51 protein-coding genes and 1 tRNA gene (2 of these 52 running past the window's edge) are annotated in these 56,431 nt (G+C 61.9%); 19 read left to right on the top strand and 33 right to left on the bottom strand.

The annotated features are described in order from the left end of the window. Together LQK84_RS13305 and LQK84_RS13300 are read left to right on the top strand one after the other, a co-directional pair. Nucleotides 1–719: the 3' end of a sugar ABC transporter ATP-binding protein gene (locus LQK84_RS13305; RefSeq protein ID WP_230829211.1), read on the top strand. It extends 784 nt beyond the left edge of the window; the window shows 719 of its 1,503 coding nt (coding positions 785–1,503); its start codon lies off the left edge, out of view; the stop codon is at nucleotides 717–719. A 10-nt stretch (nucleotides 720–729) separates the two neighbouring features. Continuing rightward, nucleotides 730–1,728: an ABC transporter permease gene (locus LQK84_RS13300; protein ID WP_230829210.1), complete on the top strand. Its 999-nt coding sequence runs from the start codon at nucleotides 730–732 to the stop codon at nucleotides 1,726–1,728. A gap of 91 nt (nucleotides 1,729–1,819) precedes the next feature. Here LQK84_RS13300 and LQK84_RS25325 read toward each other — a convergent pair whose 3' ends face one another. From LQK84_RS25325 to LQK84_RS13280, 4 genes are all read right to left on the bottom strand, one after another. After that, on the bottom strand, nucleotides 1,820–1,921 hold the full coding sequence (locus tag LQK84_RS25325) for a hypothetical protein (protein WP_442966960.1): 102 nt from the start codon (nucleotides 1,919–1,921) through the stop codon (nucleotides 1,820–1,822). Between the two features lie 144 nt (nucleotides 1,922–2,065). Continuing rightward, nucleotides 2,066–2,383, bottom strand: coding sequence for a hypothetical protein (locus tag LQK84_RS13290; protein ID WP_230829209.1), 318 nt, complete (start codon nucleotides 2,381–2,383; stop codon nucleotides 2,066–2,068). A gap of 182 nt (nucleotides 2,384–2,565) precedes the next feature. Then, nucleotides 2,566–3,489, bottom strand: coding sequence for a DUF1003 domain-containing protein (locus LQK84_RS13285; RefSeq protein ID WP_230829208.1), 924 nt, complete (start codon nucleotides 3,487–3,489; stop codon nucleotides 2,566–2,568). A 188-nt stretch (nucleotides 3,490–3,677) separates the two neighbouring features. Next, a complete protein-coding gene (locus LQK84_RS13280) occupies nucleotides 3,678–3,998 on the bottom strand; it encodes a YnfA family protein (protein WP_230829207.1) in 321 nt (106 codons plus the stop codon). Nucleotides 3,999–4,142: 144 nt separating this feature from the next. On the opposite strand from LQK84_RS13280, the gene LQK84_RS13275 reads away from it, so the two are divergent. Continuing rightward, nucleotides 4,143–5,963, top strand: coding sequence for a hypothetical protein (locus LQK84_RS13275; protein ID WP_230829206.1), 1,821 nt, complete (start codon nucleotides 4,143–4,145; stop codon nucleotides 5,961–5,963). A gap of 25 nt (nucleotides 5,964–5,988) precedes the next feature. Here the strand turns inward: LQK84_RS13275 and lldD are convergent, their stop codons facing one another. The 3 genes from lldD to lldP form a co-directional block, all read right to left on the bottom strand. Further along, complete coding sequence (gene lldD, locus LQK84_RS13270) at nucleotides 5,989–7,122, bottom strand: FMN-dependent L-lactate dehydrogenase LldD (protein ID WP_230829205.1); 1,134 nt, start codon at nucleotides 7,120–7,122, stop codon at nucleotides 5,989–5,991. Nucleotides 7,123–7,128: 6 nt separating this feature from the next. Beyond that, nucleotides 7,129–7,926: an FCD domain-containing protein gene (locus LQK84_RS13265; RefSeq protein WP_230829204.1), complete on the bottom strand. Its 798-nt coding sequence runs from the start codon at nucleotides 7,924–7,926 to the stop codon at nucleotides 7,129–7,131. Nucleotides 7,927–8,052: 126 nt separating this feature from the next. After that, nucleotides 8,053–9,711 (bottom strand): L-lactate permease, encoded by a 1,659-nt coding sequence (lldP, locus tag LQK84_RS13260; protein ID WP_230829203.1) that lies wholly within the window; start codon nucleotides 9,709–9,711, stop codon nucleotides 8,053–8,055. A gap of 445 nt (nucleotides 9,712–10,156) precedes the next feature. On the opposite strand from lldP, the gene LQK84_RS13255 reads away from it, so the two are divergent. Next, nucleotides 10,157–11,485: a putative bifunctional diguanylate cyclase/phosphodiesterase gene (locus LQK84_RS13255; protein ID WP_230829202.1), complete on the top strand. Its 1,329-nt coding sequence runs from the start codon at nucleotides 10,157–10,159 to the stop codon at nucleotides 11,483–11,485. A 21-nt stretch (nucleotides 11,486–11,506) separates the two neighbouring features. Here the strand turns inward: LQK84_RS13255 and LQK84_RS13250 are convergent, their stop codons facing one another. Continuing rightward, nucleotides 11,507–12,058 carry a GNAT family N-acetyltransferase gene (locus tag LQK84_RS13250; protein WP_230829201.1) on the bottom strand — a complete coding sequence of 184 codons (552 nt, stop codon included), beginning with the start codon at nucleotides 12,056–12,058 and terminating at the stop codon, nucleotides 11,507–11,509. A 147-nt stretch (nucleotides 12,059–12,205) separates the two neighbouring features. Next, a complete protein-coding gene (locus LQK84_RS13245; RefSeq protein ID WP_230829200.1) occupies nucleotides 12,206–13,288 on the bottom strand; it encodes a helix-turn-helix domain-containing protein in 1,083 nt (360 codons plus the stop codon). Nucleotides 13,289–13,752: 464 nt separating this feature from the next. On the opposite strand from LQK84_RS13245, the gene LQK84_RS13240 reads away from it, so the two are divergent. Together LQK84_RS13240 and LQK84_RS13235 are read left to right on the top strand one after the other, a co-directional pair. Beyond that, entirely contained in the window at nucleotides 13,753–14,667 is a 915-nt protein-coding gene (locus LQK84_RS13240) for an AraC family transcriptional regulator (protein WP_230829199.1), read from the top strand. A gap of 124 nt (nucleotides 14,668–14,791) precedes the next feature. After that, the gene (locus LQK84_RS13235; RefSeq protein ID WP_230829198.1) at nucleotides 14,792–15,541 is read left to right on the top strand and encodes an SDR family oxidoreductase; all 750 of its coding nucleotides are present in this window, start codon (nucleotides 14,792–14,794) and stop codon (nucleotides 15,539–15,541) included. Nucleotides 15,542–15,602: 61 nt separating this feature from the next. On the opposite strand, the gene LQK84_RS13230 is transcribed toward LQK84_RS13235, so the two are convergent. Continuing rightward, a tRNA-Arg gene (locus tag LQK84_RS13230) sits at nucleotides 15,603–15,679 on the bottom strand. A gap of 123 nt (nucleotides 15,680–15,802) precedes the next feature. Then, nucleotides 15,803–16,576 (bottom strand): crotonase/enoyl-CoA hydratase family protein, encoded by a 774-nt coding sequence (locus LQK84_RS13225; protein ID WP_230829197.1) that lies wholly within the window; start codon nucleotides 16,574–16,576, stop codon nucleotides 15,803–15,805. Nucleotides 16,577–16,726: 150 nt separating this feature from the next. On the opposite strand from LQK84_RS13225, the gene LQK84_RS13220 reads away from it, so the two are divergent. Continuing rightward, on the top strand, nucleotides 16,727–17,167 hold the full coding sequence (locus LQK84_RS13220; RefSeq protein ID WP_230829196.1) for a MarR family winged helix-turn-helix transcriptional regulator: 441 nt from the start codon (nucleotides 16,727–16,729) through the stop codon (nucleotides 17,165–17,167). A gap of 9 nt (nucleotides 17,168–17,176) precedes the next feature. Here LQK84_RS13220 and LQK84_RS13215 read toward each other — a convergent pair whose 3' ends face one another. Beyond that, complete coding sequence (locus LQK84_RS13215) at nucleotides 17,177–17,938, bottom strand: SDR family NAD(P)-dependent oxidoreductase (protein ID WP_230829195.1); 762 nt, start codon at nucleotides 17,936–17,938, stop codon at nucleotides 17,177–17,179. Between the two features lie 211 nt (nucleotides 17,939–18,149). Beyond that, nucleotides 18,150–20,015, bottom strand: coding sequence for a feruloyl-CoA synthase (locus LQK84_RS13210; protein ID WP_230829194.1), 1,866 nt, complete (start codon nucleotides 20,013–20,015; stop codon nucleotides 18,150–18,152). A gap of 1,011 nt (nucleotides 20,016–21,026) precedes the next feature. Between LQK84_RS13210 and LQK84_RS13205 the strand changes: the two genes are divergently transcribed. Continuing rightward, entirely contained in the window at nucleotides 21,027–21,293 is a 267-nt protein-coding gene (locus LQK84_RS13205) for a hypothetical protein (RefSeq protein WP_230829193.1), read from the top strand. Here LQK84_RS13205 and LQK84_RS13200 read toward each other — a convergent pair. After that, a complete protein-coding gene (locus tag LQK84_RS13200) occupies nucleotides 21,290–21,850 on the bottom strand; it encodes a hypothetical protein (protein WP_230829192.1) in 561 nt (186 codons plus the stop codon). The genes LQK84_RS13205 and LQK84_RS13200 overlap by 4 nt on opposite strands. A 148-nt stretch (nucleotides 21,851–21,998) precedes the next feature. Here LQK84_RS13200 and LQK84_RS13195 point away from each other — a divergent pair, with 148 nt between their 5' ends. Then, nucleotides 21,999–22,616: a hypothetical protein gene (locus LQK84_RS13195; RefSeq protein ID WP_230829191.1), complete on the top strand. Its 618-nt coding sequence runs from the start codon at nucleotides 21,999–22,001 to the stop codon at nucleotides 22,614–22,616. On the opposite strand, the gene LQK84_RS13190 is transcribed toward LQK84_RS13195, so the two are convergent. The 5 genes from LQK84_RS13190 to LQK84_RS13170 all read right to left on the bottom strand — a co-directional run bounded on the left by LQK84_RS13190 (nucleotide 22,617) and on the right by LQK84_RS13170 (nucleotide 27,398). Further along, nucleotides 22,617–23,342: a pentapeptide repeat-containing protein gene (locus LQK84_RS13190; RefSeq protein WP_230829190.1), complete on the bottom strand. Its 726-nt coding sequence runs from the start codon at nucleotides 23,340–23,342 to the stop codon at nucleotides 22,617–22,619. Nucleotides 23,343–23,516: 174 nt separating this feature from the next. Then, the gene (locus LQK84_RS13185) at nucleotides 23,517–23,912 is read right to left on the bottom strand and encodes a helix-turn-helix domain-containing protein (protein WP_230829189.1); all 396 of its coding nucleotides are present in this window, start codon (nucleotides 23,910–23,912) and stop codon (nucleotides 23,517–23,519) included. Nucleotides 23,913–24,083: 171 nt separating this feature from the next. After that, nucleotides 24,084–24,908, bottom strand: a complete 825-nt coding sequence (locus LQK84_RS13180) for a transglutaminase family protein (RefSeq protein WP_230829188.1) — start codon at nucleotides 24,906–24,908, stop codon at nucleotides 24,084–24,086. 110 nt (nucleotides 24,909–25,018) lie between these two features. Then, nucleotides 25,019–25,957 carry an alpha-E domain-containing protein gene (locus LQK84_RS13175; protein WP_230829187.1) on the bottom strand — a complete coding sequence of 313 codons (939 nt, stop codon included), beginning with the start codon at nucleotides 25,955–25,957 and terminating at the stop codon, nucleotides 25,019–25,021. Between the two features lie 4 nt (nucleotides 25,958–25,961). Continuing rightward, nucleotides 25,962–27,398, bottom strand: coding sequence for a circularly permuted type 2 ATP-grasp protein (locus LQK84_RS13170; protein WP_442966956.1), 1,437 nt, complete (start codon nucleotides 27,396–27,398; stop codon nucleotides 25,962–25,964). 290 nt (nucleotides 27,399–27,688) lie between these two features. Between LQK84_RS13170 and LQK84_RS13165 the strand changes: the two genes are divergently transcribed. The 3 genes from LQK84_RS13165 (at nucleotide 27,689) to LQK84_RS13155 (ending at nucleotide 32,417) form a co-directional block, all read left to right on the top strand. Then, nucleotides 27,689–28,555 (top strand): DMT family transporter, encoded by an 867-nt coding sequence (locus LQK84_RS13165; protein ID WP_230829186.1) that lies wholly within the window; start codon nucleotides 27,689–27,691, stop codon nucleotides 28,553–28,555. Between the two features lie 109 nt (nucleotides 28,556–28,664). Then, nucleotides 28,665–30,011, top strand: a complete 1,347-nt coding sequence (locus LQK84_RS13160) for a serine hydrolase (RefSeq protein ID WP_230829185.1) — start codon at nucleotides 28,665–28,667, stop codon at nucleotides 30,009–30,011. A gap of 474 nt (nucleotides 30,012–30,485) precedes the next feature. Continuing rightward, nucleotides 30,486–32,417: a methyl-accepting chemotaxis protein gene (locus LQK84_RS13155; protein WP_230829184.1), complete on the top strand. Its 1,932-nt coding sequence runs from the start codon at nucleotides 30,486–30,488 to the stop codon at nucleotides 32,415–32,417. Between the two features lie 125 nt (nucleotides 32,418–32,542). Here LQK84_RS13155 and LQK84_RS13150 read toward each other — a convergent pair whose 3' ends face one another. Next, a complete protein-coding gene (locus LQK84_RS13150) occupies nucleotides 32,543–33,982 on the bottom strand; it encodes a DEAD/DEAH box helicase (protein WP_230829183.1) in 1,440 nt (479 codons plus the stop codon). Nucleotides 33,983–34,429: 447 nt separating this feature from the next. On the opposite strand from LQK84_RS13150, the gene LQK84_RS13145 reads away from it, so the two are divergent. Then, nucleotides 34,430–38,089: a PAS domain-containing hybrid sensor histidine kinase/response regulator gene (locus LQK84_RS13145; protein WP_230829182.1), complete on the top strand. Its 3,660-nt coding sequence runs from the start codon at nucleotides 34,430–34,432 to the stop codon at nucleotides 38,087–38,089. On the opposite strand, the gene ade is transcribed toward LQK84_RS13145, so the two are convergent. From ade to choX, 11 genes are all read right to left on the bottom strand, one after another. Beyond that, nucleotides 38,073–39,767 carry an adenine deaminase gene (ade, locus tag LQK84_RS13140; RefSeq protein ID WP_230829181.1) on the bottom strand — a complete coding sequence of 565 codons (1,695 nt, stop codon included), beginning with the start codon at nucleotides 39,765–39,767 and terminating at the stop codon, nucleotides 38,073–38,075. The genes LQK84_RS13145 and ade overlap by 17 nt on opposite strands. Nucleotides 39,768–39,843: 76 nt before the next feature. Further along, complete coding sequence (locus tag LQK84_RS13135; RefSeq protein ID WP_230829180.1) at nucleotides 39,844–40,323, bottom strand: TspO/MBR family protein; 480 nt, start codon at nucleotides 40,321–40,323, stop codon at nucleotides 39,844–39,846. Nucleotides 40,324–40,399: 76 nt separating this feature from the next. Beyond that, nucleotides 40,400–40,885 (bottom strand): MarR family winged helix-turn-helix transcriptional regulator, encoded by a 486-nt coding sequence (locus LQK84_RS13130; RefSeq protein ID WP_230829179.1) that lies wholly within the window; start codon nucleotides 40,883–40,885, stop codon nucleotides 40,400–40,402. Between the two features lie 91 nt (nucleotides 40,886–40,976). After that, nucleotides 40,977–41,570, bottom strand: coding sequence for a hypothetical protein (locus LQK84_RS13125; protein WP_230829178.1), 594 nt, complete (start codon nucleotides 41,568–41,570; stop codon nucleotides 40,977–40,979). A gap of 107 nt (nucleotides 41,571–41,677) precedes the next feature. After that, nucleotides 41,678–43,015, bottom strand: coding sequence for a TadE/TadG family type IV pilus assembly protein (locus LQK84_RS13120; RefSeq protein ID WP_230829177.1), 1,338 nt, complete (start codon nucleotides 43,013–43,015; stop codon nucleotides 41,678–41,680). 182 nt (nucleotides 43,016–43,197) lie between these two features. Further along, on the bottom strand, nucleotides 43,198–44,529 hold the full coding sequence (locus tag LQK84_RS13115; RefSeq protein ID WP_230829176.1) for an aspartate aminotransferase family protein: 1,332 nt from the start codon (nucleotides 44,527–44,529) through the stop codon (nucleotides 43,198–43,200). Between the two features lie 494 nt (nucleotides 44,530–45,023). Beyond that, nucleotides 45,024–45,341, bottom strand: a complete 318-nt coding sequence (locus tag LQK84_RS13110) for an ArsR/SmtB family transcription factor (protein WP_230829236.1) — start codon at nucleotides 45,339–45,341, stop codon at nucleotides 45,024–45,026. Nucleotides 45,342–45,498: 157 nt separating this feature from the next. Beyond that, complete coding sequence (locus LQK84_RS13105; RefSeq protein WP_230829175.1) at nucleotides 45,499–46,164, bottom strand: HugZ family pyridoxamine 5'-phosphate oxidase; 666 nt, start codon at nucleotides 46,162–46,164, stop codon at nucleotides 45,499–45,501. Nucleotides 46,165–46,373: 209 nt separating this feature from the next. Further along, nucleotides 46,374–47,414, bottom strand: a complete 1,041-nt coding sequence (choV, locus tag LQK84_RS13100; RefSeq protein ID WP_230829174.1) for a choline ABC transporter ATP-binding protein — start codon at nucleotides 47,412–47,414, stop codon at nucleotides 46,374–46,376. After that, on the bottom strand, nucleotides 47,411–48,304 hold the full coding sequence (choW, locus tag LQK84_RS13095) for a choline ABC transporter permease subunit (RefSeq protein ID WP_230829173.1): 894 nt from the start codon (nucleotides 48,302–48,304) through the stop codon (nucleotides 47,411–47,413). Before choW ends, choV begins: the two co-directional genes overlap by 4 nt. Before the next feature lie 229 nt (nucleotides 48,305–48,533). Then, nucleotides 48,534–49,484, bottom strand: coding sequence for a choline ABC transporter substrate-binding protein (choX, locus tag LQK84_RS13090; RefSeq protein ID WP_230829172.1), 951 nt, complete (start codon nucleotides 49,482–49,484; stop codon nucleotides 48,534–48,536). A 297-nt stretch (nucleotides 49,485–49,781) separates the two neighbouring features. Between choX and LQK84_RS13085 the strand changes: the two genes are divergently transcribed. The 4 genes from LQK84_RS13085 (at nucleotide 49,782) to LQK84_RS13070 (ending at nucleotide 52,056) form a co-directional block, all read left to right on the top strand. Next, nucleotides 49,782–50,363 (top strand): thymidine kinase, encoded by a 582-nt coding sequence (locus LQK84_RS13085; RefSeq protein ID WP_230829171.1) that lies wholly within the window; start codon nucleotides 49,782–49,784, stop codon nucleotides 50,361–50,363. 102 nt (nucleotides 50,364–50,465) lie between these two features. Further along, on the top strand, nucleotides 50,466–50,843 hold the full coding sequence (locus tag LQK84_RS13080; RefSeq protein WP_230829170.1) for a c-type cytochrome: 378 nt from the start codon (nucleotides 50,466–50,468) through the stop codon (nucleotides 50,841–50,843). Between the two features lie 232 nt (nucleotides 50,844–51,075). Further along, nucleotides 51,076–51,540: a hypothetical protein gene (locus tag LQK84_RS13075; RefSeq protein WP_230829169.1), complete on the top strand. Its 465-nt coding sequence runs from the start codon at nucleotides 51,076–51,078 to the stop codon at nucleotides 51,538–51,540. Nucleotides 51,541–51,687: 147 nt separating this feature from the next. Then, nucleotides 51,688–52,056, top strand: a complete 369-nt coding sequence (locus tag LQK84_RS13070; RefSeq protein WP_230829168.1) for a PAS domain-containing protein — start codon at nucleotides 51,688–51,690, stop codon at nucleotides 52,054–52,056. Between the two features lie 51 nt (nucleotides 52,057–52,107). Here the strand turns inward: LQK84_RS13070 and LQK84_RS13065 are convergent, their stop codons facing one another. Then, entirely contained in the window at nucleotides 52,108–53,229 is a 1,122-nt protein-coding gene (locus tag LQK84_RS13065) for a DUF2333 family protein (RefSeq protein ID WP_230829167.1), read from the bottom strand. Nucleotides 53,230–53,645: 416 nt separating this feature from the next. On the opposite strand from LQK84_RS13065, the gene LQK84_RS13060 reads away from it, so the two are divergent. Together LQK84_RS13060 and LQK84_RS13055 are read left to right on the top strand one after the other, a co-directional pair. Then, complete coding sequence (locus tag LQK84_RS13060; RefSeq protein ID WP_230829166.1) at nucleotides 53,646–55,418, top strand: methyl-accepting chemotaxis protein; 1,773 nt, start codon at nucleotides 53,646–53,648, stop codon at nucleotides 55,416–55,418. A gap of 221 nt (nucleotides 55,419–55,639) precedes the next feature. Next, complete coding sequence (locus LQK84_RS13055; protein ID WP_230829165.1) at nucleotides 55,640–56,308, top strand: methyltransferase domain-containing protein; 669 nt, start codon at nucleotides 55,640–55,642, stop codon at nucleotides 56,306–56,308. 25 nt (nucleotides 56,309–56,333) lie between these two features. Here the strand turns inward: LQK84_RS13055 and LQK84_RS13050 are convergent, their stop codons facing one another. Then, nucleotides 56,334–56,431, bottom strand: the end of a protein-coding gene (locus LQK84_RS13050) for a methyl-accepting chemotaxis protein (RefSeq protein WP_230829164.1). The gene runs 1,744 nt beyond the window's last position; the window shows 98 of its 1,842 coding nt (coding positions 1,745–1,842); its start codon lies off the right edge, out of view; the stop codon is at nucleotides 56,334–56,336.

The following is a 56,431-nucleotide window of genomic DNA, read 5'->3' as shown; positions in this document are numbered from 1 at the left end:
TCGTGCTGGAAACCAAGGGCCTTCGGACCCGCACCTATCCCCACGAACCGGTCGATCTTGCCTTGCGCGGAGGCGAAATCCTCGGCCTTGCGGGGCTGGTGGGGGCAGGGCGCAGCGAGCTCGCGCGTGCCATCTTCGGCGTCGATCGGCCGGAGGCGGGGACGGTCGAGGTCTCGGGAACGCCGGTGCCGCCCGGTTCGGTCATCGAGGCGATCAAGGCGGGGATCTGCCTCGTCCCCGAAGACCGGAAGTCGGAGGGCCTGTTTCTCGACTTCTCTGTTGCCGGGAACATCGCCGCGCCAAGTCTTGCGACGCTTTCCCGATATGGACTGGTCGACCGTGATGCCGAGCTTGCGCTTGCCGACCATGCGCGGCGGGAATTTGCCATCAAGGCGCCGCGGCTTGACCGGCCCGCCGGCGAACTCTCCGGCGGCAACCAGCAGAAGATCGTGCTGGCCAAATGGCTCGTGACACGGCCGAGGGTGATCATTCTCGACGAGCCGACCCGCGGCATCGATGTCGGCGCCAAGGCAGAGGTCTACCACCTGATGCGCCGGCTGGCAGCTCAGGGTGCCGCGCTCCTGATGATCTCCTCGGACATGGAGGAGGTGATCGGCGTTTCGAGCCGCGTGATGGTCATGAGCCGGGGGCGTGTCTCCGGCGTGCTCGAACGCCATGAACTTTCGGAGGAGAACATCCTTCGGCTTGCTGTCGAATAGGAAGGCGCACATGCACAAGAAAGATCTGGGATTGGCGGTGCTGGTTCTTTGCGTGGGCACGATCGTTGCCCTCGTCAATCCGCGGTTCATCTCGCCCGTCAACCTGGCCAATACGGCAAACCTGATCGGGCTCTTCGGTCTCTTCTCCATCGCCGAGGCCTTTGTCATCGTCACGGGCGGGATCGAGCTTTCCATCGGCTCCGTGATTGCGCTTCTCGGCGTGATCTTCATCGATCTCATCGCCACCTGGGGCGTTGCATGGCCGATGGCTCTTCTGATCGTGCTGGTGCTGGGCGTGCTGATCGGCCTCCTGCATGGCTGGCTGGTGACGAGGCTGCAGCTGCAGCCTTTTGTCGTCACGCTCTGCGGCCTGCTGATCTATCGCGGGGTTGCGCGCTTCTACACGAGGGACGGGACTGCCGGCTTCAGTTTCGGATCGGATTTTCCGATGCTGGAGCGGATCGTGGCGGGGCGCACGGGTGGCATCCCCCATTCGGTCATCGCCTTTGCCGTGGTCGCGGTTGTCGCCTGGTTCATCCTGCATCGCACGGTGTTCGGCCGCCACCTCTTTGCAGTGGGCAAGAACGAAGTGGCGGCGCGCTATGCGGGGATCAATACGAGGCGGGTGATCGTGTCGACCTATGTGCTCTGCATCTTCCTCACTGCCGTCTCGGCCGTGTTCTTTGCGATGTACACGCGCTCGGTCCAGCCGGCCTCCCACGGTAATTTCTATGAGCTTTACGGGATCGCGGCCGCCGTGCTGGGCGGCTTCTCGCTGCGCGGCGGCGAAGGCTCGATCATCGGCGTCGTGCTCGGCGTCATCCTGCTTCAGGTCCTGCAGAACCTCGTCAATCTGCTCGGCATCCCCTCATCGCTCAACTTCGCCGTCATGGGCAGCGTCATCCTCGTTGGCGTCATCGCCGACACGCAGATCAGTGCCTACCGGGAGCGACGGCGGCATCTCGCCACGATGTCCGGGCTTGCAAGACAGCCGGAAGCGGGGGAGTGATCCATCCCCATACCCGTTTCGGACCATGCCGGGAGATCATCAACAATGGCATGCGCGCATCGCATTCATGAAACGCAGCGCTGCTGGCCTTTCAGCCTCGGGAATTTTCCATCTCATGCCTTGCAGCCTGAGCCAGGAACCGGGATCGAGTCAGCCCGCGCGCTTCGGCATGGACATCGACACGTCTCAGCACATCCTCCTGCAGGGTGGTGCTCAGCCGGATGGCTTGGCCGTCCTCGATCAGTCCTTCGACATGAAACAAAAGAGCCTCTTCGGCGCCGAACGGAAAAGGCCCCCCTGACGGGAGGCCCTTTGGATAGCGTCGAATTTTCCGGTCTCACCGATCGCAGACCAGGCGGCCCCAGCGGTTTTCAAAGCAGCGCATGGGACGATGGTGATGGTGCCACGGGCGGGCGTAGTAGCCGTAGCGGGGTGCGTCATAGCGTTCGTAGCGCGGGCGATATTCGTAGCGGCGCTCGTAGCGGTCGCGCCAGCCGTGGTGCCAGCCGTCGCGAATGACGATCACCTGGTCCGCCGAGGCCGTTGCCGGGAGGGCGGCCAGCGAGCCGAGGCCGATGGCGGCTGCCAGGAATGCCTTGCCGAGAATGCTGTTCATCGAAGTTCTCCTCAAATGCCCCGGTTGGCGCGGTTTCATCAGCGCCATGGCCTCGGGCGATCCGTTTGTCTCGTCGGTCGCCTCATCAGCGAACGATCTGAGACTAGGTCCGCGGTGCTGAACGATGCCGGAATGTGCCGTTCATCTGGCGTTCATTTCGGGCTGTTTTCGGCACCTGCGTGAAGAAAAGACGCTTCAATGACGGCGTCGTGATGGCGGGCTTAATCGTTGCTGACGGGCGTTGTCGGCGTCTTGGGCGTGCTTGCCTTTGGCGCTTTCACCGGCTTGACCGGCTTGATCTCGCGGGCGGCCTTCAGCATGCGCTTCGTCGCCTTGGCCTGATCGTTCATCATTTCGATCTGCACCTGCTGGATTTCCGTCAGACGTTCCCACTGGCGGTTCAGCAGGTGGTCGACCTTTTCATGCAGGTGGCGGATTTCGAGTTCGGCCTTGAGGTTGACCTTGTATTCGTTGAGCGCGCGCAGGCGATCCTTGGCTTCCTGGCGGCGCTGGCTCATCATGATGATCGGCGCCTGGAAGGCGGCGAGGGTTGAAAGGATCAGGTTCAGCAGGATGAAGGGATAGGAGTCGAAGGCCTCCTTTTCGCCCAGCGCGACGTTCAGCATCATCCAGAAGCCGAGAAAGGCGAAGAAACCGATGATGAAGGTCCAGCTTCCGCCGAAGGCCGCCACCCAGTCGGCGACCCGGTCGCCGATGGTGCGCTTGTCATCATATTCGTCTTCGATGTTCTCGGTCAGCGTGTCATGCGTCTTGAGGCTTTCCACCACTTCCGTTTCGAGGAAGGAGAGTTCGCCGCGCTCGTCCTTCAGCAGCTCGGCAATGTAGCTTCCGCGCAGGTCGTCCATGGCCCGACGGCTGACATAGTCGTCCGAGGTGATCGTCGGGTGCTGGCTGCGGATATATTCGACCAGCGCAGGGCGCAGGTCGTCGACGCGGATGGCGTCCTTGCGCTTCAGGGCCGCACCGGTGATGGCATCGACAAGACGAACGGATTTCCGCTTGGCGGCGTTCAGGCTGTCGGAATAGGCGCCCATCTTGACCGCCGCGGTTTCACCATCACCGGCATCGAAATCGACGATCGTCTTGTCGGTCATGTCATCGTGTTCGAGCGTGGTGTCCGTCATGGCGGGCGATCCTCTTGTCTGGCCTGTCGCCTGCAGCGATGGCTAAGCTTCTGGCAAGCGCAGCGCACTGAAATACGCCAGCTTTTTCGAATGCTCATGCCATCATCAGACGACAGAACCAAGACAATTTGCAAGCATTTGTGACATCGCCCCGGCGGAGGATGGAGGCGGCATCACTTCGCGGCGGGCTAGCCCCTGTTCGGCAGGAGAATGAGGGCCGAACCGACAAGGCAGATGACGGCTCCGCTGACATCCCAGCGATCCGGCTTCTGCCCCTCTGCCAGCCACATCCAGGCGAGAGACATCAGGATATAGATCCCGCCATAGGCGGCATAGGCGCGCCCAGCCGCCTCGGCCGGAATGCGGGTCAGAAGCCAGGCGAAGAGCGCCAGCGAGACGATGCCCGGCGCCAGCCACAGCGGCGATTTCCCGAGCTTCAGCCAGGCCCAGAGGGCATAGCATCCGGCAATTTCGGCAAGGGCTGCAGCCGCGTATATGAGGTAGGTCATGGGCGGGAGGGTGGCACAGGTGCGGCGGGTTTTCCAGAGTAGAGGAGCAAGCAGCGCGTTCTCGTTCTGACACGAAGAACCGTTTTCACATATCCGAAAGAGATGGCCTGTAGGGTTCCGGCAATTCTGCATTGAGATCGCGGTATGAGCAAATATAGTTGGTTTCTGTTTTATCTCGCCGTCGCGGTGGTCATCTCGGCTCTGAGCATGACCCCGTTCGGATTTGACCTTTCCTACCTGCTGACATGGACCATCGTCGGCATCCCCATTTTCTTGCTGATCCTGATCACCCCGACGGTAACCGTCTATCTGCTCGCCTTGACGGTGTTGGAAAGGGTGCTCTGGCTGGTAAGGCTGCCGTGGCTGCCGCTGAGGCTGGCTTTGGCGACGGCTGTCATTGTCGGTAGTGTGTGGCTGGGAATGGGTAAGCTCAACACGGCTCTCGAAGAGCGTGCTGCGGTGTTGATGGCGGACGATCACGATCTTGAAGGTCCGGTGGGGCCTATAGCAAATCTCGCAGTGGTCGAAGATGCCTGGTATCCCAGGAACGCAATTTGCGATGGGTTCTGCCAACGCGTACTGCTGAATCGCTCTGCCGGTGCGGTTATCATGGCCAGAGTGGCTTCGGTCGCTGTGCCACCGGATGACAGTTGGTACGGAACCCGCTTTCGTTTGGAAAAACGATCGCAGTGTCCGGCTATTAATATCGAATATAACGATAGCCAGGCAACGGTCAAAGGCGAGCAAAGGAAGTTCGGTGACAAGACGTCGCTCGATCTTCTTCGGATAGAGGCAGCCAAAGGCAATTGCTTGATTTCCGAGCCCGCAAAGGTGGGCGATGCTGACGCGGTTCTGATCTATGGCAGTGCAAAGCTTGGGCTACAGCCTAATGAGGCGGGGTTCAGTCTGACTGCCGATACCGCTTCGGCCAACAGGTTGTCATTTTTCACTCGGCAGTCTGGCGTTCTGCAGGAGCGCTACCGTTCAACGTCCGTGCGGTTGTATCGGATCAATCCGATCATATCCGCTGCAGGCGGCAGGCTGATGAACGTGAAGCTTGCGCCTCAATGGGACAGGTCCGATAAGACCCTTGACGTCAAACCTTTTGCCAAGGGCATCGACAGTCCCACCGCTTTCGCGCAGGAACGCCTCAAGTTCGACCTGCTGCTTCACGATAGCCATTCGCAAGCTGATGTTCGTGCGGTGATTGCCGACGCGATCAACGGCGTGAAGCCATTGCCCCTGGATGGCGCGAATGCGCTTTTCGTCTATTTTGAGAGCTTTGCCGGCAAGAAGCAGATGTCACCCGAAGATCTTTCACTCAGTCTTCGGGTGATGGCCGAGAAGCGGGTTCCGCTTGTCGTCAATGCCGACAAGGCTGTTGCTTTGATCGCGAAGACCCATCCCGAAGTGGTGAGCGAGGTGGCGGCCTCGCTGTTATCTCGTCTCGATGCCGCCTCTCAAAATGGAGCTTCGATGACGAAGCGCGCGCGTGAGCAGGAAATCCTGTCCGCCGCTCGCGCCATTGGTGCTTTGCCGGACAGCGCTGTGCTGCCGTATTTCGACAGCCTTGCTGCCCTTGCCGGCAATCTTGAGGTTCGACGGGCGGGTGCAGACGCCATTGAGAAGCTTTCTGCCTTCGGAGATCAGGCTGTTCCGACACTGATTGGCCTGCTCGACAGCCTCGTTCCAGTGCTAGAGGCCAGCAAGGGCAAATCGGTCACGGAATATTACGAATGGCAGGAGCCTTATCTCGCCGCGTTGATTGCGCTTTGCCGTGCCGGACCGAGAGCGGGGACCGCCTTGCCTCTCCTCAAGCAGCGAATGCAGGGAGAGGCGGTTGCGCAATACCGGCAAGACAACCGTTTGCTGCAAGAAACGCTGTCGCGGTTATCGAAACAGGGGCCGGATACACCGGCGATCGAGGCAGAGGTTTCACGCTTCCTCGGACCATGCTCGTACTGAGCCTTCTGCCTTTGCCGGGCTAACCTCACATCGCAAGTGAGCTCCGGCCGATCTCCGCGATCGACCGTGCACCGGTCAGCGTCATGGCGACGCGCATTTCCTTGGCGATGAGGTCGAGGAGGTTGGCGACGCCGGCTTCGCCGTTGGCGGCGAGTGCGTAGATGAAGGCGCGGCCGAGCATGACGGTGTCGGCGCCAAGGGCCAGCATGCGCACGACATCAAGGCCGGAGCGGATGCCGGAATCGGCGAGCAGTTTCAGTTCGCCCTTCACCGCATCGGCGATGTCGGGCAGGGCGCGGGCGGTGGAGCGCACGCCGTCGAGCTGGCGGCCGCCATGGTTGGAGACGACAATGCCATCCGCGCCGAAGCGCACGGCGTCGCGGGCGTCTTCGGGGTCCAGAATGCCCTTGATGATCATCGGGCCCTTCCAGAAGTCGCGGATCCATTCGAGGTCTTTCCACGAAATCGACGGATCGAAATTGTTGGCGAGCCAGCCGATATAGTCTTCGAGCTTCGTCGGCTGGCCGCGATAGGCGGAGATGTTGCCGAGATCATGCGGGCGGCCGAACAGGCCGACATCGAAGGCCCAATGCGGATGGAGAACGGCCTGGACCATGCGGCGGAAGGCGGCATTCGGGCCGGACATGCCGGAATGGGCGTCGCGATAGCGGGCGCCCGGCGTCGGCATGTCGACGGTAAAGACGAGCGTGGTGATGCCGGCGGCCATGGCACGCTCCAGCGCATTCTTCATGAAGCCGCGATCCTTCAGCACATAGAGCTGGAACCAGATCGGGGCCGAGGAGGCCTTCTGCACTTCCTCGATCGGGCAGACCGAGACGGTGGAGAGCGTGAAGGGAATGTTGCGCGAGGTGGCGGCGCGCACCGCCTGCACTTCGCCGCGGCGGGCATACATGCCGGTCAGGCCGACGGGGGAGAGCGCCACGGGCATGTCCATCTTGCGGCCGAAGAGTTCGGTCGAAATGTCGAGGCTTTCGACATTCTTCAGGATGCGCTGGCGCAGCTCGATATTGGAGAGGTCGGAGACGTTGTGGCGCAGCGTGTGTTCGGCATTCGCCCCGCCATCGATGTAATGGAACAGGAAGGGCGGCAGACGGCGGCGGGCGGCTTCGCGATAATCGGTGGGCGATGAAATGATCATGGCGGTTCAGGTCCTTGCAAGTGTTGTGCGAAGGGCTTCGGCACGCTCGATGCGCGCGCGCTCCTCGTCGATGGTGCGAATGGTTTCTGCAACGAATGCGATATGGCTGTCGGAGGCGAGGCGGGCGGCGTCCGCATCGCCGGCGGCGATGGTATCCACCAGCGCCTGATGCTGTTCGCTAAGCCGCTCGAAGGTGCGCGGCACGATGTAGAGCTTGTCGAGGCTCTGCGAGATACTGCTTTGCAGGAGGCCGAACATGCTCGACATGACCGAGCGCAGCACGGCATTGTGCGAGGCATCTGCGATCGACAGATGGAAGGCGGCATCCGCATGGGCTTCCGCCACCGCGTCGCCTTTCGCGTGGCAGTCAGCCAGCGCGTCGAAGCAGCGGCGGATCGCGTCGATATCCTTCTCCCCGGCGCGGAGGGCTGCATGATAGGACGCCTGGCCCTCCAGCCCGCGGCGTACCTCCAGCACATCCTGGCCAAAGCCGGGATTGCCGGCGACGACCGGGGTGAGGGGATCGTCGATGGTCGCGTGGGTCCATTGCGCGTTCGATCGCGTGGCGGCCGGCTCGGCAATGATGTTGCCGCCCTTGCGGATGGTAACGCGGCCGCGGGCCGCAAGCCGCATCAAGGCTTCCCGGAGACTGTTGCGCGAGGCGCCCAGCATGTCGGCCAGCGCCCGTTCCGACGGAAGCCGGTCGCCGACGGCAAGACGGCGTTCCTCGATCATCGTTTCGACAGCGCGTTCGACGCGATCCGTCACGCTTTCGGCTGCGGAAGAGGCGAGTGTGGGCGTCATTGTCAGGTGACCTTGCTGGATGGTGAAGCCGGACCGAGCGCCATTGTCCTCCGCGCCCGAATCGTTCCTGTCACTATGCCGGTTCGCGCCGCCGCCTGCCAGATTGGCGGCGGCGGCGCTTCAAGCTCAGGGGATCATCCACGGCAGGAGATAGGCCTGCACGGTGGTGATGATGCCGACAAGGGCTGCGAGCGCCAGGCTGTGCCGGACCGTGAAGCGGAAGAGGTCCGATTCACGGCCGATGAGGCCGGTTGCTGCGCAGGCAATGGCGATCGATTGCGGCGAGATCATCTTGCCGGTGACGCCGCCCGTCGTGTTGACGGCAACGAGCAGCACGTCGCTGACGCCGATCTGATGCGCCGTGGTCGCCTGCAGCGAGGCGAAGAGCGCATTGGCGGACGTATCGGAGCCCGTGAGGAACACGCCGAGCCAGCCGAGGAAGGGCGAGAAGAAGGTGAAGCTCGAACCCGTCTGCGCCAGCATGAGGCCGAGCGTCGAGGAGAGGCCCGAATAGTTGGCGATGAAGGCGAAGGCGAGCACCATGCCGATCGAGTAGATCGGGACCAGGAGCCCCTTGACGGTCTCGGCGAAGGTGGCGACCGCGCGCGCCGGCTTCATGCGCAGCACGATGATCGACAGGATCGCGGCGAGGAAGATCGCCGTGCCGGTGGCCGAGAACCAGTCGAACTTGAAGTCGGCGGCAAAGGGCGTCGCGGCATTGACGATCGGCTGCTGCTTGATCACCAGCTTGTCGAGGAAGGGAACGCTGACATGGCTGACCATGCCGGCGAGCGGTCCCTTGCCGGCGAAGAGCGCCTTGAAGGGGGCGATGCTCCAGATCATGACGAAGACGGTCAGGATCAGGAAGGGCGACCATGCGCGGGCGATCTGGCCGGCGGTATAGGTCGTCTTGGCGGGGGCGGCGCTTGCGGCCGGGGTGCCGGCTTCCGTTTCGAAGCGGAAGATGCGGCGGGGTTTCCAGACCTTCAGGAAGAGCGGCAGGATGACGAGGGCGGCGAGGGCCGCCGTGATGTCCGGCAGTTCCGGACCGACGAAATTGGCGGTGAAGAACTGCACGATGGCAAACGAGCCGCCGGCAACCAGGATCGCCGGCCATGTTTCGCGCACGCCACGCACGCCATCCATGATGAGGATGAGCCAGAAGGGCACCAGAACCGAGAGAAGCGGCAGCTGGCGGCCGGCCATCTGGCCGATATGGAAGGGATCGAGCCCTGTGACCTGACCGGCAACGATGATCGGAATGCCCATGGCGCCGAAGGCGACCGGGGCGGTGTTGGCGATCAGGCAGAGGCCGGCGGCATAGAGCGGCTGGAAGCCGAGGCCGACGAGGAGGGCGGCGGTGATCGCCACCGGCGCGCCGAAGCCGGCTGCCCCTTCCAGAAACGCGCCAAAGGCGAAGCCGACGAGGAGCAGCTGAAGTCGCTGGTCTTCCGTGACCGAGAGGATCGACCGGCGGATGATCTCGAACTGTCCGGTCTCGACCGAGACCTTGTAGAGAAAGACCGCTGCGATGATGATCCAGGCGATCGGCCACAGGCCGTAGAAGAAGCCGAAAACGCCGGAGGCGAGCGCCATTTGCGTCGGCATGCCGTAAAGAAAGATCGCGACGGCGAGCGCGAGCACGACCGTGATCGTGCCGGCGACATAGCCTTTCAGCTTCAGAAAGGTCAGCGCGACGAAGAAAAAGATGATCGGAACCGCGGCGAAAAGGCTCGACAGCCAGATATTGCCCAACGGGTCATAGGTTTGATTCCAAGCCCCCATAGTGATCCCTCCCGGAAATATGGTCCTACCAAAACAGCGGTATTGGTTCGTCTAGTCGCATATATCTTGCGCTGAGTCAAAGACATGAGGGCAAAACTAAAGTATAAGCTGCCATATGGTAGTACCAAATGTGCGTTGGAGAGGGTGCATGTTCGGAAGGTCGGCAAGCGGTTTCGGTGACAAGGCGTCACATCCGGGAGCAGATGGAGAAGGTTTGGCCGGCGCCCATGCGGCGCGGTGGCGCCTCGCACGCAGGCGGCGTTTGCCGGATCGGCATCCGCCCAATCGTTAAAAATGTCTTTTGTCAGTTTATGTTTATTTTATATCTAAGTGCCTTAATGATTGAGACTGGCGATTCTAAGGTTCAATTTAAAAGTGTTACATGCGGGATGACGGGCATATACGTCGGGTGAGAGCCAATTTATTGGGCTCGGGAACCATTGTCATGCTGATCGGCATGGCATGGGGAACGGCGTTTATTGTCTTCGACAGGCCGGTGCTGGCCGCCATGCATGCGGTCCTCATCATTTTCGGTCTTGTCCTGTTCTGGCTCGCCTATCGGGGACGGCTGACGGCGGCTGCGATGCTGGCCGGGCATGTCCTGCCGCTGTTCATTGCGGTGTCCTGCCTCTTCGACAACGTGCCGGAGGGCGTGCACCGGGCCACGCAGATGCATTTCCTCTCCGTCGCGCTCGGTGGGTATTTCATCTTCCGCCGTGGCGGCATCTATATGAAATACGTGATCCCGGCGCTCTGCCTGGTGGGTTTCGCCGTCTTTTCCAACACGTTCATCGGCATCAAGGACCCGGCTCTCGTCATTCCCCAGGATGTTGCGGAGATTGGCGTCTGGGCCAACACCATCACTGCCCTCATCGAGCTGGTCTTCATCGTCGTCATCATGAATGCCGACCTGTCGACGCGGCGGATGATGGAATCCGAGGTGCGCAAGGCGATCGCCAACGGCGATTTCGTGCTTCACTACCAGCCGCAGGTCGATGACGATGGCGCCGTGACCGGGGCCGAAGCGCTCATTCGCTGGCGCCATGCCAAGATGGGCGACATTCCGCCGTTCAAGTTCATCCCGCTCGCCGAGGAGACCGGGCTCATCGTTCCGATCGGCAACTGGGTTCTGCGGGCGGCCTGTGCGCAGCTGGCCATCTGGGAGGCGCGGCCGGAGACGGAGCATCTGACGATGGCCGTGAATGTCAGCGCATCGCAGTTCCGCCAGCCTGATTTCGTCCAGAGCGTCGCAGAAATCGTCCGCCTCAGCGGCGTCAACGCCTCCAGGCTCAAGCTTGAGCTGACCGAAAGCATGTTCGTCGACAATGTCGAAGCGACGACGGAGAAGATGAATGCGCTGAAGGCGATCGGCATTGTCTGGTCGCTTGACGATTTCGGCACCGGCTATTCCTCGCTCAGCGTCCTGCACCGTTTCCCGCTCGGGCAGATCAAGATCGACAAGGCCTTCGTCCACGACATGCTGACGAACAAGTCGAACATGGTGGTGACGGAAGCGATCATCGACCTTGGCGACAAGCTGGATCTGCAGGTGATTGCCGAGGGTGTCGAGACGGTCGAGCAGCTCAACCGCCTGCGCGAGGCCGGCTGCCGGCTGTATCAGGGCTATCTGTTCAGCCCGCCGGTGGACGTCGAGGCGTTCGGCAAGCTGCTTGCCGTGGGCGTGGGCGGGCCGGAGCTTACCGCCGGGCGTCGGTCGTCCGCGGTGCCGATCGACTTCGGCCGTGCCGCCCTGTCCCTGAAGGCGCGTCTCTGATCGCTTGAGGTTGCCCTCGCTTCAGGACGTCGACCGCCCTTTCTCCAATGCTTCCCATTCCTTCCGCAGCAGGGCGTATTGCCCGGTGTTCTCGTAGATCGGCTCGCCGTCGGCGTCGTTGAGGAAGGACACGAATTCGAGGAACATGCCTTCCATCCGCATGCCCAGCCGCTCGCACAGACGGCGCGAGGGGCGGTTGTGGTCTTCCACATAGGCATAGAGCCGGCGCGCGTTCCGGTTGGTGAAGAGATCGGCTATCATGGCGCGCGCCGCTTCCAGGGCATAGCCCTGGCCGCCGAAGGCGGGGTTGAAGTTCCAGCCGATCGAGAACGTGTCCTCCTCCTGAACGGCAAAGACGTCGCCGATCACCTGACCGGTCTGCCTGAGGCAGACCGCGATGTGCTCGTCGTCCTGGCTGCGTTTCCGCGCCTCGTCCTCGGCCGCCTGCATGTCCTCAAGGGCCATGGAGAGGAAACAGCTTGCGGTCGGCCGATGCAGGTAGGCAAACAGATCGGTCGCATCCTGCGGCTTGAAATTCCTCAGTGAAAGTCGGTCCGTCTCGATCGTGTCCATGCCGCCCGTCCTCTCTGATCCAGCCGCGTGCGACCGCCGGCGTCGAGCTTCATATGGGGTGCGGATCTCCAATTTGCAGGAATGATCATGCAAATTTCCGGACTGGCGGCAGGAGGAGCGCGGCGGGTTTCGTCTCGCCCGGCCCTTCTATTCGTCGCGGGTGACACGCACGTTGTGCTTTTCCAGCAGCGGGCCGAGCCGGTCGATGTTGTCGATGCGGAAGGCTTCGGTGCTTGTCCGCGGCGGCCAGTTCATGCGGGCCGGCATGCTGGCGCGGACCTGCCTCGGCGTCACGCCGAAATAGGAGCGGAACGCCCGGCCGGCGGAGGTGTGATCCTGCAGGCCCCAGCGATGCAGGATCGAACCGATCTTCTCGTCGCTGCGGCTTTTGTCGACGAGGTCGTGGAACACCTTCTCCAGCCGGCGTTCGAGGATGTATTTCATGATCCCGCCGCGCTGCTCGAACATGCGATAGAGCGTGGGACGCGTGATGTAGAACTTGCGGGTAATGGCCGCCGGTTCCAGCGCTGGATCGCCGAGCTGGCCGTCGATCCAGCGGCAGATGGCGCCGAACTGGTTCTTGCGCAGATGCGCCCGCGCCATCGAGCGCCGCTGCGCATGGGCGCCGATGACCGCGGCCAGCATGGCGCAGAGCGATTGGGCTTCCTCCTGCGCCTCCGCCGGCGTCAGCGTCGGCAGGCGCTGCCACAGGTCCTCCAGATGCATGGTCAGCGTCACGTTCGCCTCGCTGTCGGGCCTCAGCACCAGTCCGTGGATGGAGTGCGGATCGGCGACCAGGGGAATGAGGAAATCCGGCGGGATCGTCAGCGCCAGGTTGTCGACCCTGTCCGCCTCGATCACGCTGGGGCGCGTCAGGTCGAGGAAGGCGAGCGAACCGGCCGGCACGTCTGCGCGGGTGCCCTCGATCGTCGTATGGAAGCTGCCGCGTCTGTAGAACTGGACGATGAAGTGATCGGTGCGGGTCAGCGCGACAAGCGCCGGGGTGCGCCGCAGGATGCTTCCCGAAGACCGGCATGTCGAGATCTGCAAGGGACCCAGATCGTAGACCGTGACGTTCATCTCGAAATTCTCGCCGATCTCCGGCGTCGGGGCATCGAGATCGAACATCAGCCGAACGATCTGCCGGGCGGCCTCCAGAGGCTCGGGCATGCCCGGACCGATGCCGATCTGGACGAAGGGCAGGCGCGCCGCGCGCTCCTTGTGTGTCATGTCCTGAAGTCCTGATTCGATGATTACGGCATGTGTCGACCCGGCAGGGCAGACACCTGCCCCCTCCGCCGCCCGCGCCCGCATCTTAGCCTGAAAGGCCCTCGCTGCCGACGGTTTTTTCGACCCAGCGTCTCAAAATTCACCGCCTGTGTCGCAAGATATTGCGCGTCGTTCGAGAGTTAAATATCCAGAAAGCATAGTACAGAAATTTTCCGATCCATACATTTCACTCCTGCGCAATTGTTAGAACTAGCGAGTTAGCGGCGGTCGGGTTTCCCCGGCCGCCGTGCTTGTTTTGGGGGAGAGGGGGCGGTTGGGGGGAGTTTCGTGTCGCAGGTTCTCCTGAAGCAAAGAGGAGATGGCGGTGCGCCGCGCTGCGTGATCCGGCCATCTGCCCGAGGCTCTGGACTTGCAGTCCTGGACGATCCATAATTTTCCCTCATAATAATCTATGGACCATCCGAATGGACCCGCTCAGCGACGTGATTGCCCTGCTTCGACCGAACACGGCCATCTCGAAGCCCATTTCCGGCCTGGGTGAATGGGCCGTGCGCTATGCCGCGCATGATGCCCCCGGTTTCACGATCATTCTCAAGGGCGAATGCTGGATTGCGTTTGAGGGGGAAAAGCCGCTGAAGCTGGAGACGGGCGCATTCGTGCTGCTGCCCTCAACGCCGGCCTTCACGTTGAGCAGCCGCCCAGGCATGGTCGGGACGCCGACAGACCCGATGGATGTGCCTGTCCGCCATGGCGAGCCGGAGGGCGAAGCTGATTTCATGGCGCTGGGCGGCACGTTTCGTATCGAGGCGGTGAATGCGCCGCTGCTGCTCGCCCTTTTGCCGCGCATGATCCATGTTCCGCCGTCGGAAGGGCGGTCGGCCCGGCTTGGCCGGTTGATCGATCTCATCGCCGAGGAATGCCGTGGCGACGAGCCGGGCAAGGACATGATCCTCCAGCGCATGCTCGAAGTTCTGCTCATCGAGGCCCTGCGGTCACAGGAAAAGACGATGGACGAAGACCGCGCCGGTCTCCTGCACGGCATGCGCGATCCCGCGCTTGCGCGGGTGCTTGCCGCCATGCATGCGGATGTCCGCGCCGACTGGACGGTTGCGGGCCTTGCGCGCATCGCAGGCCAATCGCGATCGGCCTTTGCCGCGCGTTTCGCCGCCGTGCTCGGCTGCGGACCGATCGAATATCTCGCCCGCTGGCGCATGGCGCTGGCCAAGGATGCCTTGCTGCGCGGGGCGAAGACGCTCGACCGGATCGCCGACGACATCGGCTACGATTCCGCCAGCGCCTTCAGCACGGCGTTCCGCAAGCGGCTTGGCTGCCCGCCGGGACAATTTGCCCGGATGCATGGCAGCGCCGGCCTCGCCTGAGATCAGAGTGCTGGCGAGTTTGTTGCCGGTATGGACGATTGAGCAATATAAATGGATCTTGAATTATAGTTCGTCCAGATGATCGGAGCTATCAAGGAACCATCCGAAACGAATGGAGGTTCCCATGCAAACGATCCTGATCACCGGCACATCTTCTGGCTACGGCCTTGAGACGGCGCGCCGTTTCCTCGACAAGGGCTGGAATGTCATCGCAACGATGCGCCGCCCCGATGCCAGCCTTTTCCCGGCTTCACCCCGGCTGCGTCTTCTGCCGCTCGATGTCACAAGCGACGAGAGCATCGCCGCCACCATTGCGGCAGCCGGCCCCATTGACGTGCTGGTCAACAATGCCGGCATTGGCGTTGTCGGTGCCTTCGAGGCGACGCCGATGGCGCATGTCCGCAAGGTCTTCGCCACCAACACATTCGGCGTGATGGCCATGTGCCAGGCCGTCATTCCGCAGATGCGTGAGCGTCGCTCCGGCGTGATCGTCAACGTGACGTCGAGCGTGACGCTCGCTGCCATGCCTCTGGCGGCGGCCTACACCGCCAGCAAGCAGGCGATCGAGGGCTTTACCGGCTCGCTCGCGCACGAGCTTGGCTATTTCGATGTCCGCGCCACGCTGGTCGAACCCGGCTATGCGCCGACGACGCGTTTTGCGCAGAATACGGATGTGCGGATAGAAGATCTGATCCCGCCGGCCTATGCCGGTTTCGCAACGCCGATCTTCGCGGCATTTGCGCATCCCGCCATGACGACCAAGGAAACGGATGTCGCCGAAGCCATCTGGAATGCCGTCCACGACACGACAGGTCGGCTTCAGTTTCCGGGCGGGGCCGATGCGGTTGCGCTCTACCAGACACGAAGGGTCTGAACCCAAGGTTCGCCCGGGTTTGGTTCAGCTGTCGCTTGTTGTGACGTGCAATCGGCGGAAATGGCGCACCCGACAGGATTCGAACCTGTGACCTTTGGAATCGGAATCCAACACTCTATCCAGCTGAGCTACGGGTGCACGCTTTCGGCCTGAAGCCGATCCGATGCGGCTTCTTAGCGTGTTCGTGCGTCCGCTTCAACGGGAAATGCGGGCGGGCGCACGGGTTTCTTGAGGGGCGGTGGCCCGGATGGGGCCAGACCCTCAGGAGAAGTTGGGCTTGCGCTTTTCCAGGAAGGCCTTCAGGCCCTCGCGGGCGTCGGGGCCGGTCTGGGTCATGGCGGCCGTCAGGCTTTCGACATAGAGGCCGTCGGCGCGGCTCATGTCGTTGATGCGGGCAATGCCCTGGATGACCATCTGGTTGATCAGCGTCGAGTTCGTGGCGATGTTTTCGGCCAGTTCCTTCGCCTTGGCGAGCGCTTCGCCTTCGCCGACGAGATAGTGGGCGAGGCCGATTTTCTGGCCTTCCTCGCCGGAATAGATGCGGCCGGTCAGCATCATTTCGGTCATGCGGTCCGGACCGACGATGCGGGAGATGCGGGCCGTGGCGCCGCCGCCGACATAGATGCCGCGCTTGCCTTCCGGCAGCTGGAACTTGACCGAAGGTTCGGCGATGCGGACATGGGTGGCTGCGGCAATTTCCAGACCGCCCCCCATGACGGCGCCCTGCATGGCCGAGACGATCGGCAGGCCGCCGAACTGCATCAGGTCCATGACCTCATGCCAGCTGCGCGAATGGCGGAAGACGTCGACCGAATTGCGCTCGACGGCTTCGGAAAGGTCGAGGCCGGCGGAATAGTGCCCGCCTTCGCCGCTCATGATGACGCAGCGCACGCCCTGCGGCGGGGCGGTGAAGAAGGCGCGCAGCTCGGCGAGCGTGCGGTCATTGATGGCGTTGCGCTTTTCGGGGCGGCAGAAGGTCAGCGAGGCGAGATTGCCTTCCACGCTGACACGGATATTCTGCTTGCTGTCGGCCATCGGTCTCGTCCTCCCCATGCCTGTCTTATATTTTGCTGTTGTCTTCCAAATTAGTTATATAGTATAACTGTAGCGAAGATTGGGCAAGGTGCGCGGTTGCGATTTTTTGCAATTGGCGCAGAATTATGTAGTGTTTGCCAAACCTTCGCTATGGGGAGGCGAATCATTATCAACTATTCCGTACTGAGCGATGCGGTCGGCTACAGGCTGCGCCGCGCCCAGCTCGCAGTGTTCCAGGACTTCGGTGAATCCTTCGCGGCAGAAGGCCTGCGTCCTGCCGACTTTTCCGTCGTGCTCATCATCAAGCACAATCCGGGCCTCAAGCAGAGCGAGGTCGCGGAAGCGCTTGGCATCCAGCGCGCCAATTTCGTCGCCATCGTCGACGGGCTGGAGGCGCGTGATCTGGTCGAGCGGCGCAAGTCCGAGACCGACCGCCGCGTCCAGGCGCTTTTCCTCACGCCGCTCGGCGAGCAGTTCGCCGAGAACATGCTGACCACCTGGAAGGCGCATGAGGACCGCATGATCGAGAAGCTCGGCGGGCCGGAAGCCCGCGACGAGTTGATCCGGCTCGTCAACAGGCTGGCCGAATAGACCTCTTCCTTACTTCGGCTGCATGCGCAGCGCGCCGTCGAGACGGACGGTTTCGCCGTTGAGGTAGCTCATCTCGATCATCGAGGCGGCGAGCTTGGCGAAATCCTCCGCCGAGCCGAGACGCGACGGGAAGGGGATCGAGGCGCCGAGGCTGGCCTGGATCTCGTCCGGCAGTTCGTTCATCAGCGGGGTCTTGAACAGGCCCGGTGCGATCGTGTTGACGCGGATGCCGATCTTGGAGAATTCGCGCGCCGCCGGCAGGGTCATGGCGACGATGCCGCCCTTGGAGGCTGCATAGGCGGCCTGGCCGATCTGGCCTTCGAAGGCGGCGACGGAGGCGGTCGAGATGATGACGCCGCGTTCGCCATCGGCGAGCGGTTCGAGCGCCTGCATGCGGTGGGCGGCGAGGCGCATCATGTTGAATGTGCCGATCAGATTGACCTTGATGACGCGCTCGAAGGCGCTGAGCGAATGCGGGCCGTCGCGGCCGACGATGCGGCTTGCCGTGCCGATGCCGGCGCAATTGACGAGCACGCGGGCGGTGCCGTTCTTGGCTTCCAATGCGTCAAGCGCGGCAATTGCGCTTTCCTCATTCGAGACGTCGCAGCGGGCGAAGGTCGCGCCGAGTTCCTTTGCCAGCCCTTCGCCGAGGTCTGCGTTCAGGTCGAGAATTCCGACCTTTGCGCCCTTCGATGCGAGCAGTTTGGCGACGCCTGCGCCGAGGCCCGATGCGCCACCGGTGATGGCAACTGCTATGCCGTTGATGTCCATGGGTGTTCTCCTCTCAGGCGTGGTGTGGTTGTTCCGTGCATTCGAACATTGAATTTGGGCTGCCCCTCACCCCGCCTCCGCTGACGCTCGGCGGACCTCTCCCCACAAGGGGGCGAGGGGGCCATGGGCGTTGCGGCTCTTCCTCTTCTCCCCCGCGGGGAGAAGATGCCGGCAGGCAGATGAGGGGGCGACGGTGCCGAAGCCGACCGCCTCACCCCTTGCGATTGGCGACCAGAACATGGGCCGGGATCTCGGCCGCGTAGAGGGCTTCGCAGTCGTCGGCCCGGTTTGCCATGACGGCGCGCTGGTTGAGCGAGCCCTTGTCGGTGATCTCGTTCAAATCCGGCGAGGGCGGCGTTTCGAGAATGATGGCGCGGGCCACCATGGTCGAGGAGCCGGTCGAGTTGCGGGCAAGCTCGTTGAGGCCCGACTGGATGCGGGCGACGAGCGCCGGATGCCTGGCGATGGCTGCCGTGTCCTCGACCGTTGCCAGTTCCGGGAATTCGCGGCGGCAGGCGTCGTAGTCGAGGAAGAGCAGGCCGCCGATATGCGGCAGGTCGAGGCCGGTCAGCACGAGGTCGCGCACCAGCGGGGCGAGCCCGCGGATGGTCGAGCCGCGGACGCTTGCCATGTTGACCCAGGTGCCGGTGTCGAGCTTGAAGTCTTCCGTCACGCGGCCGTCGAAGAGCAGGCCCTTCGTGATGTCCCTGGGGTCGTGATAGCGCAGCGCGTCCTGCATCAGGTAATAGCCTTCGTCGTCGAAGGCTTCCGCCGTCTTGTCGGCCTGGCGCCAGTAGCCGGGGGTGATCGAGGCGCCCTTGACGCGGACTTCCAGCTTCTCGCCATTCGGCACGAGCTTCATCTCGGAGCCGGCAGCCGGCAGGCCGATTTCGCCGGGGCGGCCGACGGGCCAGACGGTGGTCGACAGGAACGGGCCGGTTTCGGTCGAGCCATAGCCGGTGATGATCATGATCTTCTCGCCGACCGTTTCCATGGCGAGCTCTTCGAGTGCCTTGAAGACGTGATCCGCGAGGCTGGCGCCGGCATATTGCAGCACCTTGACGCGGGAGAAGAAGCGCTTGCGCAGCACCTCGTTGGTCCGCAGATGCTCGACCAGCATTTCATAGCCCTTCGGCACGTTGAAATAGAGCGTCGGGGCAATGTCGAGCAGGTTATGGACGGTCTTGTGGATGCCGATCGGGGTCGGCGCGCCGTCGTCGATGTAGAGCGAGCCGCCGTTGAAGAGGGCGATGCCGAAATTGTGGTTGCCGCCGGCGGTGTGGTTCCAGGGCAGCCAGTCGACCAGAACCGGCGGCTCGTCCTTCAGGAAGGCCAGCGTGTCGCGGATCATCACCTGGTTGGCCGAGATCATGCCCTGCGTGTTGATCACGGCCTTCGGCTTGCCGGTGGAGCCGGAGGTGAAGAGGAACTTGGCGATCGTTTCCGGGCCGAGATTGGAAATCGCGATGTCGACGGCTTCCGTTGCCGCCTGCGTCAGGATCTCGTTGAGATTATGCGCGCCGGGCACGGTCGAGAGGTCGCCGGTGCCGAAGACAGGGATGCTTTCCAGCACGACGGCGCGGATTGCGTCCTTGTAGAGTTCGATATGCTCGGCGAAGACCATGCCGGGCGTGATCAGGTCGAAGACGTGATGCAGCTTGTCGAAATCCTTCGACTTGGTCGAATAGGCCGGCGCGATCGGCGCGTAGGGCACGCCGGCGCTCATGCAGCCCAGCGCCACGAGGCCGTGATAGACCGAGTTGCCGGAGAGGATGGCAACGGGGCGGTCGACGGAGAGTTCGTGGTCGATGAGATACTGTGCGATGGCGCGGCTCATGTCGCGTGCCTCGCGATAGGTCACCCGCCGCCACTCGCCATTGGGCAGGCGATCGGCGAGGAACAGGCGATCCGGCGCATGCTCGGCCCAATATTCCAGCACGGCAATGGTGGAAACCGGAACGTCGCCGATCGGCGTGACCGGACGGATATAGGTCACCCCGTTTTCCGCCGTCGTCACCGAGACGTCGAGCGTGCCGAAGTTCACAGGGCGAATGCCCGGCATGGATATAACTGGCATGAATTCCTCCCAAAACTAGTTATTATGTATAACAATATTTTTGAGGATTGCAAGGTGGCGTGTTTCTGTCTTTGTGGTGCCAGTGCCACACCCAATCTCCCCCGCTTCAAGGGGGAGATGCCCGGCAGGGCAGAGGGGGGTGCCCTTGCCGTCCGTCATATTCCGCTTCCATTGATCGTCCTGCCCCGCCATACCCCCCTCTGTCACTCCGTGACATCTCCCCCGCAAGGGGGGAGATTGGCCGCAGGCGGCGTGCCAAATCACCCGAAAAAAACCTTTCCCGAGATATCCTCCGGTCTAACCGCCTCCGTCCCTTTCTCTGGACATCAGCTTCCGGAGAGCCACGCTGACGCGCCGCCCTGATGGGTAGTTTAAAAATAACGGCGGAGCGCCAGCGCGACCCGTCGAGATCTGCAAGGCAGGGCCTCATCCGACCCTGATCCTCAAACGCGGGCCGCCTCGCTAAGCCGTCTGCGGAGGCAGACGGGTTCTTTGGCGCAGCCAAGCCGCCGAGCCATTCGCGGCCCATCGGGGGAGTCGTTTCACTGAGGTTTTTGTCTCAATGCCGCCCGCGTCCCCTGATGTGATGTCCCGCACGTTACGAAACATCGCATCAGGCTCTCCTCCCGCCTGGGCCAGTCGTCGCTGGTCCATCCGGTGGCGGAAGAGCTACAGAATAGCGTGAAGGTTGGAGAGTGGGGAAATTGTGGGATGAAGTCCGGTCCTCTCCCCTTGTGGGAGAGGAAGGAAAATCAGCATCTTAGCTTTAGCTAAGTGCTAGATTTTCCAGGTGAGGGGTTTCGATTTATCCTCGGCATATGCCGCAATTCACCCCTCACCAAGCTCGCCAAGCCAATCGCCTGCGGCTCTTGGGGCGAGCTATCCTCTCCCACAAGGGGAGAGGAGGGATGCCTCTCCCTCATTCGAAACGTCCTCGTCCGAAAAAACTTGTGGCATCTGCGGCAATTCTTATGTTCATACGCGCAAGCACCCTCAAGCCCGTGGAAGACAATGCTGAATATCGAGCCCGAACATCCGATTTACCGCCCGCTATGGGTCCGGCTGCTGATTGTCGGCATTCTGGCCGTCTGGTCGGTGCTGGAACTGGTGAAGGGGTCGCCGTTCTGGGGGACGATTGCGGGGGGTGTGGGGCTGTTTGCGGCCTATGAGCTGTTCTGGCGTTTTCCGGAGCATCGCGCCAAAGCGGATGCGAAGGCGGCCGCCAAGGCGGAGGCCGATGCCGCGCGGGCGCGGGAAGGCGACGAGCAGGACGGCTAACGGCCTGCCGGCGGCAGACGCTTCAGGGCCTCATCGATCAGCAGGTTGGCGATCTTCATGCGCAGCGTTGCCTGGTCGCGCCAGGCCTCGCCGACCATGTCGGGATGGTTCTGGCGGGCGAAGCTGCGGCGGAGGCTATGGAGCGCTTCGGCCGAATTGGCGCCTGAGAGTTTCAGGTCTTCGGCCACATCCTGCGGGGTGAGGCGGGAGAAGAGATGCGCCTCGGCGGTTTCGATCACAGGCTCGGGCGCCGGCTTTTCCGTGCGGGACGGCTGGTCGTCGAAGTCGAAATAGGCGTCGTGCAGCCGGCCTTCTCCGTCAGGCAGCGGTATGCCTATGGAGGGGCTGACAAAGCCCGCATTGAGGCCGCGGATACCGGCGGCTGGTGCGGCGACATGCTCCTCGTCCGGTTCGCCCTCCCGCTCTTCGGCGAGACGGTCGAGCACCGCGTCGAATAGGCTTTGTCCGAGGATCATGGCGGGCATCCTGTCCGGGTTCGTCTTGCGGTCTGGTTTGAAGGCGAAGCGGGCTTCCCTCGTGTCACAGACGTCATTCATGACCCTGCAAGCCTGTCCGAGCCTTTTTGTGGCAAGGCAATCGTCCCAGAAATGGTTTGGCGCCAGGATTGACTATCACGCCGTCGTTGCCGTGTCTGGCATTGCTGCATTGCCGATGACTGTCATGGTGAGCCTGGAGGGCGTGTTCATGAATATTGCGAAACCTGTTTCTGCCGGAAATCCCTGTCCGTTTTTGCGTGCGCTGGTCTCGCAGGGCATGATCAACGACGAGTTTCAGCCGATCGGCCGGCTTTCGGACACCATCTGCGCGATCTCGCGGGTCAGCGATGGCGGCAAGCCGCTGCCTTTCGTTCTCGTCGCGCTGATTGCGCTGGCGGCCAATGGCCTGAGCCCGGTGCAGATCTGGCGCAACGGCCGGCAGGGCGTGCATCTGTCCGGCCTTCGGGGCGGGCCACTGGACAAGCGCGGCGCGGGTTCGCGGGTGATCGGCGTCGATGGCACGGTCAACGAAGCGGAACTGGAGCGGCTTGCGGGCTTTGCGTCGCCGAAGACCGACAGTGCCGGCGAAACCGAGCCGGGGCTCGACGCGGCCGAGATCACGCGGTTCATGGAGACGAACTGGGCACGCGCCGCCGGCCACCGCCGCGCCATCGACCGCAAGCTGATGGATGGCGAATGGCCGGTGCTGCTTCAGGTTCTGGGCAAACAGGGCGCGGGAGGCCAGTATCTCGCCGTCGCCGATATCCGCCAGTTCGTGGTCGACCGGGCGCTGCCGGAGCGCATCGCCTCCCGCCTCAAGCTCTGATCAGTCGACCGTCAGCAGGCCGAAGGAGGTGACGATCGCCTCATGCTGGTCGCGCGTGACGGAGAGCGCGTGGAAGGAGGCCATGGACTGGAAATCCAGTTCGTCGAAGCTTGCATGCGAGAGATTGGCATGATCGAGCACGGCGCCGGTCAAGTCGATATTGGAGAGGCTGGAGCCGCGAAAGCTGGCATTGTTCAGCTTCGAGCCGGCGAGCGAGGCGTCGCGCAGGTCGCAGCTTTCGAAGAGACTGTCCTGCAGGTCGCCGGGGGCGAATTCGGCATATTGCAGCTTGCAGCGGATGAAGCGCAGGCCGCCGGGGATCACCTGACTGCGGATCTTGCGCTGCGCTTCGATGTCCACCTTCAGGCCCGGCGCGGCACAATCGGTGAAGGCGAGCATATAGCCCTCGCAGCCGACGAACTTGTTGAGCGAGAGATTGGACTTTTCGAACTCGGCCTTGGAGAGGTCGCTGTAGCGCCATTCGCTTCCCGTCTCGCCTTCGGCGAAGAGGCAGTCCTTGAACCTTGCTTCCTTGAACGAGCAATGATCGAAGCTGCAGGCGATGAATTTGACGGCGCGGAAGCTGGCATAGTCGAAATTGCAATTGACGAAGCGGCAGGCGCGGAATTCCACTTCGCTGACATGGAATTCCTGCAAGTCGTCGCCATCGAAGCGCGCGCCCTCGACAGGTTTTGCCGCATTGATCGCCTGTTCCAGTGTCCGCATGCTCTCAGCCTCTGTTCGGGCGGGACACTATCGGCATCGTCGGGGATAGCCAATGTCATATTGCTGACAAATACCTGCGGTAGAAACACCTTGTCAGCGAGAGGCAAGCCACGGATGAACTGGCGCCGCGCGGACAACCGAGGAAGGTCAAGCAATGCTTGGCCTTTTTTCGTTTCAGGCGTTGGCTGCGATTTTATCTGCCAGCGGATAGGGCGCGATCAGGGCGTCGGCCGGGATACGCCATTTTTCAACGAGGCTCTGGATCATCGGCAGCGTCAGCGGGCGTCTGCGCAGCATGATTTCCGAGGCCCGCGAGCGTGATCCCAGAACCTCTGCGAGATCGGCGCGGCTATAGCCCCTGTTCTCCATGAAGCCTTGCAGAAACTCGATCGGGTCAAGCGTGTCGAGCGGCCAGTTCTGGTTTTCGTAGGCCTCGATCAGCATGGCCAGAAGGTCAAAGCGGTCCGCCTCGGCGGAACCGGGCAGGGGAAGCGCATCGAAATAGGTTTCGATTTCGGTCAGCGCCTCGCGATAGTCGGCTTCGCTCTTGAGAAGTTTCATGTCCTTCATCACACGCTCCTTGCGTCGATGCGATGATAAACTGGCTTCGCAGGGAGGCACCCCCCATCTGCCTGCCGGCATCTTCTCCCCAAGGGGAGAAGAGATCAAGACTCAAGGCTCGCCGAGCGAAGCGGAGGCAGGGTGAGGGGCGGGACGCTCAAAGTCCCTGCCGGTCCGCTTTCAGCTCTGGCTCTGGCTTTGCGACTGGCTCGGGCCTTCCACCATGACCGCGACTTTCATCGTTTCGGCCGAGACGCCGTGGATCATGCCGGAGATGGGGCAGGCGTCCTTGTAGTCGAGGCCGCAGGCGACGCGGACGTAGTCCTCGTTGGGGCAGATGTCGTTTGCGGCGTCGAAGCCGACCCAGCCGAGGCCGTCGACATGGGCTTCAGCCCAGGCGTGGCTGGCGGTCTGTTCCGGGGTGCCTTCCATGTGGAGATAGCCGGATACGTAGCGGGCGGGGAAGCCCATCAGGCGGGCGGCGGTGATGAAGACATGGGCGTGGTCCTGGCAGACGCCGGTCTTCAGCTCCATGGCCTGTTCGGCGGTCGTTGCCGCGTCCGTCGTGCCGGCCGTATAGACGATGCGCGCCTTGATGCGGCTCATCAGCTGGTGCAGCTTCGGCAAGTCTTCGGCGACATCCAGCGACTTCACCATTTCGCGGATGAACTTGCCGGGCTTGGTCAGCGGCGTTTCGCGGCGGTAGAGCCAGAGCGGCGCATAGGCCGTGTGGGGGCCAAGAACGCCGGCCTTGTCGATCGTCTCGACTTCGCCTTCCGCGGTGATGCGGATCGTCTGCTGGTCGCCGTTCAGCGAGACCAGTTCGGTGAAGTTCTGAAACTGGTCGTCGTAGGCGACCTCGATCTTGGCGCCCTCGACGGAGGTCTTCCAGGAGATGACCTTCTGGGTCGGCCCGGATTTCGGCGTGAGCCGCAGGCGCTGCAGCGAATACTGCACCGGATCTTCGTAGGTATATTCGGTCGTGTGGCTGATCTTCAGTCGCATGTCGCGGTCCGTTGAGGCTCAATGCAATTCCGGAAAAAGTGTCTGACGGGTTTCGTCCGGAATGGCGTGAAACAAAGAGGTGAAGTCTTTCCGGCGGGTGCCGGAAAGGCTCAATAGAAGCGATAACCTTCGGAAATCTGCATTCCGAGCCGGTTGTTGTGGCCGATGAAATCCTCGAGGAATTCGTGCAGGCCCTGGTCCATCACGTCCTTGATCGACCCCTTTTCGAGCAGTCTCAGCGTCGCTTCGGCCGTGTCATGGGCATCCAGGCGCTGCTTGTACTCGCGTTCGAGATAGGACAGGTTGCTGACGATCTTGTCGTAGCAGTAATGCAGCGAGCGCGGCATCTGGCCGTTGAGGATCAGGAAGTCGGCAATGTTGGCGGAATTGTAGACCGCGTCATAGACCCAGCCATAGGCGCGATGCGCCGAGACCGAGCGCAGGATCGATTCCCACTGGATATTGTCGAGCGAGGAGCCGACATGGGAGACCGAGGGCAGGAGCACGTAATATTTCACATCGAGAATGCGCGACGTGTTGTCGGCGCGCTCGATGAAGGTGCCGATGCGCGAGAAATTGTAGATTTCGTTCCGCAGCATCGTGCCGTGGAAGGCCCCGCGGATGAGGCCGGCGCGGCGCTTGATCGTCTCGATGACGCCCGGCATGTCCTGCGGGCGTACCTTGCGGGCCAGCAGTTGCTTGAGGTCGATCCAGAACTCGTTGGTCGCTTCCCAGGTCTCGCGGGTCAGTGCCGTGCGCACCATGCGGGCATTGTTGCGCGCGGCTTCAACGCAGGAGAGCACGCTTGACGAGTTGTTGCGGCTTCGAAGCATGAAGTCGATGGCGTCGCTGTCGGTGACGGCCTCGTATTCCTCCAGGAATGCCTGCTGCATGCCCGCGCTCTGGAGAACGCCGTCCCAGTCGCCATCCGTGGCGCCGGAGCGGGTGAGGGCCATGCGCAAGCCGGCGTCGATAAGGCGCGCGATGTTTTCGGCGCGCTCGATGTAACGGAACATCCAGTAGAGTCCGTTTGCTGTCCGTCCGAGCATTCTCTCAGTCCTCCAGAACCCAGGTGTCCTTGGTGCCGCCGCCCTGGCTGGAATTGACGACCAGCGAGCCTTCCTTGAGCGCCACGCGGGTGAGGCCTCCTGGAATGATCTTGACGGTCTTCGAAACGAGGACATAGGGGCGAAGATCGACGTGGCGGGGCGCCACACCATTCTTCACGAGGATCGGCACTGTCGAAAGCGACAGGGTGGGTTGTGCGATATAGTTGGCGGGCTTTGCCTTCAGCTTTTCGGCAAATTCCAGCCGTTCCTTCTTGGTGGCCGTTGGGCCGACGAGCATGCCGTAGCCGCCGGAGCCGTGGACTTCCTTCACCACCAGTTCGTCGATGTGCTCGAGCACGTATTTCAGGCTGTCTTCTTCCGAACAGCGCCAGGTCGGCACGTTTTCGAGGATCGCCTTGCGGCCGGTGTAGAACTCGACGATTTCCGGCATGTAGGAATAGATCGCCTTGTCGTCGGAAATGCCGGTGCCGGGCGCGTTGGCAATGGTGATATTGCCGGCGCGGTAGACATCCATGATGCCCGGAATGCCGAGCGCGCTGTCCGGACGGAAGGTCAGCGGGTCGAGGTAGTCGTCATCGACGCGGCGGTAGAGCACGTCGATCGCCTGATAGCCGAGCGTCGTGCGCATGCAGACCTTGCCGTCGATGACGCGCAGGTCCGAGCCTTCCACCAGCTCGACGCCCATCTGGTCGGCGAGGAAGGAGTGTTCGTAATAGGCCGAGTTGTAGATGCCGGGCGTGAGTACGGCGACGCGCGGCTTGCCCTTGCAGCCGGGAGGGGCGAGTTCCTGCAGGCTCTGGCGCAGCTGGAAGGGATAGTCTTCGACCGGGCGCACCTTGTTGGCGTAAAAGAGTTCCGGGAACATCTGCATCATCGTTTCCCGGTTCTCCAGCATGTAGGAGACGCCGGAGGGCGTGCGGGCATTGTCTTCCAGAACGTAGAACTGGTCCTCGCCGGTGCGCACGATATCGGTGCCGACGATGTGGGTGTAGACGCCACCCGGCGGGCGCATGCCGATCATCTCGGGCAGGAAGGCGGGGTTCTTCTCGATCAGCGCGCGGGGAATACGGCCGGCCTTGATGATTTCCTGCTTGTGGTAGATGTCGTCGAGAAAGGCGTTGAGCGCGATGACGCGCTGTTCGATCCCCTGCGCCAGCTTGCGCCACTCGCGGCCGGAAATGATGCGGGGGATGATGTCGAAGGGGATCAGCTTTTCGGACTGGTCCTCGTGACCGTAGACATTGAAGGTAATGCCCGTCCTTCGGAAAATGTTTTCAGCGTCGCGCGATTTTGCAATCAGGTTTGCCGGATCCTGCGCCGCATACCATTCATGATAAGAGCGGTATGGCGGTCTTGGATCTGCGCCTGCATTCAACATTTCATCAAATGCCAATGCCGTGTTCCCCCGTTTTTTGTTCATATGAATACAACAATTCCGATAATGCAAGAACCATGCACAGTTCGGAGCGAATAAACTCGATTTGGCATAAATGGCTGATTTTCAAGAAAGTTCCATGAAGCGTCGTTGCTCGTGCTGATCGCTGTTGCTCAAGGAATGGGCACGCTTCGAAACTTGCCTGAAAAAGGCCTGCGTGCACTGTTTAAAATTTGGGCAGCCCGCAAAAGTCCGGGCTGGACCGGCTGTGCCCAAGGGCTTAATAAACGGCGGCCGGATGCGCCGGTTTGCTCCCCGATGTGTTGCGGCTCCTCATGATCGATCGTCTCATTCCTGCTGTCTTCGTGCTGCTCTGGTCCACCGGCTGGATCGTCGCCAAGTTCGGTGCCTTTCATGCGAGCCCGCTGCTTTTCCTCGTCATCCGTTTCGGGCTGGCCATCGTGCTCTTTGCCGGCATCTGCCTGCTCAGCGGCGCGCGATGGCTGGCCAGCCGAAACGCCACGCTGCACGCACTGGTGAGCGGCGTCTTCCTGCACGGGATCTATCTCGCCGGCGTCTGGTGGAGCATCGCGCATGGTGTGCCGGCGGGCATTTCGGGGCTGATCTCCGCCCTGCAGCCGCTGATGACGGCGGTGGCCGCGCCCTTCCTCGTGGGCGAGCGGTTGGCGTCGAGGCAGAAGCTTGGTCTTGCGCTCGGCTTCTTCGGCATCGTCATTGCGATTGCGCCCAAGCTGATGGCAACGGATGCGAGCGCCATTCCACTGATGCCGGTTCTCGTCAATGTCGCAGGCATGGCTGCGGTGACCTACGGGTCGATCTACCAGAAGCAGCACCTGCATAGCGGCGATCTCAGAACCATCGCGCTGCTGCAATATGTCGGCGCCTTCGTGTTTCTGGCGCCGGTGACGCTCCTGTTCGAGACGCCGCATTTCGACAATTCCGTTGCCGTCTGGGCGACGATGACGTGGTCTGTGCTGGCCCTGTCGGCCGGGGCCATCGCGCTGCTTCTCTACCTGCTCCGCAAGGGGCAGGTGTCGCAGGCGGCTTCGCTGAACTATCTCGTCCCGGCGGCGGTGGCGCTGCAGGCCTGGGTTCTGTTCGGCGAAGTGTTGACGGTGCCGATGATCGTCGGAGCCGCAGTCGCAGCCGTCGGGGTCTACCTGACGACGCGCAAGGGCTGATGTTAACCATTCATTAACGATGACTTCAGATCGTTAAAATTTTAACTTCTCTGTTGCCATGCAACACCATTAGAATCAGACGGATCAACGATATTGCAGGAGACCTTGCATGCGCCGTCTGACTGCATTGCGCGTGGCCGTTTTGGGCACATTGATGCTGGCTTCCACGCTCTTCGCAGCGCAGCCGGCAGCGGCCGGCTATGCGCATTTCGTGCTCGATGCCAATACGGGGAAGGTGCTGGCCTCAGAGAATGCCGACACGCTGAACCATCCGGCATCGCTGACGAAGATGATGACGCTCTACATGACCTTCGAGGCGATCCGCAGCGGGCGGATCGGCTGGGAAACGCGCATTCCGATGACGAAGCGTGCGGCGCATGTCATTCCGCTGAAGCTCGGTGTGCGGGCAGGGCAGTCGCTGACGGTGCGCGAGGCTGTTCTCGGCATGATCGTGCTCTCGGCCAATGATGCGGCCGAGACGATGTGCGACTATCTCGCAGGCAGCGGCGATTGCGGTTCGATGCTGACGCGCAAGGCGCGCCAGCTCGGCATGACGCGCACCACATTCCGCAACGGTTCCGGCCTGCCCGATGCGCGCCAGGTGACGACGGCGCGCGACATGGCGCGGCTCGGCGTCTCGCTGATCCGTGATTATCCGAGTGAATATCGCCTCTTCTCCACGCGCGCCTTCTCCTTCCGCGGCCGTGGCATCCATGGGCACAACCGGCTCATGTATCGCTATCACGGCATGGACGGCATCAAGACGGGCTACACCAACGCGTCCGGCTTCAATATCGTGACGGCGGTCAATGATGGCGGCCGGCGCGTGATCGGCGTCGTCATGGGCGGCCGCACCGCTGGCGCGCGCGACGCCAAGATGGCCGCTCTGCTGAACGCCACCATGCCGACGGCGATGGCCCGCCGCGATGCCGCGCCTGCACCTGCGCCCATCAAGCAGGCGCCACAGGTTGCCGTTGTGCGTGAACCGACACCCGAGCCGCAGCGCGAGGAGGCCAAGGTCGCCTCGCTGGGCTCCGTGCCGCTGCCGTCCTCGCGCTATGCCACCACAGGCAAGCCGGCCGAGCAGGCCAAGGCATCCGCGAAACAGGCTGCCGACGAGGACGATGGTAACGACGAGGACGTTGCACAGGCGACTGCGGCGGCGCTCGCAAGCGAGGAGCCGAACCCCGACAACATGTCGAGCGATCCCGACACGCTCTGGCAGGTGCAGATCGCAACCGCCAAGAGCGAGGACGATGCGCGCGGCATCCTTGAAAAGGCACGCGGCAAGGCGGGGTCCAGCCTCAATGGCGCGATGAATTTTGCCCAGGCCGCCGGTGGCGGGGTGTACCGTGCGCGCTTCATCGGTTTCAACAGCCGTCAGACGGCGGAGACCGCCTGCCGGGCGCTCAAGGCCAAGTCCTTCTCCTGCCAGGTTATTTCCGGCAACGGCTGACCGCGTCCTCAAGAGCGTTTCGATCCGCATCTGACGCCATCTCGGCCATCCCGAGGTGGCGTTTTTGCGTCGTTGCCCTTCGCACGACATGCCCCTTCATCTTGTCGATGAGCAGTGGCACCGAAACTCTCCATGCCTCACCTCGCGCAAGAGATGGCGCCGGGATTTTCGAATATTGACGGCACTGATCGTCGAGGGATTTCTCCGCTTTGTTTGTGATCCATCAAACTTCGGCTGTGGTGAATAACGTAAAGAGACATTCAAATATTTATCTATAATTTCCTAATCTTGCATTCCAGCGTTAACTTTTGGTTTGGCAATTCTGGGTAGCGTCTTAGTCATCCGCTCTCGCATGGATCGGATCCTCCCCCAAGAACCAGGCCCGAATGACTCGGGTGTCGCCGTGCAATGCCTGATCACTCATCCGTAATGCCTTCTGCACGAGAGGGTCGGACCCACTGGCGAGAGAGATTAATGTCAGTTCTGGCTAACATATCCATCAAGGCGAAGATCCTGTCCATCGTTGTCCCCCTTTGTGTGGTCGGTCTCGGGGCCACGGGCTCGATGGCATATTTCTACAAGGATGCCGACAACACCTATTCCGATTTTCTGGCAACCGACAGCGTGGCGGCCATCCAGACCGTGCGTGCGGCGACCGCCATGGTCAGCGTGCCCTACAGCGCCTACCAGCTGGTTGCTTACGACAACGCAGATCCCGGTTATGTTGGGGTCAAGGCGTTCTATGAGGCGAGCAAGAAGGATATCGTGACGCGGCTTGACAAGGTCGCTGCGCTGACGCCCGAAAATGCGAGCGATGTCAAAGGCTTCAAGGAACGCGCCGAGGTGCTTTTCGCGACGATCGACAAGGCCGTTCAAACGGACATCGATGGCAAGTCCGCCGACGCTGCCAAGATGCTGTCGGTTGTCGACCCGATGGTCGACAAGTGGCGTGCCGACCTGCGTGCCTATAACGATGCGCGCCAGGCAGGTCTCCTCAAGAAGAGCGATGAGCTGTCCGACACGACGGACATGACGATCATGACGAGCCTCGGCGTCGTCGGTTTCGCGTTCCTGCTGGGTATCGTCGGATCGCTCTATATTGCAACGCGTGGCATCACCGGGCCGATCGGTCGCCTGCGCGAGCGCATGGCGGGGCTGGCGTCTGGCGATACGGCCTCGAAGATCGAGGGCCTGGAGCGCAAGGATGAAATCGGTTCCATGGCCAAGGCGGTGCTGGTGTTCCAGCAGAACGCCGTCGAACGCATTCGCCTTGAGCAGGAAACTGAGACCAACCGCTCGATGAGCGAGCAGGAGCGCATCGAGCGCGAGAAGCAGAGGGCCAGGGAAGCCGCAGACGTGCAGTTTGCCGTCGACAATCTGGCCGAGGCGCTCGCCAAGCTTTCGGAAGGTGATGTCTCCTACCGCATTCGCGAACCCTTCGTTGCGACGCTCGATGCCGTGCGCAACGACTTCAATCATTCCGCTGACAAGCTTCAGGCCGCTCTTCGCTCGGTTTCTGAAAATGCCCGTGGCATTGATGCCGGCAGCAGCGAGATCAAGGCCGCGGCCGATGATCTGGCCAAGCGCACCGAGCAGCAGGCTGCAGCGGTCGAAGAGACAGCGGCGGCGCTGGAAGAGATCACCACGACGGTTCGCGACAGCACGCGCCGGGCGCAGGAAGCCGGCCAGCTCGTCGGTCGCGCCAAGGCGGGGGCGGAACAGTCCGGCAAGGTCGTCGGCCAGGCGGTTCTCGCCATGGAACTGATCTCGAAGTCGGCCAATGAGATTTCCAACATCATTGGTGTGATCGACGAGATCGCCTTCCAGACCAACCTTCTGGCGCTGAATGCCGGCGTTGAGGCCGCGCGTGCGGGCGATGCGGGCAAGGGCTTTGCCGTCGTGGCACAGGAAGTGCGCGAACTGGCGCAGCGCTCTGCCAATGCCGCCAAGGAGATCAAGGCGCTGATCACGACCTCGAACACGCAGGTCGAGCAGGGTGTTAAGCTCGTCGGCGAGACGGGCCGCGCGCTGGAGACGATCGTGTCTGAAGTGCAGGAGATCAACCGGCATGTTCTGGCGATCGTGGAATCGGCCCAGGAACAGTCCTCCGGCCTGCAGCAGATCAATACGGCTGTGAACCAGATGGACCAGGATACGCAGAAGAATGCGGCCATGGTGGAAGAGACGAATGCTGCAAGCCACAGCCTCGCCACCGAAGTCGGGTCGCTGAACCGTCTGCTGTCGCAGTTCAAGCTGGCGGAAGGCGGGATGCAGTCGCAGCCGCGCATGTCCGCCCCGTCCGACCGTCCGGCCGCGTCGCCGGTCAGGGCGCTGGGCCGCAAGATCGCGTCCGCCTTCTCCGGCAATGCCGCCATCGACACGAAGGGCGACTGGCAGGAGTTCTGAGTTCGCCAGACTGGAGCGCCGATCGAGAGACCGGCTACCGTCAAAAAGAAGCCCCGGCAGAGCGATCTGCCGGGGCTTTTTCATTGCGGCGCGGCGTTCAACGCCGCGCTTGGAAGGTGATGTGCTCAGCCCTGGGCTGCGCGGGTGTAGCCGCCCGGCTTGCCGCCACGGGCGCCGCGCTTCTGGCCACCGGGGCGATTGCGGTCGCCATTCGGACGGCCGGCCTGATGGTGGCCATTATTGCCGCCATTGTCGCGCTTGCGCTCACCGGCCTGCGCTTCCGAATGCGGACGGCGAGCGGGACGTGCCTGGCCCTCGGCGCGTGCTTCGGCGCCTTCACCGGCCTGCTGCGGACGGCCCTGGCCCTTGCGGTGCTGCTTGCGGGCCGGACGGGGTGCGCCACGCGAAGGCTGGTTGCCGCCGCGCGTATCCGCCGGGGCTTCGCCGCTGGCAACGGTCAGTTCGACCTTGGTCAGCTTTTCGATGTCGCGCAGCATCTTGAATTCGTCCGGTGCGCAGAAGGCGATCGCGATGCCTTCCTTGCCAGCGCGGGCCGTGCGGCCGATGCGGTGGACATAGGCTTCGGCAACGGTCGGCAGGTCGTAGTTGTAGACATGCGTGACGCCGGGAATGTCGATGCCGCGGGCGGCAACGTCGGTGGCGACGAGAACGCGCATTTCACCATCGCGGAAGGCCTTGAGGGCGCGTTCGCGCTGGCTCTGGCTCTTGTTGCCATGGATGGAGGCAGCGGCAAAGCCGATGTTTTCCAGATGCTTCGACAGCTTTTCGGCGCTGTGCTTGGTCTTCAGGAAGACCATCGCGCGACCGTCCGGATTGTCGGTCAGCGACTGGCGCAGGAGCTGCGTCTTCTGGTCCTTGCCGGTGACGTGATGGACGAACTGCTCGATCTTGTCAGCGGTCTTGCCGGGCGTGGAGGCTTCAACGCGCAGCGGGTCGGTCAGGTATTCCTGAGCGAGCTCTTCGATCTGCTTCGGCATGGTGGCCGAGAAGAGCAGGGTCTGGCGGCGCTTGGGCACCATTTTCGAAATGCGGCGCAGGTCGTGGATGAAGCCGAGGTCGAGCATCTGGTCGGCTTCGTCAAGCACGAGGTAGCGCACGGCCGTCAGGTTGACGTCGTTGCGCTTGCACAGGTCGAGAAGACGGCCGGGGGTGGCGACGAGAATGTCGGTGCCACGGGCCAGAAGCTGGGCCTGCTTGTGGATCGATGCGCCACCAACGACGAGCGCGATGCGCAGCTTGGTGTCCTTGAGGAAGGCGCGCAGGTTGCCGGTGATCTGGTTGACCAGTTCGCGGGTCGGGGCGAGGATCAGCGTGCGGACAGCCTTGGGCTCGGGGCGCTGGTTGTCGTTGAGAAGATGTTCGATGATCGGCAGGCCGAAGGCGGCCGTCTTGCCGGTGCCGGTCTGGGCGAGGCCGATAATGTCGCGGCGCTCGAGCACCAGCGGGATCGCCTTTACCTGGATCGGGGTGGGGGTGGTGAACTCCATGCTTTCCAGCGTGCGCAATGTGCCAGCGGTCAGACCGAGATCAGAAAATTTAGTCAAGGTATTCAGCCTTTCGGGGACGCAAAACGGCGTTAGCCCGGAGCGCCATGATCGGACTCCGGTTGTCGTTCGCGTCAAGAACCCCGCGTGAATTGGGAACTTGTGGGTTAAGTTGATTTGCTTTCAGCGCCGCCGGCGTGGAACCCGGCATCAATGCAACGCGCTTTTCCTTCTGTTGCTCTGGCAGAATTCCATCTGGCCAGCTGTCGCAACGGCCAGCTCACGCGGCGGCCGGAAGGGGAAAGCTGCGTGCTTGTCTTACGAATGGCTGTCATTGTCAAGGGCAAAGGGTGCGGATCTGGTTGCAGTGCAGCAACGCGGCCTCGTGGCAGTCCAACTTCGTTAAAGCTGGCAGTTGATGGTTAACCAATTGTTTAACGGTCCGTGTGCCTAATTAACGTAATGAAAGTGCAACAGGATTCGGGAGATGACGTGGTGGAGCGAGGCGTGGACCTGCTCGCGATGGCGTGCCAGAGATTGGCGCGCACCCGCGTCCCCGCCTGTATCAAGGATTCCGAGCTGCGTTATGTCGCCGTCAGTTCAGCCTTTGCCGGCCTGCACCACCTTCAGCCCCAGGATTTCATCGGCCTGACGGATGCGGAGCTGCCGAATGCGGCCCCCGCTACGCTTCGCGACGAGATGGAGCGCAAGGCCGCCGTCTTCGGCATCGAGGGCGACATCGTGCTTTCGATCGGTGCGGTCAATCGCCAGCAGCGCCTCAAGATCGAGCAGTTCGTCAGCGAAACCGGCGACATCTTCCTTTACGAGCATCTGGAGCCCGCACCGCCCGTTGTCGCCGTGCCGCCGGCCTCGTGGTGGGACATTGCGGAACCGGCCAGCGAAACCGCGGCCGTCGAGCCGTCACCCGTTGAGGCCGAGGAAACGGCCTTTCTTTCGGTTCTCAAGAATGCGCTCTCCCAGATCGATGCCGGCATCCTGATCGTCGATCCGCGCGACCGCGTGGCCTTCGTCAACGAGAAGATGATCCAGCTCTATCGGCCCTATATGGGATCGATCCATGCGGGCGAGTCGATTTCGGACATCCTGATGCGCGGCATCCAGCGCGGGCTCAATCCCGACGTTGATCCGTCCAATGCGGAGGCCTGCGAACAGAGACTGCAACTGCGGCTGCAGGCCTATCGTCAGCCCTATTACGAAGACACCTATCGTCTGGGAACCGGCAGCTGGGTGCGGCTCATCAATCGCCGGCTGGAGAACGGGTATGTCGTCGGCCTGCGGCTCGATATCACCGACAGCAAGGAGCGCGAGGCGCTGCTGATCAAGCAGCGTGACGAGGTCAGCCTTTACAAGGCGATGCTGGATGCCTTGCCGGTTCCGGTTTTCGTGCGCGACGAAAATCACATCATGATCTACGCGAACGAAGTGGAGCGTGAACTGCTCGATGCCCGCCAGCTGCCGGCGCTTGGCAGCGACGAGCACGCCATCTTCGGGGATGACGTAGAGAGCTACATCGAGGAAAATGATCGCGTTCTGGCCACCGGCGAGATTTCGGTGCGCGAATCGATCATGCATCATCGCTCGGACCGGGCCGCGCATATCCTGTCGCATATCAGCCGTGCCACCGTGGCAGACGGCAGTCGCTACATTGTCGGTTCCCTGCTCGACATGACGCCGCTGCGGGAGCGCGAACTGGAGCTCGAGCAGGCCCGCAATCATGCCGAGGCCGCCTGGCAGCAGCTCTCCGACATCATGAACAGCATCGATACCGGCGTGATGGTGATCCGGCAGGATGATCTGATCATCGAACTTGCCAACGAGAACGTGCTGCGCAAATGGCAGGGCACGGAACTCGCCGGCCTTGTCGGCTGCAATTTTCTCGACATGCTGAACGCCAGCGTCGACAACGGTTTCTTCGACCTTGCACCGGAGCAGCTTGATGCGGCCAAGGAGAAGTGGCGCACTCTCCTCGGGTCGGGTGAATTGCCGCTTCGCGAGTTCACGACGGCGGCCGGGGAGATCTATCTGATCCAGGGCCGGCCGATCTCCTCGGGTCGCGTGGTCCTGACCTATAACGACATCACCGAGCTGCGCAGACAGGATCTCGCCATCAACGAAGCCCGCGCCAAACTGGCCGAGGCGGGTGCGTTGATGGAAGAGGCCCTGGTGACCATGGCCCAGGGACTGGTCATTATCGCCTCGTCCGGCGACGTCCGGATGTGCAACAGCACGGTCGAGCGGCTGCTGGAGGTGCCTGCGGGGATGATCCATGTGGGCGGGCGCTGGGAACACGTCTTTGTCCATTGCGCCGAACGCGGCGATTTCGGGCCCAATCCGGTGGCGTTCCTGGAAGAGATGCAGCATTATGCCAGCAGCCGTGTCGCCCATGACGTGACCTTCTGCGTTGCCGAAAAACGTTGGATCCGGCTGGAGATCAAGCCGACCGATGACGGCACGATCGGACTGTTTACCGACGTCACCGAACTGCGCGGGAGACAGGAAGAGCTTGAACGGCTGCTGCGCCGCGCGGCGAAGGCAGACCGGGCGAAATCGGACTTCCTCGCCACCGTCAGCCACGAGTTCCGCACGCCGATGAACGGTGTTCTGAGCATGGCTGAACTCCTGGCACGCTCGGACCTTGATACGCGGCAGAAGACCTATGTGAACGCCATCACCAAGTCGGCAAAGTCGCTGATGACGGTCATCAACGACATCCTGGACTTCTCGAAGCTGGATTCCGGGCATCTCGAACTCCATCCGGTCCATTTCAACCCGCTGGAATGCATCGATGACACGGCGACGATCCTGGCGGCGAAGGCCGAGGAGAAGAGCCTGGCCATCGTCGTCTCGCCGACCACGGATATTCCCAAGCGGGTGTTCGGCGATCCGCTGCGCTTCCGGCAGATCGTCTTCAATCTGGTCTCGAACGCCATCCGCTTTACCGATCGCGGCCATGTGGAAATCCGGCTTTCAGCCGCACCGCGCGTGAACGGCAGGCGGGTTCTGACCATCGAAGTCGAGGATACGGGTTGCGGCATCGCGCCCGAGCACCAGCGCCTGATCTTCGAAGCCTCTGCCCGGTCAGACACGACGCGCACCGGCCACACCGAGGGGCTGGGGATAGGTCTTCCGACCAATGTCGGTCTGGTCAGGCTGTTCGGCGGGACGATCGAGCTCGAGAGCGAAGTCGGGCGTGGCACCACGTTCAGGGTCGCGCTTCCGCTCGACTGCGCCGAGGCGCGCAATGACGAGGACGAAGTTCTGCCGGCGATCGGCGCACGCGTGCTGCTCGTGGACGAGATTGCCGCCTCCCGCCATTCGATCGGCAGCCTGCTTCACGGATGGCAGTTCGATGCGACGGGCGTCGAAAGTCCCGATGAAGCCTGGGCGATCCTGGAGGCTGCCGAGAGTGCAGGGCTTACGATCGACGTGCTTGTGCTCAGCAGTACGCTGGCGCGGCGCGGGGCACGGAAACTGGTCGAAAAGCTGCATGGCGATCCGCGTTTTGCCGCCACCTCGGTGGTGCTGATGACACCGGTGCTGTCCGACAGCCTGCAGGGTGCTGCCGAAATCGCAGCCGATGCACAGCTGCAAAGGCCGGTTCGCAGTTCGCTTCTTCTCGGGGCGCTTTGCGATGTCATGGCGGCACGGCGTCGCGGTGGTCCGGCGGTGCGGCGGCCGGCAAATCCGATGCCCGCGCCCGAATATCATGATGATGGCGCACCCGTGACGATCGACGTGCTGGTTGCCGAGGACAACGAGGTGAGCGCGCTTGCCTGCGAGCAGATCCTGACCGGTCTCGGCGTCAGCTTCCGCATTGCCCGCGACGGCGAAGAGGCCGTGCGTTTCTGGGAAGCCTACAAGCCCGAAATCGTGATCATGGACATCATGATGCCGCGCATGAACGGCTATGAGGCGACGGCGGCGATCCGGGCCGAAGAGGCAAGAAGCGGCCGCAGCCGCACGCCGATCATCGCGATTACCGCCAGCACGATGGAGCATGACCGCAACGTCTGCCTCGATGCCGACATGGATGACTATCTGCCGAAGCCGTTCACGCCCGAGCTTCTGTCCGCCAAGGTCGATATCTGGCGCTCGCTCGTTGCCGGCGAGGCGAAGATCACCGACGACTTCATCCGATCAGCATGAACTTGTCGACATCGACAAGGCCACGATCCGAAATCTTCAGATGCGGAATGACCGGCAGCGGCAGGAAGGCCAGCTGCAGGAAGGGTTCTTGCAGCGTCGCGCCGAGCGCAAAGGCGGCCTGGCGCAGATGGTGCAGCGTGTCGCGCACCTCTTCGTAGGGCTCCAGGCTCATGAGGCCGGCAACGGGCAATGCAATCTCACCCGTCACCTTGCCATCCTGAACCACGACGAAACCGCCATTGATGTCCGAGAGCCGGTTCGCGGCGACGGCCATGTCTTCATCATTTGCGCCGACGACGCAGATATTGTGGCTGTCATGGCCGACCGTGGAGGCGATGGCCCCCTTCTTCAGGCCAAAGCCCTGCACGAAGCCATTGGCGTGGTTGCCGTTCTTGCCGTGGCGCTCGATGACGGCGACTTTCAGGATGTCGCGCTCGAAATCGACGGTGGTCTGGTTTCCGTCGACGGGCAGGCGGAAGCGGCGATGCTCGGTGATGATCTTGCCCGGCAGGACACCGATGACGGAGGTGTCGCCCTCTGCTGCCGGAATGCCGAAGTCTGCGGCCTTGACCATGCGCGCCTTGACGCTGGTGAGCCCGACCGGGGCGACCGGCTTGCGGGTGGCAAAGAGCGCGTCGGTCACTTCGCGGCCGGCGGCGAAGACCGTCTCGGCCTTGCAGTTTTCGAGGCTGTCGATGACCACGAGGTCGGCGCGCCAGCCGGGGGCGACGAGACCGCGGTCGCGCAGGCCGAAGGCGCGGGCGGCGGAAATGGAGGCGGCGCGGTAGATCGCCAGCGGCTCGACGCCATGGGCAATCGCGGTGCGGATCAGGTAGTCGAGATGGCCCTGTTCGGCGATGTCGAGCGGGTTGCGGTCGTCGGTGCAGAGCGCGAGGAAGGGCGAAAGCCGTTCGGTGAGGATCGGCATCAGCGCGTGCAGGTCCTTGGAAACCGAGCCTTCGCGGACAAGGATGTGCATGCCCTTGCGGATCTTCTCCATCGCCTCTTCGGCGCTGGTGCATTCGTGGTCGGTGCGGATGCCGGCGGAGAGATAGCCGTTGAGGTCGTTGCCGGAGAGAAGCGGCGCATGGCCGTCAATATGGCTGCCCTGGAAGGCCTCGAGCTTGGCCATGCAGATCGGATCTTTGTAAACGACGCCGGGGAAGTTCATGAATTCGGCAAGACCGATGACCTTCGGGTGATTGCGATAGGGCAGGAGCTTTTCAATCGGCAGATCGGCGCCGGCCGTCTCCAGATGCGTGGCCGGCACGCAGGAGGAGAGCTGGACGCGGATATCCATGATGGTTTCCAGCGCCGAGGCGAGAAAGAACTCGATGCCCTCCGTGCCCAACACGTTGGCGATCTCGTGCGGGTCGCAGATGACCGTCGTCACGCCATAGGGCAGAACACAGCGATCGAATTCATGCGGCGTGACGAGAGAGGACTCGATATGCAGATGCGTGTCGATGAAGCCCGGCACGACGATCTTGCCGGAGATGTCGATCTCGCGCTTGCCGCTGTAGGGGCCGCAGGTGCCGACGATCGTGTCGCCGCAGATGGCGATGTCGGACAAGACGAGTTCGCCGGTCACGAGGTCGAAGAAGCGGCCGTTCCTGAGGACGATATCGGCAGGCTCGCGCCCGGTTCCCTGATCTATCCGGCGTTCCAGTTCGCTCATCGTCTCATCCGTATCCTGTTTGCTTTTCGAGACTTAAGCAGACTCGCGGGCAAAAGCACAGGGCGCGGACCTGCGATCAGCTGTTCATCGCGGCGATCGTGCCGTTGAGGACGGCGGCGAAGGAAACCCAGGCGAGATAGGGCACGAAGAGCAGGGCGGAGACCGGGTCGGATTTCCGCGTCAGGACGATGAAGGTGACGATGGAGAGCCAGAGCGCGACGATGACGGCGAAGGCGCCCCACATCATGTGAAGGCCGAACCAGAGCGGCGTCCAGCTCCAGTTGAGCAGCATCTGCACGATCCAGACCTGCATGGCCGCCCCCCTGGGATCACGCAGGACTGTGCGGGCAAAGGCGATGGCGATGAAGACGTAGAGCAGGGTCCAGACCGGTGCGAAGACCCAGGCGGGCGGATTGAACACCGGCTTGTTCAAGGACCGAAACCAGTCGTCCGGGCCGATCATCGTGCCGATGCCAGCGCCCACGGCGATGACCACGACGATCGCGATCACATGCACGAGGAGCGGGCTGAGCGAGCTTCTGGCGGTATTCATCATGTTCTCCTTTGTCATAGATACGCGGGAGAGGGGATAAAGGTTCATTCTGTTCTTGGGTGATCGCGGAGAAAACCGCTTACGCCAGCGGTTCGCTCACGGTGCGGTCGACATGGGCCTGCTGAAGAGCAAGCGCGGCTTCAATGAAATTCTCGATGATCGAAAGATCAGATGGCGTGAACTTGGCGAGCATCGCCGCTGCATCAGCGGCAATCGGCGTGTAGAATTTGCCGAGCGTGTCACTCGCCGGCTTTGTCATGGCGACCAGAACCTTGCGCCGGTCTGCGCCGTCGCGCTGGCGCTCGACGAAGCCGCGCTTTTCCAGCCGGTCGATCATCGAGGTGGCCGCCGCCGGCGTCAGGCCCGAGGCCTGGGCGAGCGCGCCCGCCGTCTTCGGGCCATCCATCAGGGCCTTGAGGCATCGATGTTCGGCCGTGATTAGGCCAAGCTTGTTGCCCACCGCCTCGTCAAAGGCCTGTGTCGCATCCTGCCATTGGCCGATCAGGTTCAGGATGTGCTCGTGCATGTCAGGGCGATGCTTGTTCGGCGAATTTCGTTCACTCATCTGACAATCTCGCGGCGTGAATATTCATCCATCTCATGATGGGGTGATTTGGTCCCGGAGGCAAGACAAGTAGCAGCCAATGCCGACGGGATCATGTCGGCACGAAATAGCTGCTGGTAATCCACCCGATGAGGTCGAACATGGCAAAGGCGGCAAAGGCGAGATGGTAGAGCCGCGACTGGATATAGCAGCCGGCCAGTGCGGCGATGATCAGCACGACCTGCTGGGCGTCGTAGGCATCGCCGAGGCTGGCGTAATATTCCGTGCCCTTCAGCAGCGTATCACCGATATCGGCGAGCTTCAGCAGGATCAGCAGGCCATAGAACCAGCGCCGGCGGGAGACGAAATAGTCGGAATAGCTCTTGTATTCGTTGATCTGGTCGGGAAAGAGCAGGGACGATATGGCGGCGAAGAGCGCGGCATAGGTCAGCAGATAGGCGTAGATGCCGAAGTTCCAGTGCTCCATGTGGCGCAGGTTGAACTCGAACCACCAGAAATGGGGGATCGAGACCAGCACATAGACGGTCCAGATCATGTGAACCGCGTCCGTCTGGTAGCTTGTCGGATGCTGGATGAACCGGGTGAGGCCGTTGATCATACGGGCAAGGCTGAGGCCCAGGATCATGCCGATGATCACGCGGACATGGATGAAGATTTCAGCACCGTTGGGGGGAAGCTTGTCCATGTCGCCTGCCGTTCGTTCTCAAGGTCTGATGCCGGTATATCTGCCGGTCTGAACGCAAGGAAGGCGGCCGAAGCCGCCATCCACGATTGAAATGTCCTGATGCTCGCTCAGCCGGTCAGGCGCGGCATGGCGACGATCTTCCTGAACAGCGCCGTCATCGCGTCCGAAATGCCCTGGGTGGGGCTGACCTCGAAAAAGAGGCCGGGCGAAGCGCAGGCCTTCATTCGGGTGCCGATCTCGCTCTGGAAGGGGGCAATCCACAGACCGTACCATGTGTCGTTATTCTGTGAGTCTTTTGTCGGAAGCGGCAAATATGTCGTGTATAGGACGGCGATCGCGTAGCCCTGTTTCTTCAGAGCGTCGCAGGCGGTGGTGTCGATGGGTTCCTGGCAGCGGGTACTGCCGGACAGAGGCTTGGTGCAGGTCGCGGGCTTGCTGCTGTCGCCAACGCCATCGGACACCATGAAGACAATCTTTTGCGGCGTGGCGACACTGTTGCCATCGCCCGCAAAGCCCATCTTGCTGCCCAGTTGCGCCAGTGCCGTATCGAAGCTCGTGATCTGGTCGTTGTTGTAGTTCTGTCTAGGAATTGTCATCAGCTTGACGTTGTTCTTTGCGGTCGTTGCGGCCGTTGAAAGATCGGTCGTGGGGGACACGACTTCGTAAAGCTGCGGGTTCGTTGCATCCCTGCCGAAGGTGTAGACGCCCATCCGGTAAAGACTGGTATTGTTGCCGCGATCCTGTATCGCGTTCTGCAACAGCTCTTGCGTCGCCTGGGCAACAACGTCGATGCGGGTCGTTATGTTCTGCTGCTTGGCAAGGTGATAGTAGTCGTTCTGGTTTTCGTTGCTGACGTTGCCATATTGATCGGTGTAGCCGATATGGCAGGCAAAGGCGCATTGGTCCGGCGTCTTGCTGACCATCTTCTGGATGTCCGCCGGCGTTGCCGCGACGCCCATGGAGGGCGTGTTGTCGAGCAGCAGATAGAAGCTGCGATAGGTTGCCGCCTCGTAGGTCGCGGTGGCGCGGCCGGCGACCTTGACGATCTGCTGGCCGAGAACCTTCGACAGATAGGTTGGTACCGTGGCCTTGAAGTTGACGACCGAGGTGATGGTCTTGCCGGACTTGACGATGCTGGCGTCGATGGAATCGATCGTGTAGCCGGTCACGTTCTGCAGCTGCGCGCGGAAGAAGGCCTTGGCGTCGCTTTCGGCAATCGGGATCGATCCGTCGCCGTTCATCGAGAAGGCGGCCTGCATGCCGGGGGACGAACTTGCTATGGCCGCGAGTGCTGCGGCGTCTCCCGCGCCCTGCAGCTTCGACTTCACCGTCATCGCGTTGGTCAGGTCAACGGCAAGGCCAGCAACGCCGATCAGCGGGACGATCAGCAGCGCCGTCATCATCCCGAAATTACCCGACCGATCGCTCAAGAAACCGCGCAGCATGTTCAACCTCCGCCTGTGGATTGAACCCGTCATAACGCAGAGTGATTAAGTTACGGCCAAGAGGATTGGTAAAATTGTTGCTACCGCTGCCTTATGACCGGAAACGGAACATGGGCGGTCAACGAAATACAGCCCCGAGGAGGGGCTGTATTCATGTCTTCGCGATATGGAGAGCTTTTGGCTCAGATGTTGTTCATCAGCACGTCGCGCAGCTTGTCGAACAGTTCGTCGATCTCGGCCTTGGAGATGATCAGCGGCGGCGACAGCGCAATGATGTCGCCAGTGGTGCGGATCAGCAGGCCCTTTTCGTAAGCCTTCAGGAAGGCCGTGAAGGCGCGCTTCGTCGGCTCGCCGGCAATGGGGGCGAGTTCGATGGCGCCGATGAGGCCGACATTGCGGATGTCGATGACGTTCGGGCAATCCTTCAGCGAATGCAGCGCATCTTCCCAATAGGAGGCGAGCTCTGCGGCGCGGGTCAGCAGGCCTTCTTCCTTGTAGGTGTCGAGCGTGGCAAGCGCTGCGGCCGAGGCAATCGGGTTGCCGGAATAGGTGTAGCCGTGGAAGAACTCGATGAGATGTTCCGGGCCGGTCATGAAGGCATCGTGGATTTCCTTCGTGACGAAGACCGCGCCCATCGGGATCACGCCGTTGGTGAGGCCCTTGGCGGTGGTGATGATGTCCGGCTTCACGTCGAAGAACTGGGCGGCAAACGGCGCGCCAAGGCGGCCAAAGCCGGTGATGACTTCGTCGAAGATCAGGAGGATGCCGTGCTTGGTGCAGATCTCGCGGAGCTTGGCGAGATAGCCCTTCGGCGGGATGAGCACGCCGGTGGAGCCGGCAACCGGCTCGACGATGACGGCGGCGATGGTGGAGGCATCATGGAGCGTGACGATGCGTTCCAGCTCGGTGGCGATATCGACGCCGCCATGATCCGGAATGCCGCGCGAAAACGCGTTCTTGGCCGGCAGATGGGTATGCGGCATGTGGTCGACGCCGGTCAGCAGCGTGCCGAACATCTTGCGGTTGGAGACGATGCCGCCGACGGAGATGCCGCCGAAGTTGACGCCGTGATAGCCACGCTCGCGGCCGATGAGACGGGTGCGCGAACCGTCGCCCTTGGCGCGGTGATAGCCGAGCGCCACCTTCAGCGCGGTCTCGACCGATTCAGAGCCGGAGTTCGTGTAGAGCACATGCTCCATGCCGTCCGGCGCGATGTCGACGAGGCGGTTGGCCAGTTCGAAGGCCTTGGGGTGGCCGAGCTGGAAGGCGGGCGCATAGTCGAGCTCGCCCGCCTGCTGGGCAATCGCCTCGGTGATCTTCGGACGGCAGTGGCCGGCATTCACGCACCAGAGGCCGGCGGTGCCGTCGAGCACGGTGCGGCCGTCATGGGTCGTGTAGTGCATGTCCTTCGCACCAACGAACAGACGGGGCTCCTTCTTGAACTGGCGGTTGGCCGTGAACGGCATCCAGAAGGCGCTGAGGTCGTTCGGTTTCGCGGTTGTGCGGTTGGACATTTATCAAGTCTCCTCAAGGGAAATTGCGGTCTCGGTGACGCGAAACCATGATCTTTATCGATTGGTCAAATTAACAGTGCGAAGCGTCGCGTCAAGCTCGTGGAAAACCGGGGTTCATGATCTTTTTTGATGGTCGATCACGCGTCCGTTCGATTGTGCTCTCCAAAAGGCTCGCGCAAGATTCAAACGTCATAACTTCCGATTGAAAGCGCCCATCTCCACTGGTGCTCTTTCCGACGTTTCAGGAATCGAATTCCGACAGGCTGACCGGTCAAGGGCAACATGGACCGTGAAGCTGAGAAACGTGACCGGCGGCAATGATAATCGCCTGAGCGTACATGATGAACGCACATCGTCGCGCTCAGGCGACTTATTCCCGAACTTGAGACTTTTTCGTTTGATGATGGGGCTATGCTTGATGCGCGGTTTCCCGCACGAGGGTCAGGCGTGCGGCCGGCTGACGGCGGCGTCGGTGCTTGTCCGGAAGGGGTTTCTCAGGCGTCCGCGTCTTTGTCTGCTTCGGCGACGTAGAGAGCGTTCAACGTATGCAGCAGTGTGTGGACCTGCGGGTTTGGGCTCGAATAATAGATGGTCTGAGCTGAGCGGCGCGTCTTGACCAGGCTGAGCGCCTTCAGCTTCGAAAGATGCTGCGAAAGTGCCGACTGGCTTAGCCCGACCTTTTCGGCAAGTGCTCCGACTGCGATCTCACCTTGGACCAAATTGCACAGGATCAAAATTCTCTTCTGATTAGCCAATGCTGACATAAACATCGCCGCTGTGTTGGCGTTTGAGTACAAGTTGTCCAAATTCATCAAGATAAACTTCCGGAAGTGTCGTGGCTGCGCCGTTTTCAGGGCAGGGCGTAGAACCCGCCTTAAGCGACTATAAACCATACTCCGGGTTTTGCATATCGATATATATCGCTATAGCAATATTTGAGAAGATTCTGAAATGCGAGATAAAATTGTTTTATGTCAAGTGTTTGGGCCGATTTATGCGCCTTGTCTGCTCCTTGCTTACAATAACGATGCAATCCGGTTCGAAGGACGCAATTCGGAAACCGGCTGGCATTTCTGCGAGTGATTCTGTGCTGTCGACGATCTGATTCTCTGCCTCCCATGACAGGGCGGTCAGCCCCTCGGGCAAGTCGAAATCTTCCCGTTGGAGAGCATAGGCGCGGCCGAAGCCGCCGTTGAGACTTGCGGCGACCGGCCTCAGGCGGAAGAACAGGAAATCCGGAAAATCGACATAGAGGGCCGCCTTCGGATGGCGGCGCAGGAAGCGGGCGCGCAGATGCGGTCGCTCCGGATCGTCCGCGGCGACCGGAAGCGCGTCGCATTGCAGGCTGATGCGCGGCCAGGCGAGCGGATCGCCCTTGCCGGGCTCGCCGAAAAGCAGGGAGCAGCGCGGCAGTGCCAGAAGCGCTTTCGTATGCGCGGCGAGCCTCGAGGCCAGAATGACCGGCTGGCTTGCGCCGTCGGTTGCGGTCAGCACGCGGCTGGAATTGGGATAACCCGTTTCCGGGTCGATGACGGCGATGGCGGCAAAGCGCGCCGTGACAATCAGTTCGCGTGCCTGGCTGCGGGCTTCGTCGTCGGTGTCGCGCAGCACCTTTGGCTTGTCGTCCTTGCTCATTCCGGTCGTTTCCCTGCCGGGTGCCGGGTGCCGGAAGACGGCACGCGGTCTGCTGTCGTTGGGATCCGTTCCTACAACAGTTCGGGGCAGGGCGATATATTGTCGATCATCGACCGGAGAGCGAGATCAGGGGCGGCCGCCCCGCAAGGGCGAGGCGGCGGCCATGTGGAAGGCGTTTGCCGGGTCTCGGGTCTGCCGAGACCGGAGCATCACTCGTCGCGGCGGCGGTGACGCGTCAGGCCTTCGAGAATGTCCTGCGCTGAAATCGTGCCGACAACGGCGCCGTTCTCGACGACCCCGGTGACGCCGGGCGTCTTGGCCATGGCGTCGAGCACGATGCTCAGCGGTGCGTCCGGCGGGACGGTGCCGACGACAGTTCCGCTGTCGGCAGCGCCTGGCTTCATGACGTCACCGGCGGTCAGCATCATGATCGGGTTCATGTGCTGCACGAAGTCGGCGACATACTGGTTGACCGGGTTCTTGACGATGTCCTGCGGCGTGCCGCACTGGACGATGCGCCCGCCTTCCATGATGGCGATGCGATTGCCGATGCGGAAGGCCTCGTCGAGGTCGTGGCTGACGAAGATGATGGTCTTCTTCAGCTTGCGCTGGAACTCCAGCAACTCGTCCTGAAGGCGTGTGCGGATGAGCGGGTCGAGCGCCGAGAAGGGCTCGTCCATCAGCAGGATCGGCGCGCCGGTGGCGAAGGCGCGGGCAAGGCCGACGCGCTGCTGCATACCGCCCGACAGCTCGTTGACCTTGCGGTCGGCCCATTGCGTCAGGTTGACCAGCTGCAGCTGCTCGGCAACCTTGGCCTTGCGCACGGCTTCCGGCTCGCCAGCCAGCTCCAGGCCGAAGCCGACATTCTCGGCCACCGTGCGCCAGGGCAGGAGGCCGAACTGCTGGAAGACCATCGAGACGGTGTGCATGCGGAAATTCCGTAGCGCGCTTCTCGATGTCTTGTAGGGGTTGAGCGAGCCGCTGTCGGTCTTGACGGCGACATCGCCGCGCACCACCGGGGCGAGCCCGTTGACGGCGCGCAGCAGCGTGGATTTGCCGGAGCCCGACAGGCCCATGAGAACGAGGATCTCGCCCTCGTTGATGGTCAGGCTGGCATTGGCGACGCCGAGCACAAGGCCGGTTTCCTTGCCGATCTCGTCGCGCGTGCGGCCCTGGTCGACCATCTGCAGGGCGCGGTTCGGATTATCGCCGAAGATGATGCTGACATTGTCGAAGCTGACAGCGGTCATGCCGTTTCTCCTTCGTCGAAGAACTTGAAGATGCGGTCGAGCACGATCGCGAGGATGACGATGCACATGCCGGAGTCAAAGCCCATGGGAACGTTCATCTGGCCCAATGCGCGCTGAACCAGCGTGCCGAGACCTTCCGCGCCGACCATCGAGGCGATGACCACCATCGAGAGCGAGAGCATGATGGTCTGGGTAATGCCGGCCATGATCTGCGGCAGCGCAAAGGGCAATTCGACCTTCATCAGAACCTGCATCGGGTTGGCCCCGAAGGCCTGTGCGGCTTCAATCAGCGAAGGCGGCGTCGAGATGATGCCGAGGCGGGTCAGGCGGATTGGCGCGGGGATGGCGAAGATCACCGTTGCGACAAGGCCGGAGACGGCGCCGAGACCGAAGAGGATGAGCGCCGGGATGAGGTAGACGAAGGTCGGGATCGTCTGCATCAGGTCGAGGATGGGCCGCAGGATCGCGTAGAACCACGGGCGGCGGGCCGCCAGGATACCGAGGGGCACGCCGACGATCATCGACACGCCGGTGGCTGCAAGAACCAGCGCCAGCGTTTCCATCGCTTCCGTCCAGTAGCGCTGGTTGTAGATCAGCAGCATGCCGACGGCAGTCAGCACGACGACGCTGAACTTGCGGCGCACGGCCCAGGCGATCAGACAGAAGGCGGCAATGGTGATGAAGGGATAGTAGGGCGCGACTGCGGTTTCTTCGACAAATTTCCCCAGAAGCAGCCACAGGATGGCGTCGATGGAGCTTTGCAGGATTACTGAAATCATGTCGAAGAAGCTGCTGAGGTTCGTCGTCAGCCAGTCGACGACAACCTTGGCCCCCCGGCCGATCATGATCTTGTTGTTCTCATCCAGTAGCCAGCTATGGAGCCAGTCCATTAGGTTCCCCTTTTTTGGTTTTCGGTTGGCTGGTATGCGGCCGGAGCTTTTCGCTCTCTTTTTGAACTTTGTTTATTATCGTTCCCCGTACAACCGTCTTGTCGGCCTGCGGCCCAATATATCCAGTTTACGCAAATGTGTCGCAACTTGAAGAGCGGGTGTCCTTAAACCGTGTGCGCAAACAAAAAAGGGCGACCCGAGGGCCGCCCTTTGATCCGTGTCGGAACGATCAGAGGCCGAGGCCCTTCTTGACGGCCGCTTCGGCGTCGCCGCCGTCCTTGGTCGTCACGCCGGCGAGCCAGGGCTTGACGGCTTCCGGATGGGCCTTGAGCCATGCCTTGGCGGCATCCTTGCCCTGCATGCCCTTGTCCATGATGGATTCCATGATCTCGTCCTCCATCTCGAGGTTGAAGACCAGGTTGTTGAGGAACTTGCCGACATTGGCGCATTCGCTGACATAGCCTGCGCGCGACATCGTGTAGACAGTTGCGCCGCCGAAGTTCGGGCCGAACGAGTCGTCGCCGCCGGTGAGGTAGGTCATCTTGTACTTGACGTTCATCGGATGCGGCGCCCAGCCGAGGAAGACGACCGGCTTCTGGCCCTTGTCGAGCTTGGCGACCTGGGCGAGCATGCCCTGTTCGGAGGATTCGACCAGCTTGAAGTCCTTCAGGTCGAACTTGTTGTCCTTGATGAGGTCGAGGACGAGCTTGTTGCCGTCATTGCCGGGCTCGATGCCGTAGATCTTGCCGTCAAGTTCCTTCTTGTGCTTGGCAATGTCGGCGAAGTCCTTGATGCCGAGCTTTGCGCCGGCTTCGTTGGTAGAGAGCGTGTACTTGGCGCCTTCGAGGTTGGCGCGCACTGTGTCCACCGTCTTGGCGTCGGTGAAGGGCTTCACGATCTGCGTGGAGGAGGGCATCCAGTTGCCGACGAAGAAGTCGAGCTGCTTGTTGGCCATGCCGGTGTAGATGATCGGCAGGTCGAGTTCCTTGACGTTAACCTTGTAGCCAAGAGCCGTCAGCACGGTCTCGACGGCGCCGGTGGTTGCCTGGATGTCGGTCCAGCTGACCTGGGCGACGTTGACATTGCCACAGCTGGCCGGTTCGGCGGCCTTGGCAGCGCCGGCTGCAGAGGCAAAAACGAACACGAAGGCTGCCGTGGACTTCAAAATGGAACGCATCATTACGGAGTTCTCCCTCTTATGGATGAGCTGTATCAATCATCCTCGGTGTCAGCGAAGCACCAAATTCCGATGAGTTCAAGGGCCTATTCGGGCGGGCTTCGCGCGGCAAGGTCCGGCCTTCGCAAATCCCAACATAAATGTCGCAAAGACGTTAATTGGCAAAAAATCTGTGATTTCCGGCCCTTGCCGATTGGCTTTGCAAGGCGTCGGGGGGCAAGGAAAGGGCAGGCATTGGCGGGCCGTCCGGAAGGAGGGCGCCGGCGTGCAGCAGGTTCATGAGATTCGAGAGGGCGGCGCGTGGCCAAGTTCTATTTCAGCTATTCGACGATGAATGCCGGCAAGTCGACCATGCTGCTCCAGGCCTCCTACAACTATCAGGAACGCGGCATGCGCACGGTGATCCTGATTGCCGCTTTCGACGATCGGGCGGGCAGGGGCAAGGTGTCCTCGCGCATCGGGCTGACCGCGGATGCCATTCCCTTCCACGCGGAAGACGATCTGAAGGCTCTGGTCGAGGGCCTGCTCAAGGACGGGCCGATCGCCTGCATCTTCGTCGACGAGGCGCAGTTCCTGACCCCGGAACAGGTGTGGCAGCTGGCGCGCGTCGTCGACCGGCTGAACATCCCGGTCATGGCCTATGGGCTTCGGACCGATTTCCGCGGCAAGCTGTTTCCCGGCTCGCAGGAATTGCTGACGATTGCCGACGAACTGCGCGAGGTGCGCACGATCTGCCATTGCGGGCGCAAGGCGACCATGGTCGTGCGGCTGGACGCGGAAGGCCGGGTCATCAAGGAAGGCGCGCAGATCGAGGTTGGCGGCAACGAGAAATATGTGTCGTTTTGCCGTCTTCACTGGGATGACAAAATGCAGGAGACTTGATGTCGGTCAAGGCGTCGCCTCATCCGGTATCGTAGGAGAGCACTGCTCGGGGACCGTTCACAGAGGCGGGCAGAGCTCAAACGAGGTCTGAAAGGATTGAATATGTATGTTCGCATGCTGATTGCCGCAGCGGCAGTTGCCGCCAGTGCGGGTGTGGCGCTCGCCGACGGCGACGCGGCCAAGGGGGCGCAGGTCTTCAAGAAGAATTGCATGGTCTGTCACAATGCGACAGATGCCAAGGCCAAGGTCGGCCCGAGCCTGCAGGGCATCGTGGGCCGTCCGGTGGCCACCGTCGCCGATTTCAAGTATTCCGACGGCATGAAGACTTTTGGCGCCGGCAAGACCTGGACGGAAGAAGAGCTGACGGCCTACCTGCCGAACCCCAAGGATCTTGTCCCGGGCACGAAGATGGCATTTGCCGGCCTCAAGGCGCCGCAGGACATTGCCGACCTGATCGCCTATCTGAAAAACCCGCAGTAAGCTGTCCATCCGGGGCGGCCAAGCTGCCCCGGATCACCCTCGCGCGGCGACTGCCCCGGCGCCGAGACTGATCGCGATCGATCACAATGCTTTGACTATTGGCCGATTTACGTTGCGCTAATATCTCGCCATAGTATAGCAGCATTCGAATGAAGCAGATGCTTCATCGGGGCCTGACGGGGGCGGTTTTCGCGACTGTTCAGGCGCTTTGGGAAGAGGCGGGGGCCGATCCATGCATGAAGAAAATGACGTTGCGTTCGAGCAGTTGATGCGCGACGCGGCGGTGATTGGAATGTCCGAGCGCGACATTGTCGCGTGTTTTTCGGAATGGTTGTTGATCAATTGCTGGCACTTCGACGGCGCGGATTTTCGAATTTTCGGGAATTTCCGTGGTCTCGAACACATGACCGAAATTGTCGAGAAGGACGGTAACCGGTCCTTCCAGGGCAAGATGAGCGAGGCCAAGAGTGCGATGGCGCGCGCAAATCTCGCGCGGGCCATGGATGCCAAGGGCTTTTCCAGCGTGCGCCACCCGATGTCCGTTGATGACGGGCCGCCACGAGATTTCATCTCGATCGGCCAATACAAGCAGGAAGACGATGGCAAGCCTGGCCTGATCGGCGTGACGTTCGAGTGTTTCAAGCCCTTGCGGCAAATCGCGGTCACCGAAAGCGCGCAGGATCAGGCGGCCGAGTGAGCCTGTGCACCGGCATCGCGCTATCAGGGCGCGCGCCTGAATTCAAAGCAAAAGATCCAGCATTCTCGATTGAGGCGTCGCGACGTGAATCTCTTTTATGAAATGAATACCGGTTTTTCGCCAGGTCCCCTGCCGGGATACCTCCACATGAGCGATGCGGATGTCCTGCGTCTCCTGCAGAAGCACATGTCCATCGGTCTTTGGCGTTCCGACCTTGAAAGTGGCCTCGTGTTCTTCTCTCCGCCGATTTCCAGGCTGTTCGGTCTGCCCGAGCAGGCGGGACCGGTGAATGTGGCCGCCGTTCGCGCGGCCATGCACCCCGAGGACGCGCCCTTCGTGCTGGAACTGCTGGAAACCATTTCCCGCGAGAAGGGATCGGCGCAGATCGTGCTGCGCGTGCGCAGCAGCGAGGCGGAGGACTACAAGTATGTTCGCCTGGTCGGCCGCTACCGCGCCCGTGACAAGGATTGCGGCGAGATCATCGGCATCGGCCACGAAGTCCCCGCCGACGGCTGATCCATTCGGAGCCCCCGGCCGCAAGGCCGGCGGCGGCCAGGGTAGTCCGCATCAGCGGTCGAGAACGTCGCGGATTTCCTGGATGTTGGAGCGGACGCGCAGGACGTAGAAACCCATCGTGGCGAGATGCGTCGGCATGATCCAGCCGTCTTCCGCACCATTCGAGATGATGGCCGGCTGGATCTTCAGCGCGGACTTGAACTGGCCATGCAGCCGGTCCCAGAGCGGGCCGAGATTGCGCTCCTTGATGACATTGGCGAAGTCGGCGCGGGTGCCGGCAAGAATGGCGTTGTAGCCGTAGAGCTGGCCGAAGGCGAACCAGAAGCGGTCGTCGGCGCGCGTGTCGAACCAGCCGCCGCCATGGTTTTCGGAGCGCTCGCGCAGGATGTCGGATGTCGAGCCGAGCGAGCTTGCGATGCGATCGAGGAATTCCCGCAGGTTGTCTGCGCGCGCGTCGAAGGTTGCCGAGCAGTTGGCAAGTTCGGTGTTGTAGTTGGCCAGATCCTTGATGGCCGAGCGGTACTGTTTGGGCGTCGGTGTCAGCGGTCCGAACGGGTCGAAGCTCCAGTACCAGTTTTCCTCGCCATACTGCATCTTCGAGCGGGCGTTCTGAAGGTTGTTGTTGATGCCGGACGTGCCGCGCATGCGGCCGAGCGTGTCGACCAGTTCGACGGTCGCGCGGCGCACGGCCTCGTTCACGCCACGCTGAAAGTTCGCCTTGTTGTCGAGGAATGGCGTGTGGTCCCAGTCAACGCCAAAGAAGCCCAGCTTGTAGAGGATCATCGAGGAGATCCAGGCATTCTGGTTGACGTTGAAATCCGTCAGGGCGATCGTGGTTTCGGCAATCGCCGAAGGCTGGCACGTGAGCGGAGACCCGTCGGCCTTGGCCGTCAGGGTCGCTCCCGCGGGGGCTTCCCTGGCCGGATATTTATAGGCATCGACGAAGCTCGGGTTGAAATTCGTCCAGGCCTGCGTCTGCCATACGAAATAGCCGTAAAGACCGATCAGCAGCGCCAGTGCCAGGCCAATGGGGGCCTGAACCATCCAGTGCCTGTTGCGGAACCAGTTCGCGATGACGAGGAAGGGCCATGCGATTGCCGCTGCGATCCGGCCGAAGAACCGCCCGATCGCCAGGAAAATCGTTTCGAAAAACGTGATGATCGGATCAAGCATCGGTTTCGCCCCTTCCCGCCGCATATTACGGGGCCGGTGGCCACCTGCGGGTCTAACCCATAGATAGTTCACGCTCTTGTGCGGTGCAACGGCGGCCTGCGCCGGGACGTGCTACTTTTGAGACATGTCTTCGGGCGAATATTGCGATTGACAGAATGAACTGTCTCCAAATTGAACATCAATTCTGCGGTTTTTGAGGAAATTCGGGAAGGCTGGAAATCCAAATGGCCCGTTGTGGCGCAGGCGTATCCCCAAAACTAGCGAGTTTGTACGGTAGGGGACCGAACCGGTCGAAAGAGTTCAGAAGTCATTAATGAATGGGTGCAAGAATCTTCATGAATGACGGTCGTTTTTGCCGTCGGGGGCATGAGGGGCTACCAATGTTTGGAATGAAATCTGGCTTGTCGAGCGCAAAGATGCGCGCGATCGATACGTTGCGCGCGAATGTCATGATCGCCGACGCAGACTTGAGAATCACCTACATGAACACGGCGGTCAAAGGCCTGCTCAGCGAGGTGGAAGGCGAACTCAAGGCGGAACTGCCGCGGTTTTCGATGGAGACGCTGCTCGGCAGCAATATCGACGTCTTTCACAAGAATCCCAGCTACCAGCGCGACATGCTGTCCAAGCTGACCAAGCCGCACAGCGCCACCATCCGGGTCGGCGGACATGCGTTCGACTTGCTTGTCACGCCCCTGATGAACGGCGGGAAGTCGGAGGGTTTCGTGGTCGAGTGGGCCAATGCCAAGGAGCGCCTGCAGAACAACGACTACCGCAACCAGATGGAAGCCATCTCGCGCGTGCAGGCCGTCATCAGCTTCACGCCCGAAGGCCAGATCCTGACTGCGAACGAGAACTTCCTGAAGTCGATGGGGTATTCGCTTCAGGAAATCGTCGGCAAGCATCACAGCATGTTCGTCGACAAGGAATATGCGGGAAGCTCGGCCTATCAGGACTTTTGGCGCGACATGCGCGACGGCAAGTTCCGCGCCGACGAATTCGTGCGCTATGCCAAGAACGGCAAGCCGGTGTTCCTGCAGGCGTCCTACAATCCGATCCTGGACGAGAAGGGCAAGGTCATTAAGGTCGTGAAGTTCGCGACCGATGTGACCGATCGCGTGAATGCGGTCAACACGCTCGGCGACGGGCTGAAGGAACTGGCGGCCGGCAATCTCGACCAGCATATCGACACGCCGTTCCCGCAGAACCTTGAGCGCCTGCGCCACGACTTCAACGATTCCGTGACGCAGCTCGAAGCGGCGATCAATTCCATTGGCAGCAACGCCAACAACATTTCTGCCAGCGCCGAAGAAGTGCGCTCGGCGGCAGATTCGCTCTCCAAGCGGACCGAACAGCAGGCGGCCTCGATCGAAGAGACGGCTGCAGCCCTCGAAGAGATCACCACGACGGTAGCCGACTCTTCCCGCCGCGCCGAAGAGGCAGGCAACCTGGTTGCCCGGACCCGCGAGAATGCGGAGCGCTCCGGCGAAGTCGTCAAGGAAGCCATCGAGGCCATGAGCGCCATCGAGAACTCCTCCGGCCAGATCGCCAACATCATCGGCGTCATCGACGAGATCGCCTTCCAGACCAACCTTCTGGCGCTCAATGCCGGCGTTGAAGCCGCGCGCGCCGGCGATGCGGGCAAGGGCTTCGCGGTCGTTGCCACGGAAGTTCGCGAACTGGCGCAACGCTCGGCCAATGCCGCCAAGGAAATCAAGTCGCTGATCACCAAGTCGAGCGATCAGGTCAAGCAGGGCGTGGCGCTCGTCGGACGCACCGGCACGGCTCTTGCCGATATCGTGGTGCAGGTGCAGGACATCAACCGCAACGTCAACGCCATCGTCGACGCAGCGCGCGAACAGGCGACCGGCCTCAAGGAAGTCAACGCCGCCGTCAATACCATGGACCAGGGCACGCAGCAGAATGCGGCGATGGTCGAGGAATCCAACGCGCAGAGCGCAACGCTTGCCACCGAGGCCGAGGCGCTCGCCTCCCTGCTGCAGCGCTTCCGCACCCGCGGTTCCGCGCAGACCTCGCGTCGCGCTCAGCCCGGCCGCGCACCGCAGGCCGCAACGCATGCATCGCGCCCGGCCGCATCGCCCGCCCGCCAGCTTGCCAGCAAGGTCGCGAAATCCTTCGCCACCGGTGGCGGCGCGACAGCGGCTGCGGCGGACTGGGAAGAGTTCTGATCGCGGGGTTTCGGCCGTCCGGAGTTCTCTGAGAACCGGTTGAATGGGCTGCCTCCCCGGAGGCAGCCCATCGTCATTTCTATTTTAGATTTCTCTTAAGTTTGGGGAGACATCTTTTGTAAAGAGATGGGCTGATATGTTCGCCCAAAGATCATGGCGGGTTTCGAGACGGAACCACGTCAATTTCAAGAATATATCCGCCCCAGCCAGTGAGTACGCGCGTGTTTAACATCTCTCCGGTCTCGCAGAACAACGTGTTTCGCAAGCGTCGCGTGGCGCGCCTCAACAGCATGATCGCCGACCATGTCGCGGCCAAGGGCCATTGCCGGCTTCTCGACATGGGGGGCACGACGGGCTTCTGGACGGTCTGGCGCGACCTTCTCGATTTCGAGCACCTGACGGTCACCTGCGTGAACCTGGCCGAGGTTCGGCAGGACGACACCGGCGGGCTGCCGGTCATTGCACGGGTGGGCAATGCCTGTTCCATGCCGGAGTTCGAGGACAATGCCTTCGACGTCGTCTTTTCCAACTCGGTCATCGAGCATGTGGGCCTCTGGTCCAACAAGGTCGGCTTTGCCCGCGAAGCGCGCCGGCTAGCCCCGAGCTATCTCATCCAGACGCCGAATTTCTGGTTCCCGGTCGATCCGCATTCGCGCTTTGCATTCCTGCACTGGCTGCCGCGGCCGGTCGTCTACCGCGTTCACATGGCGATGCGCACGGGCTTCTATCCGAAGACCGCGAACCTCGACGAGGCGATGACCTATACCGAAGATGCCGACATGCTCGACTGGCGGCAGATGGCGCATCTCTTCCCGGATGGATCGATCGAGTCCGAAAAGTTCATGCTGATGACGAAGTCGCTTCTCGCCGTTCGCCACAACAAGCCCTGACAGGGCCGATCACGGTCGCATCCATTCAAGCTGCGACCGACCGGCTGCCTTCGGACTTCACGTTCGCGCGGCGCGGGGCGCTTCTGGCGTCGTGGTTCAGGACGAACTGTCCGACCAGCTGAA

The organism is Rhizobium sp. C4 (assembly GCF_021026315.1).
Classification (GTDB): domain Bacteria; phylum Pseudomonadota; class Alphaproteobacteria; order Rhizobiales; family Rhizobiaceae; genus Ensifer_A.
Note: the sequence above shows the minus strand (reverse complement) of the source record. Positions and strands in the feature narration are given on the sequence as shown.

Excerpts from the sequence above, each read along its gene's own strand:
- LQK84_RS13080 (WP_230829170.1), top strand. The coding sequence starts at position 50,466 with ATGTATGTTCGCATGCTGATTGCCGCAGCGGCAGTTGCCGCCAGTGCG.
- LQK84_RS13215 (WP_230829195.1), bottom strand. The coding sequence starts at position 17,938 with ATGGACATCAACGGCATAGCAGTTGCCATCACCGGTGGCGCATCGGGC.
- lldD (WP_230829205.1), bottom strand. The coding sequence starts at position 7,122 with ATGATCATTTCATCGCCCACCGATTATCGCGAAGCCGCCCGCCGCCGT.
- LQK84_RS13110 (WP_230829236.1), bottom strand. The coding sequence starts at position 45,341 with ATGAATTTGGACAACTTGTACTCAAACGCCAACACAGCGGCGATGTTT.
- LQK84_RS13065 (WP_230829167.1), bottom strand. The coding sequence starts at position 53,229 with ATGCTTGATCCGATCATCACGTTTTTCGAAACGATTTTCCTGGCGATC.
- ade (WP_230829181.1), bottom strand. The coding sequence starts at position 39,767 with ATGAGCGAACTGGAACGCCGGATAGATCAGGGAACCGGGCGCGAGCCT.
- LQK84_RS13175 (WP_230829187.1), bottom strand. The coding sequence starts at position 25,957 with ATGCTCGGACGGACAGCAAACGGACTCTACTGGATGTTCCGTTACATC.
- LQK84_RS13210 (WP_230829194.1), bottom strand. The coding sequence starts at position 20,015 with ATGCCAGTTATATCCATGCCGGGCATTCGCCCTGTGAACTTCGGCACG.
- LQK84_RS13115 (WP_230829176.1), bottom strand. The coding sequence starts at position 44,529 with ATGTCCAACCGCACAACCGCGAAACCGAACGACCTCAGCGCCTTCTGG.
- lldP (WP_230829203.1), bottom strand. The coding sequence starts at position 9,711 with ATGGGGGCTTGGAATCAAACCTATGACCCGTTGGGCAATATCTGGCTG.
- LQK84_RS13255 (WP_230829202.1), top strand. The coding sequence starts at position 10,157 with ATGCTGATCGGCATGGCATGGGGAACGGCGTTTATTGTCTTCGACAGG.
- choX (WP_230829172.1), bottom strand. The coding sequence starts at position 49,484 with ATGATGCGTTCCATTTTGAAGTCCACGGCAGCCTTCGTGTTCGTTTTT.
- LQK84_RS13225 (WP_230829197.1), bottom strand. The coding sequence starts at position 16,576 with ATGGCCGACAGCAAGCAGAATATCCGTGTCAGCGTGGAAGGCAATCTC.
- LQK84_RS13240 (WP_230829199.1), top strand. The coding sequence starts at position 13,753 with ATGGACCCGCTCAGCGACGTGATTGCCCTGCTTCGACCGAACACGGCC.
- LQK84_RS13185 (WP_230829189.1), bottom strand. The coding sequence starts at position 23,912 with ATGAAGGACATGAAACTTCTCAAGAGCGAAGCCGACTATCGCGAGGCG.
- LQK84_RS13250 (WP_230829201.1), bottom strand. The coding sequence starts at position 12,058 with ATGGACACGATCGAGACGGACCGACTTTCACTGAGGAATTTCAAGCCG.
- LQK84_RS13280 (WP_230829207.1), bottom strand. The coding sequence starts at position 3,998 with ATGACCTACCTCATATACGCGGCTGCAGCCCTTGCCGAAATTGCCGGA.
- LQK84_RS13070 (WP_230829168.1), top strand. The coding sequence starts at position 51,688 with ATGAGCGATGCGGATGTCCTGCGTCTCCTGCAGAAGCACATGTCCATC.
- LQK84_RS13160 (WP_230829185.1), top strand. The coding sequence starts at position 28,665 with ATGCGCCGTCTGACTGCATTGCGCGTGGCCGTTTTGGGCACATTGATG.
- LQK84_RS13170 (WP_442966956.1), bottom strand. The coding sequence starts at position 27,398 with ATGAACAAAAAACGGGGGAACACGGCATTGGCATTTGATGAAATGTTG.
- choW (WP_230829173.1), bottom strand. The coding sequence starts at position 48,304 with ATGGACTGGCTCCATAGCTGGCTACTGGATGAGAACAACAAGATCATG.
- LQK84_RS13105 (WP_230829175.1), bottom strand. The coding sequence starts at position 46,164 with ATGAGCAAGGACGACAAGCCAAAGGTGCTGCGCGACACCGACGACGAA.
- choV (WP_230829174.1), bottom strand. The coding sequence starts at position 47,414 with ATGACCGCTGTCAGCTTCGACAATGTCAGCATCATCTTCGGCGATAAT.
- LQK84_RS13120 (WP_230829177.1), bottom strand. The coding sequence starts at position 43,015 with ATGCTGCGCGGTTTCTTGAGCGATCGGTCGGGTAATTTCGGGATGATG.
- LQK84_RS13195 (WP_230829191.1), top strand. The coding sequence starts at position 21,999 with ATGAATATTGCGAAACCTGTTTCTGCCGGAAATCCCTGTCCGTTTTTG.
- LQK84_RS13200 (WP_230829192.1), bottom strand. The coding sequence starts at position 21,850 with ATGAATGACGTCTGTGACACGAGGGAAGCCCGCTTCGCCTTCAAACCA.
- LQK84_RS13060 (WP_230829166.1), top strand. The coding sequence starts at position 53,646 with ATGCGCGCGATCGATACGTTGCGCGCGAATGTCATGATCGCCGACGCA.
- LQK84_RS13265 (WP_230829204.1), bottom strand. The coding sequence starts at position 7,926 with ATGACGCCCACACTCGCCTCTTCCGCAGCCGAAAGCGTGACGGATCGC.
- LQK84_RS13165 (WP_230829186.1), top strand. The coding sequence starts at position 27,689 with ATGATCGATCGTCTCATTCCTGCTGTCTTCGTGCTGCTCTGGTCCACC.
- LQK84_RS13155 (WP_230829184.1), top strand. The coding sequence starts at position 30,486 with ATGTCAGTTCTGGCTAACATATCCATCAAGGCGAAGATCCTGTCCATC.
- LQK84_RS13190 (WP_230829190.1), bottom strand. The coding sequence starts at position 23,342 with ATGCGGACACTGGAACAGGCGATCAATGCGGCAAAACCTGTCGAGGGC.
- LQK84_RS13180 (WP_230829188.1), bottom strand. The coding sequence starts at position 24,908 with ATGCGACTGAAGATCAGCCACACGACCGAATATACCTACGAAGATCCG.
- LQK84_RS13285 (WP_230829208.1), bottom strand. The coding sequence starts at position 3,489 with ATGACGGACACCACGCTCGAACACGATGACATGACCGACAAGACGATC.
- LQK84_RS13235 (WP_230829198.1), top strand. The coding sequence starts at position 14,792 with ATGCAAACGATCCTGATCACCGGCACATCTTCTGGCTACGGCCTTGAG.
- LQK84_RS13130 (WP_230829179.1), bottom strand. The coding sequence starts at position 40,885 with ATGAGTGAACGAAATTCGCCGAACAAGCATCGCCCTGACATGCACGAG.
- LQK84_RS13300 (WP_230829210.1), top strand. The coding sequence starts at position 730 with ATGCACAAGAAAGATCTGGGATTGGCGGTGCTGGTTCTTTGCGTGGGC.
- LQK84_RS13275 (WP_230829206.1), top strand. The coding sequence starts at position 4,143 with ATGAGCAAATATAGTTGGTTTCTGTTTTATCTCGCCGTCGCGGTGGTC.
- LQK84_RS13245 (WP_230829200.1), bottom strand. The coding sequence starts at position 13,288 with ATGACACACAAGGAGCGCGCGGCGCGCCTGCCCTTCGTCCAGATCGGC.
- LQK84_RS13075 (WP_230829169.1), top strand. The coding sequence starts at position 51,076 with ATGCATGAAGAAAATGACGTTGCGTTCGAGCAGTTGATGCGCGACGCG.
- LQK84_RS13205 (WP_230829193.1), top strand. The coding sequence starts at position 21,027 with ATGCTGAATATCGAGCCCGAACATCCGATTTACCGCCCGCTATGGGTC.
- LQK84_RS13135 (WP_230829180.1), bottom strand. The coding sequence starts at position 40,323 with ATGATGAATACCGCCAGAAGCTCGCTCAGCCCGCTCCTCGTGCATGTG.
- LQK84_RS13290 (WP_230829209.1), bottom strand. The coding sequence starts at position 2,383 with ATGAAACCGCGCCAACCGGGGCATTTGAGGAGAACTTCGATGAACAGC.
- LQK84_RS13220 (WP_230829196.1), top strand. The coding sequence starts at position 16,727 with ATGGGGAGGCGAATCATTATCAACTATTCCGTACTGAGCGATGCGGTC.
- LQK84_RS13125 (WP_230829178.1), bottom strand. The coding sequence starts at position 41,570 with ATGGACAAGCTTCCCCCCAACGGTGCTGAAATCTTCATCCATGTCCGC.